Genomic DNA, 57,671 nt, shown 5'->3' with positions numbered 1-57,671 from the left:
CTGTTGCCGCCTAAAAGGCGACCCGGATGCCTGATTATCAGGTGTCCGGGGAGGATTAAGGGGGTATTTGGGTAAAATCAGGAGGTATTGGGGGAGAGAAACAGCCGAAAACCTGTGTTTGGGTTCCGGCTGTCGGGGGAAGGACTTTTTTACAAAGGTCTCACATTGTTTTCCTTGTCTGAAAGCTGCCATTATGAATTTGAAGGAAACTCCACTATAATACGGCATTCAGATTTTCAGACGGCATCCTGTCCGTCAGACCGCACCAAAACAACAAAAGGAAATACATGTTCCGTACCATGCTTGGCGGAAAAATCCACCGCGCCACCGTAACCGAAGCCGATTTGAACTATGTCGGCAGTATTACCGTCGATCAGGATCTGTTAGACGCGGCAGGCATCTGCCCCAACGAAAAAGTCGCCATCGTCAACAACAACAACGGCGAACGTTTTGAAACCTATACCATTGCAGGCAAACGCGGCAGCGGCGTGGTCTGTCTGAACGGTGCTGCGGCCAGGCTGGTACAGAAAGGCGATATCGTCATCATCATGTCTTATATCCAACTTTCCGAACCGGAAATCGCCGCACACGAACCCAAAGTCGTCTTGGTAGACGGAAACAACAAAATCCGCGACATCATCTCCTATGAGCCGCCGCACACCGTGCTGTAACCCTGAAAACGGACATTGATCATGGATATTAAAATCAACGGCATTACCGTCGGTAACGACACTCCTTTCGTACTGTTCGGCGGCATCAACATTTTAGAAGATTTGGACTCCACCCTCCAAACCTGCGCGCATTACGTCGAAGTTACCCGAAAACTCGGTATTCCCTATATCTTTAAAGCATCTTTCGACAAGGCAAACCGTTCCTCCATCCATTCTTATCGCGGCGTAGGCTTGGAAGAAGGCTTAAAGATTTTCGAAAAAGTCAAAGCGGAATTCGGCATCCCCGTCATTACCGACGTACACGAACCCTATCAGTGCCAACCCGTTGCCGAAGTGTGCGATGTCATCCAGCTTCCCGCATTCCTTGCGCGGCAGACCGATTTAGTGGCTGCCATGGCAAAAACCGGCAACGTCGTCAACATCAAAAAACCCCAGTTCCTCAGCCCCTCTCAAATGAAAAACATTGTGGAAAAATTCCGCGAAGCCGGTAACGGGAAACTGATTTTATGCGAACGCGGCAGCAGCTTCGGCTACGACAACCTCATTGTCGATATGCTCGGTTTCGGCGTGATGAAACAAACCTGCGACAATCTGCCGGTCATCTTTGACGTTACCCACTCCCTGCAAACAAGGGAATCGGGCTCTGCAGCTTCCGGAGGAAGACGGTCGCAAGCACTGGATTTGGCACTTTCCGGCATGCCTGTCCGGATTGCAGGCCTGTTTCTTGAATCCCATCCCGATCCGAAACTGGCAAAATGCGACGGCCCCAGCGCACTGCCGCTGCACCTTCTGGAAGACTTTTTAATCCGCGTCAAGGCATTGGACGATTTAATCAAATCGCAGCCGGTTTTAACCATTGAGTAATACGGACAAACTGCATCCATCATGCGAACCTTACGAAAAATCAGCCTTTACGCCGCAACTGTATGGCTTGGCATACAAATTGCCGGCGGCCTCATCATGCAGGCAGGGGAAATTGCAGGCATTTTGTTCCATATCATTTCTTGGTCGGGTCTGATCATTTGGGGAATACTGTTTCTGACCCATACTAAAATCCTGACCCGCCTGCAAACCATTTTATTATGTACTTTGCTGCTTTCTGTCGCCATCAACCAGTTTCTAATTGCCCCTGTCATCGAGGCATTGAAATACGGTTACGAAGATTGGCTGCTGTCTCTGCTTGGCGGATCCTTCGGAATGTGGCACGGCATTTCCAGTATTGTTTTTATGGCTACCACCCTACTTTCGACAGCCTTAAGTTGGCAACTTTCTTCCTGTAAGAATGCCGTCTGAAGCCCTACCGTTTTACCTCCCTTCACCTCACTTGGAGAATATTCATGAGTGCAATTATTGATATTTTTGCCCGAGAAATCCTAGATTCACGCGGCAACCCAACCGTAGAATGCGACGTACTGTTGGAATCCGGCGTCATGGGACGCGCAGCCGTACCAAGCGGCGCATCAACCGGTCAGAAAGAAGCTTTGGAACTGCGTGACGGCGACAAATCCCGTTACTTGGGCAAAGGCGTATTGAAAGCCGTTGACCACGTCAACAACCAAATCGCGCAAGCCCTCATCGGTATCGATGCCAGCGAACAATCTTATATCGACCAAATCATGATCGAATTGGACGGTACTGAAAACAAAGGCAACTTGGGTGCCAACGCGACTTTGGCCGTTTCTATGGCCGTAGCACGCGCAGCCGCTGAAGATGCAGGCCTGCCCCTGTACCGCTACTTGGGCGGCGCAGGCCCAATGGCACTGCCTGTTCCAATGATGAACGTTATCAACGGTGGTGAACATGCCAATAACAGCTTGAACATTCAAGAATTTATGATTATGCCTGTCGGCGCAAAATCCTTCCGTGAAGCCCTGCGTTGCGGCGCTGAAATTTTCCACGCTCTGAAAAAACTATGTGACGGCAAAGGCTTCCCAACTACCGTTGGCGACGAAGGCGGTTTCGCACCTAACCTGAACAGCCACAAAGAAGCCCTGCAACTGATCGTCGAAGCAACTGAAGCCGCAGGCTATAAAGCAGGCGAAGACGTATTGTTCGCCCTGGACTGCGCATCCAGCGAATTCTACAAAGACGGCAAATACCACTTGGAAGCCGAAGGTCGCTCTTACACCAGCGCAGAATTTGCCGAATACTTGGAAGGCCTGGTTAACGAATTCCCAATCATTTCCATCGAAGACGGCATGGACGAAAACGACTGGGAAGGCTGGAAACTGCTGACCGAAAAATTAGGAGGCAGAGTTCAATTGGTCGGCGACGACTTGTTCGTAACCAATCCAAAAATCTTGGCCGAAGGCATCGAAAAAGGCGTAGCAAACGCATTGCTGGTCAAAGTCAACCAAATCGGTACTTTGAGCGAGACCCTGAAAGCCGTCGACTTGGCCAAACGCAACCGCTACGCCAGCGTAATGAGCCACCGCTCCGGCGAAACCGAAGACAGCACCATTGCCGACTTGGCAGTTGCCACCAACTGCATGCAGATCAAAACCGGCTCCCTCTCCCGTTCCGACCGCATGGCAAAATACAACCAACTGCTGCGTATCGAGGAAGAATTGGCGGAAGCCGCCTACTACCCTGGGAAAGCCGCATTCTACCAACTGGGCAAATAAAAAAGGTTAACGTATGAAGTGGGTAACTGTCGTTTTATCCGTATCGCTTGTCTGCTGCCAGTACAGCCTCTGGTTCGGCAAAGGCAGTATCGGACGCAACAACAACCTGAAAGATCAAATTGCCGTTCAGGAAGAAAAAAACCAGACACTCGCTTTACGCAATAATTCTCTGGCCGCCGAAGTCTATGATTTAGAAAACGGCCAAGAAGCCATTTCAGAAATTGCCAGAGTAGAATTAGGTTACATCCAAGACGGTGAAACTTTTTACCGACTCATCAGGCATAACCAGTAATGCTGTACAAAAGCCGTCTGAATCCGTTTCAGACGGCTTTTATTTCAAGAAACCCTCAGGTTTCTGCCCGACCTCTCCCTCCAATCCGCAATCCAAACTGATATTTTCTTCAACGCAACAGCAACAAGGCAGTATTTCATCCCTACCCAAAAAAGCCAACGGCGGCTCCCGATAAGTAACACTCCCCTCCAAAATCTTCAATCGGCAAGATCCACAATATCCGCTACGACACTGATACTCCACCTTATGACCGGTCCGCTCCAGGCCTTCCAACAAAGTTTCTCCCTCCAACAACTCAAAAACCCTATCTCTCGTACTAATGAGTGCCATCTCTAACCAATCATAAAAATACAAAACCGATAACAAGCCTAACCCGCTATTTTTCATTCCTTATTGAAAAAATGCCGTCTGAAAAACAAATTTCAGACGGCATTCCTCCATAAAAAACACATACAGTAAAAAATTTACAGCTCAAAGTCGCCCAAATCGTCCGTACTCACTTCGGAATCAATCTGTCCGATAAGGTAAGAAGAGATTTCCACTTCCTGAGGTGCAACCTGGACGTTATCCGATGAGAGCCATGCATTAATCCAAGGAATCGGATTCTGATTTGCTCCTTCAAATCCGATTGGCAATCCCACCGCCTGCATACGGAGGTTGGTAATATATTCGACGTATTGGGATAAGATTTCTTTGTTTAAGCCGATCATCGAACCGTCTTTAAACAAATATGCCGCCCATTCTTTTTCCTGCTCCGCCGCTTTTTTGAAGAGTTTGAAACACTCTTCCTGCAATTCCTCGGCAATTTCTGCCATTTCCGGATCATCGACACCCGAACGCATCAAATTAAGCATGTGCTGCGTACTGGTCAGATGCAGTGCTTCGTCACGGGCAATCAGTTTGATGATTTTGGCGTTGCCTTCCATCAATTCGCGCTCGGCAAAAGCAAACGAGCAGGCAAATGAAACGTAGAAACGGATGGCTTCCAACACGTTGACGCACATCAGGCAGAGATAGAGCTTTTTCTTCAACTCACGCAAAGACACGTTAACGAGCTTGCCACCGACATTGTGCACCCCTTCGCCCAACAGGTTGTAATACTGGGTGTATTCGATTAAATCATCATAATAGCAGGCAATGTCTTCGGCGCGGGCGATGATGTATTCGTTTTCGACAATATCATCAAACACGACCGACGGATCATTCACGATATTGCGGATGATGTGGGTATAGCTGCGCGAATGGATGGTTTCGCTAAAGCTCCACGTTTCAATCCAAGTTTCCAGCTCGGGAATCGACACCAACGGCAGCAAGGCAACATTCGGACTGCGGCCTTGAATCGAATCGAGCAAGGTTTGGTATTTCAGATTGCTGATGAAAATATGTTTTTCGTGTTCCGGCAGGTTGGCGTAGTCGATACGGTCACGCGAGACATCGATTTCTTCCGGCCGCCAGAAGAAAGACAATTGTTTTTCAATCAGTTTTTCAAATACTTCGTATTTCTGCTGGTCATAACGGGCGACATTCACAGGCTGACCGAAAAACATCGGCTCTTTCAGCGCGTCGTTTTTGGTTTTGGGAAAGGTGCTGTATGACATGACTAGGTGTTCGCAGGACATGGTGTTTCTCTTTTTTAAAAAATAATATTTAGTTTTCAGAGTACCTTTTGATATTCAAAACAAGACCATCTAAAAATTATGCACAAACCTCTATCACAAGCCATTATTTAAATAACTTTCATTTTTTACGTTGCTCTTTTATTTCGGATATACATTTGTGAACGATTTTCTGACAACCTAGTTTCAAAAATATCAATTACACGCACTAAATCTCCCAACTTCGTATAACCATAATTTTTACTATCAAAAGATGATTGGTTATTGATAATCTTCCCAACATTACTTAATAATGCCCAACCGTCTTCATCACAACTATTGGCAATGGCTTCTCTTAATAAATTCATTAATGTGGTATCACATTTAAGTTCATTAGCAGTTCTCTTCCGAATTTCAGCTGGTTGAGCATTTGTCCCACTACTTTTATCAAAACTTGCATCTAAAAATAAAAATTTGCTACATGCAGCAACTAACGACTTAGGTGTTTTATGTTCGCCAAAACCAATGACTTGTTTCCCTTCCATTTTTATTCTCATTGCTAACGGTGTGAAATCACAATCGGAAGAAACAATGCAGAAAACGTCTATTTTATCTTGAAATAATAAATCCATTACATCTATGGTCATCGCCATATCCGTTGCATTCTTACCCTTTGTATAATCAAACTGTTGAACAGGTGCTAGAGCATAATCCAATAAGACAGCTTCCCAACCTTTTAATTGTTCACTTTTCCAATTCCCATAAATTTTTCTTATCATTACTGAACCATAATTTGCAAGCTCATTAAGAATAAAATCAATTTTCCCAAAAGGTGCGTTATCTGCATCTATAAAAAGAGCGACAATAGATTGTTCAGGTATATTCTTCAATTTGTTTTCCCCCTATGTTATTTATTATTTCAGACGACCTCGTGAGGTCGTCTGAAATTCCCCTTATCAAATCTTACAAGCCCCACCAGCGCAGCCGTCATCTTGAATATCGGCTTGCGTATCGTCCGCGCCGTCGCGGGTGTTGTGGTAGTACAGGGTTTTAACGCCGTATTTGTAAGCGGTCAGCAGGTCTTTGAGCATTTGTTTCATAGAAACTTTGTTGCCCTCGAATTTGCCCGGGTCGTAGGCAGTATTGGCGGAAATTGCCTGATCGACGAATTTTTGCATCACGCCGACAAGTTTCAGGTAGCCTTCGTTACCGGGAAGCTGCCACAGGGTTTCGTAGGCATCTTTCAGGGTTTCAAACTCCGGCACGACTTGCTTCAGGATGCCGTCTTTCGACGCTTTGACCGTTACCAAGCCGCGTGGCGGCTCGATACCGTTGGTGGCGTTGGCGATTTGCGAACTGGTTTCAGACGGCATGAGCGCGGTCAGAGTAGAGTTGCGCAGACCATATTTGACGATGTCGGCGCGCAGGCTTTCCCAGTCGTAATGCAAAGACTCGTTACACACGGCATCCAAGTCTTTTTTATAGGTGTCGATGGGCAGTTTGCCTTGAGAATAAACGGTTTGGTTGAAGAGCGGACACGCACCATATTCTTTGGCAAGGTTTACCGATGCTTTGAGCAGGTAATACTGCATGGCTTCAAAGGTACGGTGGGTCAGGCCGAGTGCGGAGTCGTCGCTGTAGCGTACGCCGTTTTTTGCCAGATAGTAGGCGTAGTTGATGACGCCGATGCCGAGCGAACGGCGGCCCATAGTAGAGGTACGCGCGGCTTCTACCGGATATCCCTGATAATCTAAAAGTGCATCGAGTGCGCGAACGGTCAAATCGGCAAGCCCTTCCAACTCGTCCAAGTTGTTCAATGCGCCCAAATTGAAGGCGGACAGTGTACACAGGGCAATTTCGCCGTTCGGGTCGTTGATATTGTCCAGAGGTTTGGTCGGCAGTGCGATTTCCATGCACAAGTTGGACTGGTGCACGGGGGCGACACTCGGATCAAACGGGCTGTGCGTATTGCAATGATCGACGTTTTGAATGTAAATGCGCCCTGTTCCGGCACGCTCCTGCATCAGTGTGGAAAACAGGTCGGCAGCCGGAATAATGCGCTTGCGTATGTTCGGGTCTTGCTCGTATTTCGTATAGAGCCGCTCAAATTCGTCCTGGTCGGCAAAGAACGCTTCGTACAATCCCGGAACCTCATTAGGCGAAAACAGCGTAATGTTGCCGCCCTTAATCAGGCGGGTGTACAGCAGGCGGTTGATTTGTACGCCGTAATCAAGCTGGCGGATACGGTTGTCTTCCACACCGCGGTTGTTTTTCAACACCAGCAGGCTTTCGGCTTCGATATGCCACAAGGGGTAGAACAAGGTTGCCGCGCCGCCGCGTACGCCGCCTTGCGAGCAGGATTTAACGGCCGCTTGAAACATTTTGAAAAACGGGATGCAGCCGGTATGCCGTGCTTCGCCGCCCCGGATTTCGCTGTCCAGCCCGCGGATACGTCCGGCATTGATGCCGATGCCCGCACGCTGGGAAACGTATTTCACAATCGCGCTGGTGGTGGCGTTGATGGAATCCAGGCTGTCGTCGCATTCGATCAATACGCAGCTTGAGAACTGGCGCGTAGGCGTACGCACGCCGCTCATAATCGGCGTGGGCAGCGATACTTTGAATGTGGAAACGGCATCGTAAAACCGTTTGACGTAACCCAAGCGCGTCTCTTTCGGGTATTTGCTGAAAAGGCACATCGCCACCAAAACATATAAAAACTGCGGCGTTTCGTAAATCTGGCGGGTAACGCGGTTCTGTACCAGATATTTGCCTTCGAGCTGTTTGACGGCGGCATAGGAAAAGGACATATCGCGTTCGTGGTCGATATAGGCGTTCAGTTCATCAAACTCTTCGCGGCTGTAATCTTCGATAATATGACGGTCGTATTTGCCCGCATCGGTGAGTTTTTTAACGTGGTCGTAGAGATGGGGCGGTTCAAAATCGCCATAGGCTATTTTACGCAGATGGAAAATGGCCAACCGCGCGGCGAGATATTGATAGTCGGGCGTATCCTGCGAAATCAGGTCGGCAGCCGCCTTGATGATGGTTTCGTGGATGTCGTCGGTGCGGATGCCGTTGTAGAACTGAATATGTGATTTCAACTCGACCTGCGATACGGATACATTTTTCAATCCGTCTGCCGCCCAAGTGACGACACGATGAATCTTATCCAAATAAATGGGTTCCAATCTGCCGTCCCGTTTAGTTACTTTTAAATCAGTCGGTGTATTCATCACTTCCTCTTTAACTCTTGATGCGTAAGACAGGGTCTTATCAAATGAATCAATTTGGACAATATAGTGGATTTTTTATGTTTTCTCCAGTCTTGACAATGCCTGTATTTTTAAATCTCAATAAATGAAAGATAAAACCTGCCTAACGTATTTTTCTATAATATTTGTTTTATCTGATAATTCTTTTTTGACAGAAATCAGGTAAAAAATCCTCCTGAATTCCGACTCCTGCTACATGGCGATGAAATAAGGGTTTTTTAAAGAAAGAGGAAATCCTTCAAAATTTCCGCACTATAAATTGTTAAATTTTGTAAATTACCATTTTTGCCACACTCGACCATGTACAAAATTCTCCTGCCGAGAATATTATGAATTTGAATTTGTACATTCGCTAAAACGTTTAATTAAGTTGAAAGGTTGCCCCACCCGACCGCAACCCTATATCGTAGGAAGTCGTAACAGGAAGGAACCATCATGACTATACAGAAGATAATTACCATACTGTTATCTGCAATATTGGCTGCAGGAACCATGACTGCCGTTGCCGATACTTCCAAACCTTTACACCATCATATAAGACACACCGGCAAACCGGACAAACAGACCTTGCATCCGGAATGTAGAAAATATTTGGAACGTCGTGCCGCATGGTACCGGCTGAAGGGCGACAGGCAAGAATTGCGTGAAAACAGAAAGGCAAGCAAAGCATTTCGCACCCTGCCTTACGCGGAACAAAAAATCCAATGTCAGGCTGCTTATGAGGCTTTCGATGATTTTGACAAAGGCAGATTCAGACGCTGACCTGTATAAAGTATATTCCTTATCATGATTTCAGACGGCATCATCCAAGTCGCTGACAATGATTGTACGAATACTTTCTTCGATTTTATCTTTTAATGCATAACGGTCTTCACTTTCCGCCGCGTCCGATACACAAATAAAATCGACTTTTATCGTCAGTTTTTTCATAGACACAATGCGCCAAAGGCAGGTCAGCAAACCGACATCGGCATATGACGGACGATCCGTCCTTTTTCCTGCTTCGTCATAATAACGCAGTGCGACCGCCAAAACCTTTGCCCCCGCATCAATGGCAGATTGGAACAGTGCGGCCTTAAAAGACAGAAGCTCCAAGCCCGAAGAAGTCCGCGCTTCAGGAAAAAAACTGACGTTTTGACCTCGTTGCAATGTTGCACAGATGGCGCGGTTAATCGGTTCGATGTCGCGTCGCGAATTGCGGTTGATAAACACTGTTCCCGCGTTCTGCCCCATCTTGCCCAACACAGGCCAGCTTTTGATTTCCTGCTTGGCGATAAAGCTGCTCGGATAAACCGCGCTCATGGCAAAAATATCCAGCCAAGATACATGATTGGCGGCCACCAAGACTCCGTCCAAATGTTCGGGGGCAGGCTTACCTACCACCAATCCGATATCCAAAGCCGCCAAAGCACCCTTGCCCAACGCTATAACCGCCCGATTGCGCGACTCCGGATAATCACCGTCGATACTGCGCAGGTTTTTCCCTGTTTTAAACAGCCAAACCGCCAAACGGTACAACCGATACAGACGTGTAAAAATTGAAGCTCTGCTTGCCGACATAATCAATTCTTTTCCAAAAATAAATACTTGATGTTGGAACACCCGGACAGCATGCCGATAAAATTTAAAATGCCGTCTGAAACCGTTCTTCTGTTTTATTTCTGACAGTTCGGACAATAAAACGTTCCGCGCTGCCCCAAAATTTCTTTCGCAATCAAACCGCCGCATCTTACACACTGTAGATTGTGCCGCCCATATACGGTATATTCTTGCTGAAAGTAGCCGCTTTTACCGTTACTGTCCACAAAATCCTTTAATGTGCTGCCGCCCGTTTCAATGGCGCGCCTCAAAACTGCTTTAACCGCATCAACCAAAACCACACACTCTTTCTTTTTTACCCGGCAGGCAGGGCGTTTTGGCGAAACAGCCGCCCTAAACAGACTTTCATTGGCATAAATATTGCCTACGCCGACCACGACGGCATTGTCCATCAGGGCCAGCTTGACTGCCCGTTTCTGGGTTTTCAGCCTTGCATACAGATAATCAGCACAAAATACTTCCGACAGAGGTTCAGGCCCCAGCTTTTCCAGCAGCGGATGATGCTCTTCGATACCTTCATACCAAAGTATTGCGCCGAACCTCCTCGGATCATGGTAACGTAAAACCGTACCGTCCGAAAAGACAAAATCCGTATGGTCATGCTTACCCGGCTTGCCGATACGTTCGTCCGAAGGCGTGAAAATCCGCAAACTTCCCGACATTCCCAAGTGAATCAGTAAAATTCCCATTGGGAAACGAACAATCAGATATTTTGCCCGCCTGCCGCAAGACAAAACCTGCTGACCGGACAAAATATCCCCTAATGCAGGATTAACCTGCCAGCGCAACTTCGGCTGGCGCAATATCACGGTTTCCACCGTTTTACCTTCGATATGGGGCGCGATGCCGCGCAACGTCGTTTCCACTTCCGGTAATTCCGGCATAATTCCTCCCAAAATGCCCTTCAGCCCATGCCGTCTGAAACAAAGCTAACCTAATCCGCAACCCTTGCCGCACCTGCCGCAACAGTTTTGCCGTCCCAAAATCCTTCCTGCGTCCGCAGGGGCGTTACACCCGCCACATTCTTAATCAAAACCAAACCGTATACTGCGGCACACTGCGGCCACCAACGGTCGCCCGCCTTTTCCATAAACTGCCAAAAACGTATTTTTCCGAGCGAAGAAACCGTCGGCAGATACACCATAAATTTTCCATATTCAATGTCGAAACCGGCATCGGCAAGCTGTTTCTTCAACTCATGAAGCGGCAGGCAAAACCGTTTTTCCGGCAGACGGACACCGTCAAACCATGAACCCAGCCCCCAAAGCGAATACGGATTAAAACCCGTCAGCATCAAGCGTCCGGACGGTTTTAATATTCGATGCGCTTCGGACAGGATTTGCGAAGGGATACCACATTCCAGCGTATGCGGCAAAAGCAGCATATCTGCAGAAATATCTGCCAAAGCCATCTCTTCTGCCGACATCAACATATCACGCGGTACGCAGACAATGTCTTCAGACAGGCTCAGCCACTGACCGCCCACCTGAACCGCACACATTCCCCAAAAACGGTATGACGCCACATACCGATTAAAGAAGTCCTGTTCCAATTTTGCAACATACCGCCCCATCGCCTCATGTTCAAACCATGAATCCATATCACATCCGTTTCCGCGACATTTCCCGCCGGTATTCTATTCTAAACACAAACTCTGTCAAAAACACATTTTCCATCCCAAACCACTCCCTACCAATCCGTACAAATGTTTTATAAAACTTGACGCTTTTTCAAGCAAACAGTACCATCGGACGATAAAATATGTTTATCCCCCCGATATAAATCATGTCCAAACTCAAAACCATCGTACTGACCGCTTCGAGTCTGTCCGTTTGTCCGGGTTTCCTATATGCCCAAAACACCTCATCACACCAAGTCGGTTTAGCGATTATGCGGTTAAACTCTTCAATACTTGACCAAGCCCCAAAACAATATTTCCAATCCGGCAGCCTGTGGGCTGCACTGCGCCAAGACTTCCGAATGTCCGAAGTCAATCCTGAACTGGTACGCCGCCCCGAAAGCAAATTCATCGAAAGCCGCGGCTATTTCGACAGAATTATCGCCCGCAGCAAACCCTATATGTACCATATTGCCAATGAAGTCAAAAAGCGCAATATGCCCGCCGAGGCTGCCCTGCTTCCCTTTATCGAAAGTGCGTTTGTTACAAAAGCCAAATCACACGTCGGCGCATCGGGCTTATGGCAGTTCATGCCCGCTACCGGCAGGCATTACGGCTTGGAAAAAACACCGGTTTACGACGGCAGGCACGACGTTTACGCAGCCACCGATGCCGCACTCAACTACCTGCAATACCTATACGGACTGTTCGGCGACTGGCCGCTTGCATTTTCCGCCTACAACTGGGGGGAAGGCAATGTCGGACGCGCCATCAACCGCGCACGGGCGCAAGGTCTCGAACCAACCTACGAAAACCTGCGTATGCCCAATGAAACGCGTAACTACGTCCCCAAACTCCTTGCCGTACGCAACATTATCGCCAACCCCCAATCCTTCGGCATCAGCATCAGCGATATAGACAACAAACCGTATTTTCAGGCAATCGAACTGGACCACCCCATCGATAATGAAGCCATTACCCGGCTTGCCGGCATTACACAAAGCGAGCTGCTCGCCCTAAACCCGGCATTCAACGTCCCTGCGTTCATTCCTAAAAGCAAACGCAAGCTGCTGCTCCCCGTTGGGTCCGTACAAACCTTTCAAAGCAACTATCTGAACTCAAGCCCTGACAGCCTGTTTTCTTGGGAAACCTACACCCCCGCATCGAAAACTGCTCTGTCCGACATTGCTTCTGCAACCGGTATGAGCATTGCCGACATCAAACGCCTCAACAACCTGAACGGCAACCTGGTTAACGCAGGACGCAGCATCCTCATTACCAAAAACAGTCCTGCCCTTCAGACGGCATTTGAATCCATCGCCTCCGTCGACATTGACAATACGCCCGACACCTATCGTTCCAACATGCCGGCGGAACCTGTCAACATTACCCTTTCAGCCGTTCAAGTTCAACCTATACAGGCTGCAAATGTTGCCGTTACACCCATAGAGTCGGTAACTCCCGCTCCGAAAAACGATTCACTCATCGTACAAAATCAAACCGGCATAGAAGACATCGCACAGGTTCTGTCCCAAAAACAAACGCCCATGCCGTCTGAAACACCCATGCCGTCTGAAGTTAAGGTTACCGAACCTGCACAAAACATCACTCAAAACGATGTACAGGCAGAAGACGAACTTATGCAGCTTATCGCACAAAATAATTTGCGCAGGCTGGCAGAAGAAAGTGTTTCCAACGTTATCAACGTACCTGATTCTGTTGCCGAACATAAAATTTCCGCACCCTCCCAGCATATTATTGTTGCCAACAACAAACGGCAAACCCGTTTGGAAACACGTATAGCCAAAGCTGCCGACGGCGAAGCCGAAACCTCCCCACTCCATACCAGCATCCACCGTGTTGTAGAAGGCGACACCCTATTCAACATTGCCAAACGCTACAACGTCAGCGTAGCCGACCTGATTGTCGCCAACAACATCAAAGGCAACACCATCCAAAAAGGGCAAGTACTCCGTCTGGCACAGGCAGCCCCTGCCCAAACCCGTATTGAAAAAGTATCCTACACAGCGCGCAAAGGCGACACCTTCAAAAGTATCGCCGCGCGCTTCAATATCCATATCGACGACATCCGCCGGCTCAATCCCAACCTGGACACCATCAATCCGGGACAGAGGGTCAAACTGATTGGGAGCTGATTCAAGCGAAGTGCATGACAGGGTTTAATAACCCTGTCATCATCTACATTTTCAAATACCGTCATGAAACTTATCAAATACCTTCAATATCAAGGCATAGGGAGCAGAAAACAATGCCAGTGGCTGATTGTCGGCGGTTATGTTTTCATCAACGGCACTTGTATAGATGATGCCGATACGGACATTGATTCCGCATCCGTCCATACCTTAGACGTAGACAGCAAAGCAGTAACCGTTATTCCCGAACCTTATTTCTATATCCTGCTCAACAAACCCGCAGATTACGAAACTTCACACAAACCGAAGCACTACCGCAGCATATTCAGCCTGTTCCCCGACAATATGCGCAATATTGACATGCAGGCAGTCGGCAGGCTAGATGCAGATACGACCGGCGTATTACTGATTACCAACGATGGCAAACTGAATCACAACCTTACCTCTCCGAGCCGTAAGATTCCCAAATTATACGAGGTAACACTCAAGCATCCTGCTGACGGAATGCTCTGTGAAATGCTAAAAAACGGCGTCCTGCTTCATGATGAAAATGAAACCGTTTGCGCCGCTGATGCCGTTTTGGAAAACCCGACCACCCTGCTGCTGACCATTACCGAAGGAAAATACCACCAAGTCAAACGCATGGTCGCCGCCGCCGGCAACCGCGTGCAGCATCTTCACCGCAGACAATTCGCACATCTGGAAACAGAAAACCTCAAATCCGGGGAATGGAAATTTATCGAATACCCCAAATTCTGAAAAAAATCCATTATTTCCTTATATTCAAATACATACATTTAAAATGAATAATTTAACCAAAATTAACTCAAAAACAGCCGGTTTGCGATATAATCCGCTCGTCTGAGTAACGCCTGTTCAAGCAGGCTTATGAGTAAGACGTTTTCCCCGTAATGTGTTTGGCCATCTATACTTTCCCCTTGTATAGATAGTTTTTTTTATCTTCGTTTACTACACATACTACATATGTTACTGACGCAGCATTCCCAATCATATGACATATGAAATTTCATTTCACCGTCCCAGTGTAGAAAAATAAACGATTAATCTATCTATAAAATCTGATTCAATCCTTGTTGATTTATGCAAATTAGCAATATCCCCTATAAAATATAACTCCATCAGTGAAAATAACTATACACTTAAAAAACAATCAGTCAGTTCCTGTTAAAAAACGCGTGTAGAATTTCCATCTCATCTTAATCAAACACTGTTGCAATATGTCTTCCAACACCAATCGTCAAACCTGGTCCAGCCGATTAACCTATATCCTGACTGTTGCCGGAGCAACTGTCGGCTTCGGCGCGACGTGGCGTTTTCCCTACCTTGTCGGCGAAAACGGCGGCGGCGCGTATGTATTTTTATTCTGTATCGCCATGCTCGTTATCGGCATACCGATGATTTTAGTAGAAAACGTCATCGGACGGCGCAAAGGCGTGAACGCGCTGGACGCGTTCGGCGGCTCTATGAACGGCAAACCCGTTGCCAAAATTTGGAAGCTGGTCGGCTGGATGGGCTTGGTCGGTGCGTTCGGCATTATGGCGTATTACATGGTGCTCGGTGGCTGGGTAATCAGCTATATCGTTAATATTATTAGCGGAAACCTGAATATTTCCAGCCCTGTCAACGGCGAACTGACAAAAAGCTTCTTTACCGAACATATCGAAAACAGTCCTTGGGAAATTGCGTTCTACACGTTCTTATTTGTCGTTGTGAACCAATGGATTTTGGTCAAAGGCGTTATCGGCGGTATTGAAAAAGCAGCGAAATACCTGATGCCGCTGCTGTTTTTGTTCCTGATTGCCATGGTCGTGCGCAACGTTACCCTTCCTGGCGCAATGGAAGGGCTTACTTTCTATCTGAAGCCTGATTTCAGCAAGATTACCACTGAGCTTTTCGTCTTCGTTTTGGGACAAGTATTTTTCGCCTTGAGCTTGGGTTTCGGCGTGATGATTACCTTATCCAGCTATCTGGATAAAAACGAAAATCTGGTTCAGACGGCAGTTATCACGGCAATTACCAATACCATCATCGCCGTACTTGCGGGCTTTATGATTTTCCCGTCGCTCTTCAGCTTCGGCGTCGCGCCCAATTCCGGCCCGACTTTGGTATTCCAAAGTTTGCCGATTGTGTTCTCACATATGTGGGCAGGACCCGTGTTCGCCGTCATTTTCTTCTCGCTGCTCCTGATTGCCGCGTTGACAACTTCGCTGACGATTTATGAAGTGTTGATTACGACCATTCAGGAAAAAACCAAAATCCGCCGTACCGCCGCGATTACAATTGTATTGGCCGCCATCTTCGTTTTCGGCAACATCCCGTCTATTTTGAGCTATGGCCCGTGGAAAGACGTTTCCGTGTTCGGCAAAAATATTTTCGATGCCTTCGACTACATCAGCGGCAACATCTTGTTTATGCTGACCGCGCTCGGCTCTGCACTGTTTGTCGGTTTTGTGATGAAGGACGAAGCGAAGGAAGAATTGCTTTATAAAGGCAACCATACGACGGTCAATATTTGGTTCGCCTATGTAAAATACCTCGTGCCCCTCGTAATCCTGCTGATTTTTGTCAGCAACCTTTTCTGATTTACACCAATTAATGCCGTCTGAAAGCCATACTGACTTCAGACGGCATTGCTTTTATTTCCACTCCAATATCCGAAATGCTAAAATCCGAACAAATTTATCAGGTTCTTAAGTTCGATTAAAATTTCCCGAGTAACCGGTAATTCGCTCGCTTAGACAATAATCCTTTGAAACAGGTAGAATCAGCCCTCAATGGGAAACACCCTTAGGGCGGCATGTAAAATTAAAAATCCCGCATGCCGAATTATCAGGAATACCTTTTATGAACAGACAAAAAGTAATCGCTATCGACGGTCCGGGCGCATCAGGCAAGGGAACGGTAGCCTCCCGAGTCGCAGCCGCATTGGGATATGACTATCTCGATTCTGGAGCACTTTACCGTCTGACCGCACTGTATGCACAAAAACAAGGCGTGGAATGGCACGATGAAGAAAATGTTTCCGCACTTGCCGAAAAACTGCCCGCCGTATTTTCAGGCAGCTGCATCCTGCTCGACAGCGAAGATGTTTCAGACGGCATCCGGACAGAAGCCATCGGCATGGGCGCATCCGCCGTTGCACAATTGCCTAAAGTCCGTGCCGCACTGCTGCAACGCCAACGTGATTTTCTGACCGAAAAAGGACTGGTCGCCGACGGACGGGACATCGGATCAGTCATTTTCCCCCAAGCCGAACTCAAAATCTTCCTGACGGCAGAATCCAAAATCAGAGCCGAACGCCGCGCCAAACAAATCGGCATTCCCTGCGAAGGTTTGGCATTCGAGCGCATCCTGTCCGACATCGAAACCAGAGACGAGGCAGACCGAAACCGCACGCTCGCCCCCCTGAAACAACAGCCCGATGCCCTGCTTTTGGATACGAGCCGCCTGACTATAGAAGAAACTGTAAAAAAAGTGCTTGATTGGTATCGTAAAGTTTAAATTTTCAGGTATAATTACCCACATTACGTTTCAGACGGCATAAAAATCCCCCATATGCCGTCTGAAACCTTATTTACCCGTCTGCCCTGCCAAGGACGGCAGACATCCACCAACCCACCCCGCACCCCTTGGCGGTGTACCGAAAAGAGTTATATATGTCTATGGAAAATTTTGCTCAGCTGTTGGAAGAAAGCTTTACCCTGCAAGAAATGAACCCGGGTGAGGTGATTACCGCTGAAGTAGTGGCAATCGACCAAAACTTCGTTACCGTAAACGCAGGTCTGAAATCAGAATCCCTGATCGATGTAGCTGAATTCAAAAACGCTCAAGGCGAAATTGAAGTTAAAGTCGGCGACTTCGTTACCGTTACCATCGAATCCGTCGAAAACGGCTTCGGCGAAACCAAACTGTCCCGCGAAAAAGCCAAACGCGCAGCCGATTGGATTGCCCTGGAAGAAGCGATGGAAAACGGCGACATCCTGTCCGGCGTTATCAATGGCAAAGTCAAAGGCGGCCTGACTGTTATGATCAACAGCATCCGCGCATTCCTGCCGGGTTCTTTGGTTGACGTACGTCCTGTAAAAGACACTTCTCACTTCGAAGGCAAAGAAATCGAATTCAAAGTGATCAAACTGGACAAAAAACGCAACAACGTTGTTGTGTCCCGCCGCGCTGTTCTGGAAGCCACTCTGGGCGAAGAGCGCAAAGCCTTGCTGGAAAACCTGCAAGAAGGCTCTATCATCAAAGGTATCGTTAAAAACATTACCGATTACGGTGCATTCGTTGACTTGGGCGGCATCGACGGTCTGCTGCACATCACCGACTTGGCATGGCGCCGTGTGAAACACCCGAGCGAAGTTCTGGAAGTCGGTCAAGAAGTAGAAGCTAAAGTCCTGAAATTCGACCAAGACAAACAACGCGTTTCTCTGGGTATGAAACAACTGGGCGAAGATCCTTGGAGCGGCCTGACCCGCCGTTACCCGCAAGGCACCCGCCTGTTCGGTAAAGTATCCAACCTGACTGACTACGGTGCATTCGTTGAAATCGAACAAGGCATTGAAGGTTTGGTACACGTTTCCGAAATGGATTGGACCAACAAAAACGTACATCCGAGCAAAGTTGTACAATTGGGCGACGAAGTCGAAGTAATGATCCTCGAAATCGATGAAAGCCGCCGCCGTATCTCTTTGGGTATGAAACAATGCCAAGCGAATCCTTGGGAAGAGTTTGCCGCCAACCACAACAAAGGCGACAAGATTTCCGGTGCCGTTAAATCCATTACCGATTTCGGTATCTTCGTCGGTCTGCCCGGCGGCATCGACGGTCTGGTTCACTTGTCTGACCTCTCTTGGACCGAAGCCGGAGAAGAAGCCGTACGCAAATACAAAAAAGGCGAAGAAGTTGAAGCCGTTGTATTGGCAATCGATGTTGAAAAAGAACGCATTTCCCTGGGTATCAAACAACTGGAAGGCGATCCGTTCGGCAACTTCATCAGCGTAAACGACAAAGGATCTCTGGTTAAAGGTTCTGTAAAATCTGTTGACGCTAAAGGCGCAGTAGTTTCCCTGTCTGAAGAGGTTGAAGGTTACCTGCCTGCTTCTGAATTCGCTGCTGACCGCGTTGAAGACCTGACTACCAAACTGAAAGAAGGCGACGAAGTTGAAGCCGTTATCGTTACCGTTGACCGCAAAAACCGCAGCATCCGTCTGTCTGTAAAAGCGAAAGACGCTAAAGAAAACCGCGAAGCACTGAATTCAGTTAATGCTGCTGCAACTGCCAATGCCGGTACCACCAGCTTAGGCGACCTGTTGAAAGCCAAACTGTCCGGCGAACAAGAATAAGGTTGCAGACATGACAAAGTCTGAGTTAATGATTCGTTTGGCAGAAGTGTTTGCCGCTAAAAACGGTACCCATCTTCTGGCAAAAGACGTAGAGTACAGCGTAAAAGTCTTGGTCGATACCATGACCCGATCGCTTGCCCGAGGTCAACGCATCGAAATTCGAGGTTTCGGCAGCTTCGATTTGAACCATCGTCCTGCCCGTATCGGTCGCAACCCTAAAACCGGGGAACGAGTGGAGGTACCTGAAAAATATGTACCCCATTTCAAACCCGGTAAGGAGTTGCGTGAACGGGTCGACTTGGCTTTAAAAGAAAATGCCAACTGAACTTTAGCATTAAAAACGCCGCGTTACAGCGGCGTTTTTCTTATTCAGCCTGTCTGTGTCCCTTTCCTTTCTATAGAAAGCTCCAAGCCCATGGAAAATCATTTATAATACCAATCCCTGTTAATATATTCCTCACAACTGCTAAAATTATAACAAGGTTAAACATGAGTAATAGAGACCAACTTTTTCAGGCTCCTCCATTTGAAAACCACAGTCCGCTGACCTGGTATCAGGCTGCTTCCCAATCGCCTAATTTTATCCATGATCAGGCACAGGCAAACGCCATTGAATACCTCGACAGACTCTGGACCGAGCTGATGATGTTCAAACGCAAAAGAAACCGTTTTTTAGGTAGGAGTTTGCGTTCTCCGCAAGTCCCCAAAGGGCTTTATTTCTATGGTGGTGTCGGCCGGGGTAAAAGCTTTTTGATGGATGCTTTTTTCGGTTGTCTCCCTTACCGCCGCAAACGCCGCGTTCACTTTCATGCTTTTATGGCGGAAATCCATCAGCGCCTGAAAGTACTAAAGAGCGAAGCCAATCCGTTGAAATCCGTTGCCGCCGAGATTGCCAAAGAAACCCGCGTATTGTGCTTTGACGAATTCCATGTAAGCGATATTGCAGACGCAATGATTTTAGGCCGTCTGCTGGAAAACCTACTAAACGAAGGTGTCGTTTTGGTGGCAACTTCAAACTACGCCCCTTCCGAACTCTACCCACAAGGTCAAAACCGAAGCAGTTTTCTTCCCACAATTGCACTCATCGAATCCAGCCTGACAGTCTTAAATGTTGACGGAGGGGAAGACTACCGACTGCGAACCCTTCGCCCTGCCGAGATTTTCTTTACGCCTGCCGATGAAGAAAATGAGGCGAAACTGGCAAAACTGTTCAAAGAAATGGCAGGTATTACCGATTTAAATCCCGGCATCAGCACTATCCACGGTCGGGAAATTCCTCACAAAGCCGAGTCCGGTCGCGCCATATGGTTTGATTTCCGCGCACTGTGCTTTGGCCCCCGTTCACAGTCCGACTATCTATATTTGGCAGAACATTATGAAATGGTTTTTCTCTCAGGTTTGGAAAAACTCTCTCCCCAAGAAAAGGCAGAAGCACGACGTCTGACTTGGCTGATTGATGTCCTTTATGATTTCCGAGTCAAACTGTGTGCCACCAGCGCGGTAGATGTCAACCATATCTATACAGAAGGTGATTTTGCCGAAGAATTTACCCGTACTGCCAGCCGGATGGTTGAAATGCAGTCCGAAGTTTATTTGGAACAACCTCACTTGACCTTATCCCCGAAGGATTAGGTTAGATAAATTTTTCTCGATAAAATAATACTGTCTCTAACTTTCATAAATAAAAAATAAGGATATAGCATGGCGATTGAACGCACCGTTTCCATTATCAAACCCGATGCCGTCGGCAAAAACGTTATCGGTAAAATATACAGCCGTTTTGAAGAAAACGGTTTGAAAATCGTTGCGGCCAAAATGAAACAGCTTACCCTCAAAGAGGCTCAGGAATTCTATGCGATTCACAAAGAGCGTCCCTTCTATGCCAAATTGGTTGAATTTATGACCAGTGGTCCTGTAATGATTCAGATTTTGGAAGGGGAAAATGCCGTTCTGAAAAACCGGGAGCTGATGGGGGCAACCAATCCTGCCGAAGCAGCCGAAGGTACGATACGGGCAGACTTTGCCACCTCTGTCAGTATTAACGCCGTACACGGTTCTGACAGTACGGAAAACGCCGCCTTGGAAATTGCCTACTTCTTCAGCCAAACCGAAATCTGCCCACGTTAATATAATACACCTACACAGACCCATTATCAGACGGCATGAAACCTGTCCATGCCGTCTGAAAGTTCTGTTGCAAAGGCTTTCAATCAAATTTATCTAACCAACCATTTTGTGAAAAGCCTAATTTAAGAAATATAACCACATGAAAACCAATCTGCTCAACTACGACCTCCAAGGGCTGACCCGGCACTTTGCCGATATGGGCGAAAAACCTTTCCGCGCCAAACAAGTTATGCGTTGGATACACCAATCTGGCGCGCAAAATTTTGATGAAATGACCGACTTGGCAAAATCGTTGCGCTATAAATTAAATGAACAGGCAAGCATCGATATTCCTAAGCTTATGATGTCGCAAGAATCTTCAGACGGCACCCGCAAATGGCTTTTAGATGTCGGAACGGGAAACGGAGTAGAAACCGTCTTTATCCCCGAATCCGAACGCGGCACACTCTGTATTTCCTCTCAGGTCGGCTGCGCGTTGGAATGCACATTTTGTTCGACCGGCAGACAAGGTTTCAACCGCAATCTGAGTGCAGCCGAGATTATCGGCCAATTGTGGTGGGCAAACAAAGCCATGGGGGTTACTCCGAAAAATGAGCGCGTAATTTCCAACGTCGTCATGATGGGTATGGGAGAGCCAATGGCAAATTTTGAAAATGTCGTTACCGCCCTGAGTATTATGTTAGATGATCATGGCTATGGTCTAAGCCGCCGCCGCGTAACGGTTTCCACCTCGGGTATGGTTCCCCAGATGGATAAACTGCGTGATACCATGCCTGTAGCTTTGGCTGTTTCTCTCCATGCTTCCAATGACGAAGTCCGTAATAAAATCGTACCGCTAAATAAAAAATACCCGCTGAAAGAATTAATGGCAGCATGCCAGCGCTATTTAGTCAAAGCACCCAGGGATTTTATTACTTTCGAGTATGTGATGCTGGACGGTGTCAACGATAAGGCACAACATGCATACGAACTTATTGAACTGGTCAAAGATGTTCCCTGCAAATTCAATTTAATCCCGTTTAATCCTTTCCCTAATTCGGGATATGAACGTTCAAGTAACGAAAACATCCGTATTTTTAGAGATATCCTGCAACAAGCCGGATTTGTCGTTACCGTTCGAAAAACTCGTGGCGACGATATCGATGCCGCTTGCGGACAATTAGCAGGCCAGGTTCAGGATAAAACACGCCGTCAGCAAAAATGGCAACAGATTTTAATCGAACAACAGGGGGAATTATGATGCCCTTTCATATATCCAAAAAATTGTTCTTCTTAGCTGTGATTGCTCTAAGCGCATGCAGCACCTCTTATCAACCCTCAAGCGCAGAAAAAGCCAATCAGGTTTCCAACATTAAAACCCAATTGGCCATGGAGTATATGCGCGGGCAAGACTACCGCCAGGCAACGGCAAGTATTGAAGATGCACTGAAAACAGACAGCAAAAACGAACTTGCCTGGCTTGTCCGTGCCGAAATCTATCAATATCTGAAAGTAAATGATAAAGCTCAGGAGAGTTTCCTGCAGGCACTCTCCCTAAAACCCGACAACGCTGAAATCAACAATAACTACGGCTGGTTCTTATGCGGCACGCTCAACCGGCCTGCAGAAGCGATGCCACACTTTGATAAAGCATTGGCAGATCCTACCTACCCGACTCCGTTTGTTGCCAATTTGAATAAAGGCATATGCAGTGCAAAACAAGGGCAGCTTGGATTGGCAGAAGCCTACTTAGAACGTTCACTTGCCGCACAGCCGCAATTTCCTCCTGCATTTAAAGAGCTGGCACGTACTAAAATGCTTGCTGGCCAATTGAATGATGCGGACTATTATTTTAAAAAATACCAAAGTAAGGTTGAAGTCCTACAGGCGGATGATTTGCTGCTTGGTTGGAAAATTGCCAAATCTCTCGGAAACTTACAGGCAGCATACGAATATGAAGCACAGTTGCAGGCAAACTTCCCTTACTCAGAAGAATTACAGACTGTTATCACAGGTCAATAAACAGATTCGAACCTTATGAACACACTCCAACGCCGTAAGACACACCAAGTCCATATCGATCACCTCATTGTCGGTTCAGAAGCACCCGTCATCATCCAATCCATGACCAACACCGACACCGCAGATGCCCAAGCCACTGCATTGCAGGTCAAAGAATTAAGCGATGCAGGATCAGAAATGGTGCGTATTACTGTTAACAGTCCCGAAGCAGCATCTAAAGTTGCAGAAATCCGCCAACGCTTAGACGATATGGGCTATCCCACCCCCCTTATTGGCGATTTCCATTTCAACGGTGAACGCCTTTTGGCCGAATTTCCCGATTGCGGTAAAGCCCTGTCTAAATATCGCATCAATCCCGGCAATGTCGGTAAAGGTGCAAAAGGCGATGAAAAATTTGCCTTTATGATTCGGACGGCTGCAGAAAACAACAAAGCTGTCCGCATCGGCGTAAACTGGGGTTCTTTGGATCAAAGCCTTGCCAAGCGCATGATGGATGCCAATCAGGCATCTGCCTCTCCAAAACCTCCTCAGGAAATTATGAAAGAAGCCCTGATTGTTTCCGCCTTGGAATCTGCCGAAAAAGCCGTTCGGCTAGGATTACCCGAAGACAAAATTATCCTTTCGTGTAAAGTCAGCTCCGTCCAAGACCTGATTCAAGTCTACCGAGAATTGGGTAGGCGCTGCGCCTATCCCCTTCATTTGGGATTAACCGAAGCAGGGATGGGCAGCAAAGGCATTGTCGCATCTACGGCAGCCCTTTCCGTCTTATTGCAGGAAGGAATCGGGGATACAATCCGCATTTCACTAACTCCGGAACCGGGAAGTTCTCGAACACAGGAAGTTATCGTCGGACAAGAAATTTTACAGACCATGGGGCTGCGTTCATTTACACCTATGGTAACTGCCTGTCCGGGCTGCGGGCGTACAACCAGTACCGTATTTCAAGAGCTGGCACAAGATGTTCAAAATTACCTGCGCCAAAAAATGTCTATATGGCGTACCCTTTATCCTGGGGTTGAATCCCTGAACGTTGCCGTAATGGGCTGCGTTGTCAATGGGCCTGGAGAAAGCAAATTGGCCGACATCGGAATCAGCCTTCCCGGTACAGGGGAAACACCCGTCGCACCTGTTTATGTGGATGGGGAGCGCAAAATAACACTGAAAGGTGATAATATTGCAACTGAATTCCTAGCTATTGTAGAGGAATATGTTAAAACCAATTATGGCGAAAACAGTTCTAAACGCGATAAAGGAAAAGTCATCCCGATACAGTCTCTATAAAACAAATGCCGTCTGAACATTTCAGACGGCATTTGTTTTCTCTCCCAATTAATCAAAGCTGTAAAGAAGCACGGTTCTCCAAGATTTGATCAATCAGACCATATTCTTTAGCCTCTTCGGCGGACATGAAGTTGTCGCGGTCAGTGTCGCGTTCCAAATCTGCCAAGTCTCGGCCACAGTGTTTGGCCATCAGGCGATTGAGTTTTTCTTTGATTTTCAACAGTTCGCGTGCGTGAATCTCAATATCAGATGCCTGACCACCCAAACCGCCGCTGATTAAAGGTTGGTGAATCATGATACGGCTGTTGGGCAAGGCGAAACGTTTGCCTTTCTCGCCTGCCGACAGCAGGAATGCACCCATGCTTGCCGCTTGCCCCAAGCACAAAGTAGAGACATTAGGTTTGATGAAATTCATAGTATCGTAAATCGACATACCTGCTGTTACCGAACCGCCGGGCGAATTGATGTAAAAGAAAATATCTTTGTCCGGATTTTCACTTTCCAAAAACAACAGCTGGGCGACCACTAAATTGGCGGACTCATCGGTTACCGGACCGACTAAAAATACGATGCGTTCTTTTAAAAGGCGCGAGTAAATATCAAATGCACGCTCACCACGACCGCTTTGTTCGATAACGGTAGGAACGAGGTAATTATTGAAATCGAAGGACATTCTTGTCTCCTGTCAATGTTACGAAAGCACCAAAGGGACGCTTTGGTGCTTTCAAGTTGCCTGTTTCAGACAAACCTTTGAAGATGATTAGGCTTGTGCACCCATCACTTCGTCAAAAGACAAAGCTTTTTCGCTTACTTTGGCTTTGCCCAAAACGAAATCAACAACGTTGCTTTCTACTGCCAAAGAAGTCGGACCTTGCAAACGGGAAGGCTCTGCGTAGTACCAGTCAATCACTTCTTGAGGATCTTCGTAGCTTTCTGCGAAGTTGGCAACAACGGCTTTGATTTGCTCTTCAGTCGGTTCCAGTTTGTTTTCATCAACCAGTTTGGCCAAAATCAGACCCAAAGATACGCGGCGTTCGGCTTGTTCTTTGAACATATCCAAAGGCAGATCCATCTTGGCAGCATCAGCCATGCCTTGGTTAACAAAATTTTGTTTCATTTCATTTGCCAAGCGTGCGGCTTCTTCATTTACCAAAGCAACAGGTGCTTTCAGCTCTACGGCTTTGAGCAGCGCGTTCATGACAGATTCTTTGGTTTGTTCGTTTACGCGGCGTTCCACTTCGCGACCGACGTTTTTCTTCACTTCTTCGCGCATTTTGGCCACGTCGCCGTCGGCAATACCCAATGCTTTAGCAAAATCGGCATCAACTTCAGGCAAAGTAGCTTCAGATACGTTGTTCAATGTGATGGTGAAGACAGCGGATTTACCGGCAACGTCTTTACCGTGGTAGTCTTCAGGGAAATTGACGGTAACGTCTTTGCTTTCTCCAGCCTTCATACCGACTACGCCAGCTTCAAATTCAGGCAACATTTGACCTGCGCCCAATAAGAAGGCGTAGTTTTTGGATGCGCCGCCGGCAAAAGGTTCGCCGTCGATTTTGCCTTTGAAGTCGATGATGACACGGTCGCCGTTTTGGGCTTCGCGTTCAACATGGTTAAAGCGGGTGCGTTGTTTACGCAGGATTTCTACGGTTTGGTCTACTTCAGCATCACCGACGGAAGCGGTTACTTTTTCAACTTCTTGTGCAGACAAATCGCCAATAACGACTTCAGGGAATACTTCGAAAATCGCAGCAATTTTCAGGGATTCTTTATCATCTTGTTCTTCAACGCCTTCGAAACGCGGATAGCCGGCAACTTTCAATTCTTGGGCAACGGCAACATCGTAGAAGCGGCGTTGAACCATTTCATTGATGACATCATTTTGAGCACTTGCACCGTACATTTGGGCAATCATTTTTAAAGGTGCTTTACCCGGGCGGAAACCGTCGATTTTTGCACGGCGCTGGGTTTGTTTCAGTTTTTTATCGGTTTCTGCGTTAATTTCGGACCAAGGCAGAGACAACACTACTTTGCGTTCCAGATTTTCTAAAGTTTCAACAGTTACGCTCATCATAAGCCCTTAAATTTGTTGTGTTGATAAAATGATAAACCTTCTTCCCTGCATGGGGAAGCAAACAGCGCAACGGTACGGATATTTGAACCGCATTGCCGCAAAGGGGAAATTTTAGCTGGCAAGTATATCACAATGTTCCGCCTGAAACATAATATGCCGTCTGAAACGCCAATTCCGCCGTTCAGACGGCATTTTGCGATATGGGCTATAAATGGTCCTTGTGCGCCAAAATCTTACGGCTGCCATTCATATCGGCAGGGGAAACGACACCTGCATTTTCGAGTGCTTCCATCAGGTTTGCTGCGCGGTTATAGCCGATGCGCAACTGACGTTGCAGGGAAGAGATGGAAGTTTTTTTGCTTTCCAAAATGTAAGCAACGGCTTGGTCAAACAATTCGTCGCTTCCCGCATTCGGATTGACGATATTGGTGGTTTCCAGTGCAGCTTCGCCGCTGAGCAAGCCTTCGATATAGTCGGCGTGGGCTTGCGACTTGACATAGTTGACGACTTGATGAACTTCGTCATCTGAAACAAACGCGCCTTGCAGTCGGGTTGGTTCTGCACTTCCCGGCTGCAGGAATAATGAGTCGCCGTATTTCAACAGCTCGTCCGCACCCATTTGGTCAAGGATGGTACGGCTGTCGATTTTGCTTTGTACGGTAAACGCCATACGCGTCGGGATGTTCGCCTTAATCAAGCCGGTGACGACATCGACGCTCGGACGTTGGGTCGCGACAATCATGTGAATACCTGCCGCACGCGCTTTTTGGGCAAGGCGTGCGATTTGCTGCTCGACGGATTTGCGTTCGGTCATCATCAGGTCTGCCAACTCGTCGATAACGACCACAATCAATGGTAATTTTTCCAAGGGTTCCGGATTATCCAGAGACAGGCTGAAAGGATTCAACAGCGGCTTACCGGCCGCTTTGGCAGCCTCGACTTTTTGATTGAAGCCCTCCAAGTTGCGCACACCTGCATGCGAGAGCAGGCGGTAACGTTTTTCCATTTCGGCGACGCACCAGTTCAACGCCTGCCCCGCTTCACGCATATCGGTAACGACCGGGCAAAGCAGGTGCGGAATACCATCGTAAATGCTCAATTCAAGCATTTTCGGATCAATCATGATGAAGCGGACTTCTTCCGGCGTAGCTTTGAAAAGCATGGACATAATCATGCCGTTCACGCCGACGGATTTGCCCGAACCGGTCATACCGGCGACCAAAAGGTGCGGCATTTTCGCCAAGTCGCCGACAACGGGCGTACCCGCAATGTCTTTACCCAATGCGACGGTCAGCTTGGATTTGGCTTCGGTAAACACGGGCGAAGACAAGATTTCGCTCAACATCACGTCTTGGCGTTTATCGTTGGGCAACTCGATGCCCATCGTGTTTTTGCCTGCGATGGTTTCTACGATACGTACGGATTGCAGCGACATGGAACGCGCCAAATCTTTAGATAAAGCAACAATTTGGCTACCTTTTATGCCTTGCGCGGGTTCAATTTCATAACGCGTAATTACAGGGCCGGAAGTGGCAGAAACGACTTGCACGCCGATGCCGAATTCTGCCAACTTGGATTCAATCAGTTCGGCAGTGCGCTCCAATTCGGCAGGATTGATGCTGACCGGCTCGTTGTCGGGAAGGCGCAACAGATTCAACGCAGGCTTGTGATATTCTCCATTACTCTGGACTTCGTTATCTTCAAACAACGAAGCTTGGATTTTAGGCGGCGGCGCAACAGAGACTGCTACAGATTTGCGGTTGCTGGTACTGCCTTCGAGTGAGATAACGGGCTTGGCGGTAATATTTTTAGCCTCTTTTACCATACGGCGGGTGTTTAGGGTATCGACACTGTCTTTTTTGGTATTAGGACGGCGTTTTCCCAGTGATGATATTTTTCTACCCGATACGGCCAGACAATTTTGAATCGTCCTACTTGTACCGTTCAACACTTCCAGCCATGAAACCTGTACCAGCAAAGACACTGATAACAACAAAACAACCAAAATAATCAAGAGGCTGCCCGATTTTCCCAATAACCATGCAAATATAGCGCCGACACGTATACCTACCATACCGCCCGCACCGACCGGCAAGGATTCACTATATTTTCCGCCCAGCACAAAATATTCCAAAACAGGGCTGAATACTGTCAAGATAAAAAGTGCGGCGACGGCGATTTTGTGGTTGTACGAACTGGGTAGTGCCGGTTTGGCATGTAGACGGAAATTTTTATACAACATCACGCAGGCAGCAACTATCCACCACCAGAACGACCAGCCGAAAAGATAATAACCGACATCAGCAATATATGCTCCGAACAAACCTCCCCAATTGGCGGCATCTTCCACAACCGGCGAACTACGCGACCAAGACGGATCCCCCATATCGAAACTAATCAGGGAAATCGTCAGATACAGGGTTGCCGCCAAGCCCATCAGCCACAATGCGTCGGCGATTAGATTGACGACATGTTCGGGACGTGCCTTCTTTGCTTCGGTTTTTTGCAATTCTTTAGCAGCTTTGAGCTGTTCGGAAACCTTATTGCCCCTTGTCCCATTGTCTTTCTTGCGGGAAGAATTTTGAGACTGGTTTGCCGCCCTGCCTTTTGTGATTTTCTTATTGGATTTTTCTGTCATGCCGTATTACCGGAAAATGCCGTCTGAAAACACCGGACGGCTTGCGGATTAAATATGAAATGTCGGATTATACTCCATTTCGCCCATTTTCATGCCCCTATGGACCGCTGCCGCATACCGAAGCTTATACTTGATGCGCAAAATATGTATTTTTACGCAGGATTACGGCAAACCAGTATAATCCGTGCCGTTTGAACCGACTGAAAGAAGATAGTATGAACCAATTGAAACTTGCCGTTTCCGGTGCTCAGATTTTATTCGTTGCATTCGGCGCAATGGTGCTGGTTCCCCTGCTGACGGGACTGAACCCGGCACTTGCTCTTTTAGGGGCAGGCATAGGAACCTTATTGTTCCAAATTACCACCAAACGCAAAGTGCCTATTTTTCTAGGCTCTTCTTTTGCGTTTATCGCGCCGATTATCTACGCTATCGGCGAATGGGGTCTGCCCTCCACCATGTTCGGATTGTTTGCTGCGGGATTTATGTATTTTGTATTTGCCGCACTAATCCGCTGGCGCGGACTTGCTGCCGTTCATAGGCTGCTGCCGCCAGTCGTCATCGGTCCGGTCATTATGGTTATCGGCTTGTCGGTCGCTGTAGCGGCAAGCAGTATGGCAATGGGACAGGCAAACGGAAAACAGGTCATCGATTATACCGATTCCCTGATTCTTTCCGGCTTTACCTTTGCCATTACCGCCATCGTATCGGTTTTCGGCAGCAGGATGATGAAGCTGATCCCTATTTTAATCGGTGTTGCCTCCGGTTATGCCCTTGCACTGCTGATGGGGCTGGTCGACACGGCCAGCATGACACATGCACCTTGGTTTGCCGTCCCGCATTTTGAAACACCACAAGTCAACTGGCAGGCTGCTCTGTTTATGTTGCCGGTTGCAATTGCTCCGGCCATCGAACACATCGGCGGCATCATGGCAATCGGTAATGTAACGGGAAAAGACTACACAAAAGACCCCGGCTTGGACAAAACCCTTACAGGCGATGGTTTGGGCGTATGCATTGCCGGCTTGATCGGCGGCCCGCCGGTTACAACTTACGGTGAAGTAACGGGTGCTGTGATGATTACTAAAAACAGCAACCCCGTCATTATGACTTGGGCTGCAGTTTTTGCCATCTGTATGGCATTCTTCGGCAAATTCAATGCATTCTTGGCCTCCATCCCGATGCCTGTTATGGGCGGCATCATGCTGCTGCTTTTCGGTACGATTGCCTCTTTGGGCATCAAAACCCTGATTGATGCCAAAGTCGATTTGATGCTGCCGAAAAACCTGGTTATCGTCAGCTCGGTACTGACGACGGGTATCGGTGGTATGACGCTCAAACTGGGCAGCTTCAGCTTTGCCGGGGTCGGTTTGTGCGCCGTACTTGCCATTGTGCTAAACCGCCTGCTCCCCGACTCCAGAGAGAGCTGATTGACGATATAAATGCCGTCTGAACATTCTTCAGATGGCATTCTATTTACTTCAAATGCTGGATTAAAGAACTGACCGTTCCGCCATAATAGGCAGACGATGTGCAATAAACCGTCTCCAAACTGCACTGTCCCTGCGCACCATATTTTTTGATGCACTGGTTGAGGGCAATCTGATGGACACTAGTAAAGCGTGGCGAAGTAATCACAACAGCATTACCGGTACGCACTCCACCCTCTGCTTTCGGATACGCCAATGCAACGCAAGTATTTTTCAACGGCACGACAGAACGGCATCCAGTTGCCTGATCTTCACCTATCCCCGCAAGCGTATCCTGTCCTTTGCAAAAAGCCTCCAACTCGGCAAGCGATTCATTTTGTGTCGAATCCTCTTTAGTGGTTTTAATCTGCAAAACGTCGTTCTCATCCTGCGGATTCTGCCAAACAGCAAGATACCCGTAAGTATCGGCAGCCTGTGCCGGCGCAATAATCAGGCAGAGTGCAAATACTGCCAATATTTTTTTTATCATGATAGATTCCTGACGGTTCGTCCATGTCCTACCGCATTATAAACAAAAAACAGGATAATTCCCGCCTTATCGTTTTATTCCTCTAGAAAAATTACACTGTGAAGCATCGGCAACCCGCTTTGAAAATACAAATTAACGCATCGCCAACCTTTGCCGAATAAACAATCTATTAAGACGACAATTGCGCGCAAACCTTCCAACGCACGAAAAAGCTATATTTTACAATGTACCCTGCGGCATACGTTTGTGAATGGGGAAATTATTTTAATATCATCACTCCTTTCCAATCATCCAATCACCCCTGCCCAGCATCAACAAAATAAATACTTTCCCAACAGCTATATCTTACAGGGCGTATTGTTCGATAACTGTTTGGGTTATAATCTCCCTATCGATTTTCCGTGTCCGAAAGATACTTTATCTATGGAAACCCAGCCAAACACCTCCCAACGTTCCCTGCGTCAAAACAGTATCTACCTCCTGCCCAACTCCTTTACCGTTGCCGCACTATTTTCCGCCTTTTACGCTATTACCCAATCTATGCACGGACATTACGAAACAGCCGCTATTGCTGTTTTTATCTCCATGCTGCTGGACGGCATGGACGGACGTGTGGCACGGCTGACCAACAGCCAGAGCGCATTCGGAGAACAACTTGACAGCCTTGCAGACATGGTCAGCTTTGGTGTCGCCCCGGCCCTGATTGCCTACAAATGGCAACTTTGGCAATTCGGGAAAATCGGTTATTCCGTTGCATTTATCTACTGCGCCTGCGCCGCCTTACGCCTGGCACTTTTCAACACGCTTATCGGAAACGTCGATAAACGCTGGTTTATCGGTGTTCCCAGTCCGACCGCAGCCGCACTGATTGTCGGGCTGATTTGGGTCAACCACAGCGTTGAAAAATTCCCCGCCGTCCACTGGTGGGCATTGGGCATCACACTGTTTGCCGGCCTATCGATGATTGTCCAAATCCCTTTTTGGAGTTTTAAAGAAATCAACATCCGCAGACAAGTCCCCTTTGTCGGCATGCTGCTTGCCATTTTGCTGCTGCTGCTGATTACTTGGGAGCCGTCGCTTGTCCTCTTCCTGTTCTTCTTCGGATACAGCCTCTCCGGCTACATTATGGCGGCACGCCGCTTTTTGAAAAAACGCAGAAAGGCCGATTGAATGTGGCATTGGGAAATTATCCTACTCCTGCTTTCCGTAGGCAGTGCGTCAGGTTTTATTGCCGGTCTGTTCGGCGTCGGGGGCGGCGCACTGATTGTTCCTGTCGTTTTATGGGTACTCGGTTACCAAGGATTGGCTCAGCATCCCTATGCCCAACACCTCGCTGTCGGAACATCCTTTGCCGTTATGGTCTTTACCTCCTTCTCCAGTATGTTGGGACAGCACAAAAAACAGGCGGTTGACTGGAAAACGGTATTCATGATGATGCCGGGCATGATATTCGGCGTATTCTTGGGTTCGCTCTCCGCAAAATATATCCCCACATTCTGGCTTCAAATTTTCTTTATCCTGTTTTTTACAGCCGTCGCATTCAGAACATTGCATACCGGTCATCAGACTGCATCGCATTCGCTGCCAAAACTGCCGGGACTGACTGCTGTTTCCACATTATTCGGCACAATATCAAGCTGGGTCGGCATAGGAGGCGGCTCACTTTCTGTTCCTTTCTTAATCCGCTGCGGATTTCCCACCCACAAAGCCATCGGTACATCATCCGGCCTCGCCTGGCCAATTGCGTTGGCAGGTGCGGTATCTTATCTTTTAAACGGCCTGAAAGTTGGGGGGCTGCCTGAAGGCTCGCTGGGCTTCCTCTATCTGCCCGCTATCGGCGTACTCAGTGTAGCAACCATTACCTTTGCCCCCTTGGGCGTCAAAGCCGCCCACAAACTCTCTTCCACCAAACTAAAAAAATCCTTCGGCATCATGCTGCTTCTGATTGCTGGGAAAATGCTGTACAACCTGTTTTAAGACACAATGCCCCCTCTTATTTCAAGCCCTTCCCTCCTATAATGGAAATGTAAGCATTCAAAATATACCCGACATACAAACAATCAAAACAAATGCCGTCTGAAACATTTTCAGACGGCATTTTTATAAACAGATTGCTTATACTTTTTCTTTTTTACGGTTTTTCTCCGCCATCATTTCATGCAGCGTTTTCTTGGCAGGTTTCATCGGAACGCGGTTGTCCGTCCAGCCCAGTTGCTTGCTCGGCGTCAATGCACGGAATTTGGTGGCTGCCCAACCGAATGCTCGGTAGGTTTTGCTGCCGCTGAAAATACCGTTGAATGTGCGCCATGCTATTTGTTCGCCGAAGGTATGCGATGCGCCTTGTCCGCGGATAGGATGCGGTACGACTTCGGTCGGCGAACGTTGCGCTTCGATACGCAGACGTTGCATTTGTTCGGTAATCGGGATGCGTACCGGACAAACTTCCACACACGCACCACACATGGTACAGGCGGTTGGCAGGTCGCGGGTGGCATCCAGACCCAACAAGTGCGGAGAAATAATTTCGCCAATCGGTCCGGGATAGGTGGTACCGTATGCTGCGCCACCGATACGAGTATAAACCGGGCAGTGGTTCATACACGCGCCACAACGGATACATTGCAAGGTACGACGCATTTGGTCTTCGGCATAGGCTTGGCTGCGGCCGTTGTCGAGCAGGACCAAGTGCATTTCTTGAGGACCGTCCAGCTCTTCGCTNCGGCGCGGACCGGTAATCATCTTGAAATAAGTGGTAATGTTCTGACCGATGGCAGAACGCGGCAGCAGGCTGTACAAGGGTGGAATATCCGACAGCTTGGCAACTACTTTTTCAATGCCGGTAATGGCGATATGCACGGGAGGAACGGTGGTACTCAAGCGACCGTTGCCTTCGTTTTCCACCAGACACAGCGTACCTGTTTCAGCAACAGCGAAGTTCACGCCGCTCAAGCCGACATCGGCAGTGCTGTAAATATCGCGCAGTGCTTTGCGGGCGAAGCCGGTCAGTTGGTCTACGTCGTCCGTTAACGGCGTGCCGAGGTTTTGGTGGAAAAGTTCGCTAACCTGTTCTTTGGTTTTGTGGATAGCAGGCATCACAATATGGGTCGGTTTTTCGCCTGCCATTTGGACGATAAATTCGCCCAAGTCGCTTTCTACCGCTTTAATGCCTTTTGCTTCAAGATAATGGTTCAGCTCGATTTCCTCGCTGACCATCGATTTGCCTTTGACCATCAGCTTGCCGTTTTTGGCAGTAATGATGTCATGGATGATTTCGCAGGCTTCGACCGGTGTTTCCGCCCAGTGTACTTTCACACCCAACTTAGTCAGGTTTTCTTCCAGCTGCTCCAGCAGGGCAGGTAATTTAGACAATGAACGCTGACGGACGTGTTCGCACAAATCGCGCAGGCTTTGCAACTCTTCTTCGTCGGTCAAAACGGCTTTGCGCTTGGTCATCAGCATATCCATCGCGGTACGCAGGCTTTTACGCAAAGGCTTATCTTGAAGGGAAATTGCGGCGTTTTGCTTGAAAGTTTCCGGCTTCATATGAAATTTGATGGTTTGCGTAGTCATGCGTTTTCCTCCAAATCGGCAGGGGAAATGTGGTCAGGCAGGATGGCGAGGATAACCAAATCACGCGGACCGTGTGCACCGTAAGCAAGCGTCAGTTGGATATCTGCGGTTTTGGACGGGCCGGAAATCAGGAAAACATTGGTCGGCATACCGTTTTCCACCAGTTTTTCACCTTCAACGGCGTTGTGAAATTCGTTATACATTTTTGCCGTATCAAACAGGCAGAAATGCACGGGAGGAACGAGGCTTAAAGTACGCGGCTCTTCGGGGCTGGAAAACAGCATCAGCGTACCGGTACGGGCGATGCCGCATTGCGAGCTGCTAAAGCCTGCATCGATGTTCGCGAAGAACTCGGTTTTCCAAGTATCGATTTCGCGCTCGAAAGCAATCGGTTCGATATTGCTGCCCGCCAATGCGGCACGGGCGATTTGTCCGTGTTCGGTCGCCAACGGCAGCAGGATGTTTTCCAAACCTTTGCCTTCAGCTGCTTGACGGAATACTTGCGGCCAGCCGGTTTTGGTCACCCAATAAATTTCGGTTTTGACCGCACGCATAGCGGCAGCCCAATGTTTCAGACGCTCAACTTCGCTGCTCCAAGAAACACCCATTTCACGGTAATAATCAAAAACCGCAGGCTCTTCCATCGGCAATGCGTCGGCTTTTTTCAGTTTTGCTAAAATATTTTCGCGCGCGCTCATGCTTTGCCTCCGGTACGTTCCAACAAGAAGGATGCGATGTGTTTCGGACGCGGCATATTCGGTTCGTCCTTAGCGATTTTGCCGCCGATATTCATCATGCAGCCACAGTCCGCACTGATGATTTCGGTCGCACCGGTTTCTTTCAAGGCAGCAACTTTATCGGTTACCATCGCACCGGAAATATCGCTTTGCTTGACAGAGAACGTCCCACCGAAGCCGCAACACTCGCTTTCGTGGTCGTGAACGACGCGCTCGACATTTTCCATGCCGTCAATCAACTGCCAGCCCGAAATATGGACATTCATCTCACGGCGGGCGGCGCAGGAAGTGTGAACGGCGACTTTGACCGGTTCGCCCTTGTCTTCGGGTTTGAAACCGATGGCAAGCAGAAAATGGGTAAACTCGATAATGCGACCGGCGCAATCAATGGCTTTTTGCTCGTACTCGGAGCCTTTAAACAAAGTCGGCCAGTGGTGTTTCATCATGCCGCCGCACGAGCCGGACGGTACGACAATCGGCCAGTTTTCGGGGAAAATGTCGAGTTGCGCCTTGGCGACATCAAACGCCTCGGTCGGATGACCGGAAGAGTAGGCAGGTTGGCCGCAGCAGCTTTGCGCCATCGGGTAATGAACCCGTATGCCTTGCTGCTCGATTAAAGTAATGGCATCCATACCGGCTTCCGGCATGAAAATATCGAGGACGCAGGTACCGAAGAAATAAATATCCGTCGGCTTGCTGTCGAATGTGGTAATTTTTGGAGGAGTGATTGCGCTCATTTTTTTGTTAACGGGGATACCCGTTTTCTCTGTCGAAAATTAAGCGTTTACTTTAAGTAATTGACTGTTGTGGGTCAAGTATAATTTTAAAAAATAATCTGATTTTTCTTACAAACTGCTATCTATTGCTTGCTGCATCTTACATTATTAATTAAGATAATCGTTATCATTACAAAAAGACGATGCCTTTATTCATTTATGAATGTAATCGCGTCTGAACCAATACCGTCCAGGTCGTATTTGAGAACGACAACAAACCGGTATGGAGTACAATCGCTTTATGGAAAAAAGCACCCTCCCCTCCCATACGATCTCCGCCTGGTTACCATTTCTGCTTGCAATTGCCATTTTCATGCAGATGTTGGATGCCACTATTTTAAATACCGCCCTGCCTGAAATTGCCGCCGACCTGAATGAGTCGCCATTGAACATGCAGCTGGCGGTTATTTCCTACACGCTGACCGTTGCCTTGCTGATTCCCTTAAGCGGTTATCTGGCAGACAAATTCGGAACCAAGAAGGTTTTTTTCGGCTCAATTGCCCTCTTCATGCTAGGGTCGGCATTGTGTGCCGCATCCGACTCGCTGCTCGAGTTGACATTCTCACGCATCATTCAGGGCATAGGCGGTTCGATGCTGGTTCCGATACCGCGCCTGACTATCCTGCGCGTGTATGAAAAATCAAAACTTCTCAATGCCATTAATTATGCGGTCATGCCTGCATTAATCGGGCCTATTCTGGGACCTTTGGCGGGAGGTTATCTGGTTGAATATGCTTCATGGCACTGGATTTTCCTGCTCAATCTGCCTATCGGCCTGCTGGGCTTTATATTAGGAAGAAACATTATGCCCGATATTAAAGGCAGCAATACCTCTTTAGACTTCAAAGGTTATCTGATTTTTTCTGCCGCCGCGTGCCTCTTGTTACTTTCGGCAGAAAGCCTGTCTCACGCACTGCCTACGTATATTTTCCTATGCCTGCTGGGTATGGGTCTGTTGTTTGCACACCGTTATTTCAGACACATGAAAACAGCACCCCATCCGATTTATTCTGCTGATTTATTCCTGATACGCACTTTCCGTCTGGGATTGGCAGGCAACCTGTTCAGCCGTATCGGCATCAGCTCAATTCCCTTCCTGATGCCGTTGATGTTTCAAATCGCTTTCGGTTTCAGCGCAAGCCTGTCAGGCTGGCTGGTTGCACCCGTCGCCCTGTCTTCGCTATTGGTCAAGCCGTTAATCTCCACCTTGATGAAGCGTTTCGGATACCGCAAGGTGCTGCTTTGGAATACCAAACTGCTTGCCGCCTTCATCATGCTGCTGGCACTGCCTGACGGACACTCTCCGTTATGGATATGGGTCTTGCTCTCGCTGGCAATCGGCACATGCAATTCTTTACAGTTTTCGGCCATGAATACACTGACACTTGCAGATTTACGTCCGCAACAAACAGGCAGCGGCAACAGCCTAATGGCGGTTAACCAGCAACTTGCCATCAGTATGGGGGTTGTTTCCGGTGCGCTGATACTTAAAAACTGGACATTCCTGATGCCTGCCGCCGCCAACCTGTATCCGGCCTTCCGCATGACGCTGCTCAGCATCGGCGGCATTACCCTTGCATCATCGCTGGTTTTCAAACGGCTGCATATATCAGACGGTGCCAACCTGACAAGAGGCACGCGGCCTTAATCCTGCATCCCGACAAAACTTTTACCCGTTCCGGCCTTTAGATTATGATGCTTCATTTCAATGCGTACAGACCCCAAAATACAGGCAATGCCGTCTGAAACCCTATCCCCGATGAAAACACACAGCCTCATTTCCCTTTTATGCCTCCTTCTCTGTTCATGTTCTTCATGGCTGCCCCCCTTGGAAGAACGGACGGAAAGCCGTCATTTCAACACTTCCAAACCTGTCCGCCTGGACAACATCCTGCAAATCCGGCACACCCCTCGCAACAACGGGCTATCCGATATCTATTTGCTGAACGATCCACACGAAGCCTTTGCCGCGCGCGCAGCCCTCATCGAATCCGCCGAACACAGCCTCGATTTGCAATACTATATCTGGCGCAACGACATTTCCGGCAGACTTCTATTCAACCTCATATACCTTGCCGCAGAACGCGGCGTACGCGTACGGCTGCTGCTGGACGACAACAACACGCGCGGATTGGACGATCTCTTGCTTGCCCTCGACAGCCATCCCAATATCGAAGTACGCCTGTTCAACCCCTTCGTCTTACGAAAATGGCGCGCACTCGGCTACCTGACCGACTTTGCCCGCCTCAACCGACGTATGCACAACAAATCCTTTACCGCCGACAACCGTGCGACCATCCTCGGCGGACGCAATATCGGCGACGAATATTTCAAAGTCAGGAACGATACCGTTTTTGCCGACTTGGACATCCTCGCTACCGGCAGCGTCGTTAGCGAAGTTTCATACGATTTTGACCGCTACTGGGCAAGCCATTCCGCCTACAATGCCACGCATATCATCCGTCGCGGAGACATTCCGCATGGACTTCAAGAACTCGGCTACGACGACGAAACCGCCAGACAAGCACTCCTCCGTTACCGTGAAACCATCGAACAATCCCCACTCTACAAAAAAATACAAAACCGGCAGATTGACTGGCAAAGCGTCCAAACCCGCCTAATCAGCGACGATCCCAACAAAGGGCTGGACCGGGACAGCCGCAAACCGCCGATTGCCGGGNGGCTGCAAGACGCGCTCAAACAGCCCGAAAAAAGTGTCTATCTGGTTTCACCCTATTTCGTCCCTACAAAATCCGGCACAGACGCACTGGCAAAACTGGTGCAGGACGGCATAGACGTTACCATCCTGACCAACTCGCTACAGGCGACCGATGTTGCCGCCGTCCATTCCGGCTACGTCAAATACCGAAAACCGCTGCTCAAAGCCGGCATCAAACTCTACGAGCTGCAACCCAACCATGCCGTCCCCGCCACAAAAGACAAAGGCCTGACCGGCAGCTCCGTAACCAGCCTGCACGCCAAAACCTTCATTGTGGACGGCAAACGTATCTTCATCGGCTCATTCAACCTCGACCCCCGTTCCGCACGGCTCAATACCGAAATGGGTGTCGTCATCGAAAGCCCCAAAATCGCAGAACAGATGGAGCGCACCCTCGCCAATACCACGCCCGCCTACGCCTACCGCGTTACCCTCGACAAACACAACCGCCTGCAATGGCACGATCCCGCCACCCGAAAAACCTACCCGAACGAACCCGAAGCCAAACTTTGGAAACGCATCGCCGCAAAAATCCTATCCCTGCTGCCCATCGAAGGTTTATTATAGAAATATAGTGGATTAAATTTAAACCAGTACGACGTTGCCTCGCCTTGCCGTACTATTTGTACTGTCTGCGGCTTCGTCGCCTTGTCCTGATTTAAATTTAATCCACTATACCGTCTGAAACACCTTCAGACGGCATATCCGAACCCGCAAAGGAAAAACCATGTTTCCCCTCAACAAAACCCTTTTCCTCTGTCTCAGCGCACTGCTCCTCGCCTCATGTGGCACGACCTCCGGCAAACACCGCCAACCGAAACCCAAACAGACAGTCCGGCAAATCCAAGCCGTCCGTATCAGCCACATCGACCGCACACAAGGCTCTCAAGAACTCATGCTCCACAGCCTCGGACTCATCGGCACGCCCTACAAATGGGGCGGCAGCAGTACCGCAACCGGCTTCGACTGCAGCGGCATGATTCAATTCGTTTACAAAAACGCCCTTAACGTCAACCTTCCCCGCACCGCCCGCGACATGGCGGCAGCCAGCCGCAAAATCCCCGACAGCCGCCTCAAAGCGGGCGACCTCGTATTCTTCAACACCGGCGGCGCACACCGCTACTCACACGTCGGACTCTACATCGGCAACGGCGAATTCATCCATGCCCCCAGCAGCGGCAAAACCATCAAAACCGAAAAACTCTCCACACCGTTTTACGCCAAAAACTACCTTGGAGCGCATACGTTTTTTACAGAATAAACAAAGCCGTCATCCAAAAGGCCAGCAGCAAAAATGCCGTCTGAAACGCAACAGCATTTCAGACGGCATCTTCAAATCGAAGGTCAGTTAATCAGATACCCTTGGATTTCCTTGGTTTTTGCATTGATTTCTTTAGTACGGCAGTCAGATTGCGCCAAACCGTATTCGTCGCCGTCGGCGCATTTGGCATTCAAACCATTCTGCCAGTTTCGGTATTCGGGCATAACAGTTTCGGCAATATCGGCGGGCAATGCCTGAACCGCACCATCCAATGCCGCCTTGGCAGTCCTTTCTTTTTTATCTGCTTCCCTGATAATTTCGTCAATCACTGCTTTCTTGCGGTTGTGCAGCTCTTCCAAGCGTGCTTCGGTTTCCGCCGTTTTGCATGCCAGTTCGCTGATTTTTATGCCGTTTGGCGTTTCACTTTCGGCTTTTGCCTTGCTGGCACAGATTTTATCCATCCCGCTTTTCCATGTTTTCTGTGAGGCTTGCAGCTTGTTTTGGACGGTTTGCGGCAGACCTTTCCAAAACTGTTCGAACTCGCTGCGCGACAATTTGTAGCGTTCCTCCCATTCTGATACGCGGGCTGCCTCCTGTTCTTGGCTCAATGCCTCCTGCGCCGCTGCTTCTTCTACCTCGCGTGCTTCCTGTGCCGCCGCTTCCGCCGCTTCAAGTTCTTCGTTCCTTTGTTTCGCTTTGTCCAGCGGCTCTTTAATCAGTGCCATAGACACCAGCTCGCTGAGCGGATGGATGATATCGTGTGCCTGATTCAGTTCGGCAAAGATTTTGCTTTTGTCGTCTGTCGGCTGGACGCTGTAAGAAATAGTTTTGATGTAATACGCGCCTTCTTTGCGGTAGTAGCGTTCAAAAAAGTCGGGCGTTTTCTTATAGCTGTTGCCTATGGATTGGTTGGCGGCGACGGCATAATCGACAACATCGTCGGGCACGTCCAGTTTCAACGTGGCTTCACATTTGAGTTTGCTGGACGTGTCGGTTTTTTCGGTGGTTCGGACTTCATCGACGGTTATGCCCAAACGTTCGACCATGCTGCGGATATGCGATATGCCGATATCGGCAAATGCCTGGTCTTTGAATGCGTCATCGTCAAAGGTTTTGACGGTTTCACCCTCGACATTTTCGCGGACAAGTTTGACCAAAATCTCTTTAGACTCTTCGCTTCCGCAGGAAACCTCCTTCTCGAAAAACGGATTGCTTATACCCAAACGGTCGCAGCCCGACAAAATCAGCATACTTGCCAATGCCAGTGCGGATAAATTTTTTCCCATCAGTTTTCCTTTTCATTTAGACAGGCCGTACGTTTATCTGTGTATTCCGGTACACATACAATACTGTAAAGTACAAGTCTTTAAATTCATGCGAATTATCATATCGGGATTACAGGATACCGACAAGCCTTTATTTAGCTTGATATTTCCTTGCGGCTTGGCGCATTTCCCGCCAAAGCAACATAGGCGGTTGCGGTATTGATAACTTACCCGCCTGATGAGCATCTTCTTCCAAAGCCCGTACCAAACCGCCCGACGTTTTTTAGCCGGCGTTTCAGACGGCATTTGCGGAATGCTGTCTTGATATCAATCCTTGTCGTAAACGATATGCTTGTTATGTATGCTTTTTTTACTTTTTTGCAGTTGCAGGCTGGCAGCATCACCCAAACGCAGGGCTAGCCCGATGGCGAGGATGTCGATAACGGCAAGTTGAAGCAGGCGTGAAACCATGGGCGTGTAAAGTTCCGCATTTTCCTGAGTGGCTATGCTCAATACGCAATCGGCCATTTGTGCCAAAGGAGATTCGTTGCGCGTCAACGCAATAATGGACGCACCGTTTTCTTTGGCGATACTGACTGCATCCAGAAGCTCGATTGACGAACCGGTATTGGAAATGGCGATAAGGACGTCTTCACTGGAAAGGACGGAAGCCGCCATCAATTGCGTATGGGTATCGACATAGGCAACGGTCGACATACCGAAACGGAAGAATTTATGCTGCGCGTCTTGGGCGACAATACCTGAATTGCCGACTCCGTAAAACTCGACACGGCGGGCATGCATCAATGTGGCAATGGCATTTTCAAGTTCGGATTCTTTTAGAAAGCGACGCTCGCCCAAGAGGGAGGCTGCGGCATTACCCAATACTTTTTCGACCACGCTTGACATGTCGTCATCCGCATTGAGTTCTTCATGAACATAGGGCATACCTTCATGACCGATACTGGCGGATAATGCAAGTTTGAACTCGGGCAGCCCTTTGTAGCCCAGGCTGCGGCAGAACCGGATGACAGTCGGTTGGCTGACGGAGGAGTGTTCGGCAATCTCGGCAACAGCCGCATGAACAAACCATTTGGGTTTTGCCAATGCACATTCGGCTACTTTACGTTCCGCGCCGGAAAGGTCTGCCAGTGATTCGCTGATTTTGCTTAACATAATGATATACCCTTCGATAATCCAGCCCGCCGTAAAAGGCGATATGGTTAAACGTTTCTCAAATGGTTGTCGAGAGCCACAGCCGCACCGGAAATTCCGGGAAACTCGCTCAATACGACATAGACGGGAATCGCGGCAAGATATGCTTCAAACCTGCCCTTGTTCTCAAAACGGCTGCGGAACGGGGAGGTTTTAAAGTATTCCAGCACGCGGGGAATAATGCCGCCGCACAAGTATACACCGCCGCGTGCACCCAGCATCAATGCATGGTTGGAGGCGACGGTACCGAGCATGGCACAAAAGATGTCTAAAGTCTGACGGCACAAAGGGGACGAACCGCCCAATGCTTTTTCCGTAATTTCAGAAGGCGGCAATTTTACCGATTTGACTTTCTGCTTCACCGCCAACGCTTCATAAATCAGGCTTAAGCCTGCACCGCTGAGGAAGCGTTCTGCAGAAACATGACCGTATTTGTTTTTGGCATATTGCCAAATCAAAACCTCCATATCGTCAAACGGAGGAAAAGTCCCATGTCCGCCCTCGCCTGCCAAAGCCACCCAGCCTGCCGCACTGTGTACCAGTCCACTTACGCCCAAGCCTGTTCCCGGACCGATAACTGCTTTCGGTGCAAACTCGACCGGTTTTTGTCCGCCGATTTGCAAGAGATCGCAATCGTCCGTCAAGGTAACCGCCAAAGCCTGCGCAGTAAAATCATTCAGTAGAATCAAGGTTTCCAGACCCAAAGCCTGACGGGTCGTTTCGATGGAGAAGGCCCAATGATGGTTGGTCATCTGCACCCAATCACCCAATATCGGGTTGGCAATGGCAAAAGCCGCATGTTTCACATTTTCCGCACTGCTTTGATTCAAATAGGCGCGTGCGGCATCTGTAAGCGTATCATAATCACTACATGGAAAAACAGCTGCTTTTTCAATCACACGCGGAGCGGTTTCCAATGCGAAGCGTGCATTCGTACCGCCGATATCAGCAACCAAACGAGGATAAGCTTCAGTGTGCATAGTAGACATGGCAGTGAATTCCTTGGTGATTGAGAATCAGACTGGTCGGATATTCGGTATCGGCCCTTGCGGCAGCTTTATCAAATACCGTTTTTTTCTCTGCGCCTTGAATGGCCAAAAATACATTCGGCGTTTTGGCAATCGCACCCAAAGTCATGCTCACACGCTCATGCGGCGCGGTAACCGGCGTAGTATGAATCAATGTCGGGTCATTGGCTTCATTGATTGCTGCCTGTAATTGAGGAGCTTGAGGGAACAACGACGCCGTATGCCCGTCTCCACCCATGCCCAACACCAGTACGTCAGGTTGCTTGTAATGCTTCAATGCGTAAGTAACGACAACTTCAGGTTGTAATTCAGTTTCAGACTTTCCGTCTTCAACAACCGGAATCCATGTGGCAACGGCCGCATTATTTTTGAGCAGATATTCGCGTACCAAGCCTGTATTGCTGTCGGCATGCGTGGTCGGAACGATACGCTCGTCCACCAAAGTAATGCCGACATTTTGCCAATTTAAATCTTTTTGCGACAAAGCCTCGAAAAACGCAATCGGCGAACGACCGCCGGAAACAGCCAAAACCGCATGGCCTTTCTCATTCAACGCGGCTTGCAATGCGGCGGCAACGGCATCGGCGAGAGCTTGCACGGCAGTTGCAACGTTTTCTTGTTCGTGCCAAACAAACATGTTTCGTCCTTTCATGGTTTCAGACGGCCTTTTGTTGGGAAACAAGGCCGTCTGAAAGAAATATCATTGCTCTTCGTGCCACTTGTTGCCGTCGCGCGCCAACAGCGCGCGCGCAGCTTCAGGACCCCAAGAATGGGCTTCGTAAGCATGTGGAGGCGTTGTATTGTTCGCCCAGTTTTCCAAAATCGGCATCACATATTCCCAAGCTGCTTCGAGTTCGTCACGACGGTTGAACAAAGCGAGTTTGCCGTTAATTACATCTAGCAGCAGACGCTCATAAGCCTCAGCGCGGCGACCCTCGACGGCTGTGCCCAAGTCCACGCCAATCGGTGTCACTTCGACTTTGTTGCCTGCACCCGGGGTTTTCACTTGCGTGTAAAGACGGACGGATTCGGTCGGTTGTAGTTCAATAACCAAACGATTCGGCGCAGGTTGGCTGTTGTCAAAAATATGGTTTTGCAGCGGACGGAAGTTCAACACGATTTCCGCCACTTTGCCTGCCATGCGTTTGCCGGTACGCAGGTAGAAAGGTACGCCTTTCCAACGCTCGTTTTCGATTTCGGCTTTGATGGCGACATAGGTTTCAGTGAAACTGTCTTTCGGTATATCGACTTCTTCCAGATAGCCGTTCATGCCGTTTGCTGCAACATATTGGCCACGAATAACATTTTCGTTGACGGATTCGATGGTCAGCGGTTTCAGCGATTTGATGACTTTCACTTTCTCGTCGCGTACGGCATCGGCATCCAAACTCGCCGGTGCTTCCATCGCAGTCATACAAAGCATTTGCATCAAGTGGTTTTGCACCATATCGCGCAATGCGCCGGTAATGTCGTAAAACTCGCCGCGTTCTTCCACGCCCAACTGCTCGGCGATGGTCAGCTGTACGCTTTCAATGTATTTGTTGTTCCATAAAGGCTCGAACATCACATTGGCAAAACGTAGAGCCAACAGGTTTTGCAGGCTTTCTTTGCCCAAATAATGGTCGATACGGTAGATTTGTTCTTCTTTGAAATAACGGGCTACATCTGTATTGATTTGTTGGGAAGAAACCAAGTCCGTACCCAACGGTTTTTCCAAAACCACGCGCACGTTGTCGGCATTCAAACCGATTTCGGCAAGGTTTTCACAGGCTTGCGCAAAGAATTTCGGCGCAGTTGAGAGGTAGATCACGACATTTTCAGTATTCTTGCGTGCTTTCACCAAGTCGCCCAAGGCAATGAAATCGCCTTTCTCTGTAACATCGACTTTTAAATACTCGAGACGTTGGATAAACGATGCCCACGCTTCATCTGAGAAGTTTTGTTTGACATGGATTTTAGAATTCGTTTCCACTTTGGCCAAAAAGCCGGCGGTATCCAATTCGCTGCGGCTTACGCCCAAAATACGACCTTCGGGATGAAGCAAACCGGCTACATGCGCCTGATACAGGCAAGGCAAAAGTTTACGCATTGCCAAATCGCCGGTCGCGCCGAACAACACCAAATCAAAATTTGTCTGCATATTCATCGTATTATCTCATTAGGAATTTTTAATTCCGTCTTACCCCTGTCGTTCACCGAAACACTGGATAGTTCAAGGACAAAGCAGGAACATAATGAGTAGTAATACTACACATCACTACACTTTTTGTCCATGCCCATTTTTTCAATTTCTTTGACCTAATCCAAAACGAGACAAATCCTCTTCGGTATTAGTGGCGTAATTTGAAATACGCCCGAAATTTAAATCAAGCTTCATTTTGACTATTAAATTTTGTAATAAAATTACAAATTTGTATTATAATAAATATTGCTTTTTCTATTTTCAGACGGCACATTAATTTAATATCCGCTCCGAATACAAAATCAAAACGCACGATACCGAGCCATCGCATTCAAACAATAGGTCGAACATGAACCCCACTCCTATCCACCCCAAGCTTGCCGAGATTACCGAGCGCATCATTGAGCGCAGCCGCCCGACGCGTGAAAAATATCTGGCGAAAATCCGTAGTGCCAAACAAATGGGACGGCTGGGGCGCAACCAGCTCGGTTGCAGCAACTTAGCGCACGGTTACGCTGCCATGCCCAAAAGCATCAAAATCAAAATGCTTCAGGAAACCGTCCCCAACTTAGGCATCATCACTGCCTACAACGACATGGTTTCCGCACACCAACCGTTTAAAGACTTCCCCGACCAAATCAAAGACGAAGCACAAAAAAACGGTGTGACCGCCCAAATCGCCGGCGGCACGCCCGCCATGTGCGACGGCATCACGCAAGGCTATGCCGGTATGGAATTGTCGCTGTTTTCCCGCGACGTGATTGCCATGAGTACCGCTGTCGGCCTGTCTCATCAAATGTTTGACGGCGGACTGTTTATGGGCGTGTGCGACAAAATCGTTCCGGGTTTAATGATAGGTGCGCTTTCGTTCGGTCATATTCCTGGCATCTTCGTTCCGGCAGGCCCGATGTCCAGCGGTATCGGCAATAAAGAAAAAGCCCGCACCCGCCAGCTTTTCGCCGAAGGCAAGGTCGGACGCAACGAACTTTTGAAAAGCGAAATGGGCTCTTACCACAGCCCGGGTACTTGTACCTTCTACGGCACGGCAAACTCCAACCAAATGATGATGGAAATGATGGGCGTGCACCTCCCTGCCGCCGCTTTCGTCCACCCTTACACCGACCTGCGCGAGGCCCTGACCCGCTACGCAGCCGGACACCTCGCACACGGCATCAAAAACGGCACCATCAAACCCTTGGGTGAAATGTTGACCGAAAAATCCTTTATCAATGCCCTGATTGGTCTGATGGCGACAGGCGGTTCGACCAACCACACCATGCACCTCGTTGCGATGGCGCGTGCCGCAGGCGTGATTTTGAACTGGGACGACTTTGACGAAATTTCTTCCATCATCCCATTGCTGATCCGTGTGTATCCAAACGGCAAAGCCGACGTGAACCACTTTACCGCGGCAGGCGGCCTACCTTTCGTTATCCGCGAATTGCTGGACGCAGGTCTGTTGCACGACGATGTCGATACCGTCGTCGGACACGGTATGCGCCACTACACCAAAGAGCCTTTCCTCATCGACGGCAAACTCGAATGGCGCGAAGCCCCTGAAACCAGCGGTAATGAAGACATCCTGCGCAAAGCCGACAACCCGTTCTCCCCAGACGGCGGTTTGCGCCTGATGAAAGGCAACATCGGACGCGGCGTGATTAAAGTGTCCGCCGTGCGCGAAGGCTGCCGCATCATCAAAGCACCCGCCATCGTGTTCAACGACCAACGCGAAGTATTGGCTGCGTTTGAACGCGGCGAGTTGGAACGCGATTTCGTCTGCGTCGTCCGCTACCAAGGCCCGCGTGCCAACGGTATGCCCGAATTGCACAAACTGACTCCGCCTTTGGGCATCCTGCAAGACCGCGGCTTCAAAGTAGCACTGCTGACCGACGGCCGTATGTCCGGCGCGTCCGGTAAAGTTCCGGCCTCTATCCACATGACGCCTGAAGCCCTGATGGGCGGCAATATCACCAAAATCCGTACCGGCGACCTGATCCGCTTCGACTCCGTTACCGGCGAACTCAACGTCCTGATTAACGAAGCCGAATGGAACGCCCGTGAAGTCGAGCACATCGACTTGAGTGCGAACCAACAAGGCTGCGGCCGCGAACTCTTCGCCAACTTCCGCAGCATGACCAGCAGCGCAGAAACCGGTGCCATGAGCTTCGGCGGCGAATTTGCCTGATGTAGCATTTCAGACGACCTTTTCAAACGTAATAAGGTCGTCTGAAAAATTATTAAAGCCGTTTAAACGGGTATAGTAATGGTTGGTAGACGTAGCGTGGGCTTCGCCCACGAGTAAAACCAAGGCAAAATCAGAATGTTTTACTTAAAGGTCGTCTGAAAACTTAAACCCCTATCCCGTTTGACCGCAGCAAAAAACAACACCCCATTCCACTTGGAGAACCGAAATGTCCAAACTGACCCCCCGCGAAATCCTGAGTGCAGGCGCAGTTGTGCCTGTGATGGCGATTGACGACTTAAGCACCGCCGTCGATTTGTCCCACGCCCTTGTCGAAGGCGGCATCCCCACCCTCGAAATCACCCTGCGCACCCCCGTCGGCCTCGACGCCATCCGCCTGATTGCCAAAGAAGTGCCCAACGCCATCGTCGGCGCAGGTACGGTAACCAATCCCGAGCAGCTCAAAGCCGTCGAAGACGCAGGTGCGGTTTTCGCCATCAGCCCTGGCCTGCACGAATCCCTTGCCAAAGCCAGCCACAACAGCGGCATCCCTCTGATTCCCGGCGTTGCCACTCCTGGCGAAGTCCAACTGGCTTTGGAACACGGCATCGACACACTCAAACTCTTCCCTGCCGAAGTCGTTGGCGGCAAAGCCATGCTCAAGGCACTCTACGGCCCTTACGCCGACGTGCGCTTCTGCCCGACCGGTGGTATCAGCCTCGCCACCGCGCCCGATTACTTGGCATTGCCCAACGTCTTGTGCGTCGGCGGCTCATGGCTGACTCCGAAAGAAACCATTAAAAACAAAGACTGGGACACCATTACCCGCCTCGCCAAAGAAGCGGCGGCGTTGAAACCCAAATCCTGATTCGCATCATAAAAATGCCGTCTGAAGCCCTTATATATTGCATCCCATCAGAGGGGCGCATTACATTTCTTTCCTGTTTCAGACGGCATTTTGCCGATTGAGGGCACAGTCGGCATACGCGGAAGCACCGCTCCGACATACCGCCCCTAAAATGCCCATCCATCTTCCGCATAATAAAAATAACGGTCAATCTATTCGACAAATACAGCGGCCGGACAGCCCATACTACATGGCTGAAAAAATGCCGTCTGAAACACGTTCAGACGGCATCCGCTTAAAAAACAACTGATTCAACGCCGATTAATCCGCTTCCAAAACCACTTTCATCGCTTGGTTTTCGGCGGCGTGTTTGAACACGTCGTAGGCTTTTTCCAATTCGCTGAATTTGAAATGGTGGGTCAACATTTTGGTGTAATCCACTGAGCTGCTGGAAATTGCCTTCATCAGCATTTCGGTGGTGTTGGCATTGACCAGACCGGTTGTGATGGCAAGGTTTTTAATCCAGAGTTTTTCCAGTTTGAAATCAACGGATTGGCCGTGTACGCCGACAACGGCGATATGACCGCCCGGTTTCACGATGTCTTGGCACATATTCCATGTAGCCGGGATACCGACGGCTTCGATGGCACAATCTACGCCGTCTTCGCCGACAATGGCAAAAACTTGTTTGGAGACATCGCCTGAGGCGGGGCTGATAGTATGGGTCGCGCCCAACTCTTTCGCCAGTTTCAAACGGTTTTCGTCCATATCGCAAACGATGATGGCGGCAGGGCTATACAGTTGGGCGGTCAGCAAGGCGGACATACCGACAGGGCCGGCACCGGCGATGAATACGGTGTCGCCGGGTTTCACATCGCCGTATTGCACGCCGATTTCGTGGGCGGTCGGCAAGGCGTCGCTCAACAGCAGGGCGACTTCTTCATTGACGTTGTCTGGCAACGGAACCAAGCTGTTGTCGGCATAAGGCGTACGGACGTATTCGGCCTGCGTACCGTCAATCATATAGCCCAAAATCCAGCCGCCGTTACGGCAGTGTGAATAGAGTTGGATTTTGCAGTTGTCGCAAGTGCAGCATTTGCTGACGCATGAAATAATGACTTTATCCCCGACTTTAATGTTTTTTACAGCATCGCCGACTTCTTCTACAATACCGATGCCTTCATGGCCGAGAATACGGCCGTCGGCGACTTCGGGGTTTTTGCCTTTCCAAATACCCAAATCGGTACCGCAAATCGTGGTTTTGACGATTTTCACCACCGCATCGGTCGGATCGATAATCTGCGGACGAGGTTTTTCTTCAAAACGGATGTCGTTTGCGCCGTGATAAACCATTGCTTTCATGCTGATACTCCTTGCTTGTTGATAAATAATTTCAATACCGCAATAAAGTCTCTTTGTATGAGTTATATACCCCTATAATCTGTATGTCAATAAGAATTACTTTCACAATGTTATACCATAACATGCTGTTTTAAATATAAATAAAACCACAGATTGATATTAATGAACACACCCATCCCCTTCTCCGAACGGCTCATCCGCTGGCAAAAACAACACGGTCGCCACCATCTCCCTTGGCAGGTCAAAAACCCTTATTGCGTCTGGCTTTCCGAAATCATGCTCCAGCAAACGCAGGTCGCCACCGTGTTGGACTACTATCCGCGTTTCTTAGAAAAATTCCCGACCATTCAGACGCTTGCGGCCGCGCCGCAAGACGAAGTGTTGTCGTTGTGGGCGGGCTTGGGTTATTACAGCCGCGCGCGCAATCTGCACAAAGCCGCTCAACAAGTCGTCGGGCAATTCGGCGGCACGTTTCCATCCGAACGCAAAGACTTGGAAACCCTCTGCGGCGTAGGCAGAAGCACCGCCGCCGCCATTTGCGCCTTTGCCTTCAACCGCCGCGAAACCATTTTGGACGGCAACGTCAAACGCGTACTCTGCCGCGTGTTCGCCCGCGACGGCAATCCGCAGGACAAAAAATTTGAAAACTCGCTCTGGACACTTGCCGAAAGTCTGATGCCGTCTGAAAACACCGATATGCCCACCTACACGCAGGGCTTGATGGATTTGGGCGCAACCGTGTGCAAAGGGACGAAACCCTTGTGCCACCAATGCCCGATGGCAGACATCTGCGAAGCAAAAAAGCAAAACCGCATTGCCGAGCTGCCGCGTAAAAAAACAGCCCCCGAAGTGCAAACCCTGCCGCTTTACTGGCTGATTGTCCGCAACCGAAACGGCGCAATCTTATTGGAGAAACGCCCCGCCAAAGGCATTTGGGGCGGTCTGTATTGCGTACCGTGTTTTGAAAGTTTGAACGGGCTTTCCGACTTTGCCGCCAAACTCTCCCTGACGATGGCAGATATGGACGAACAAACCGCCCTGACCCACCGCCTGACGCACCGGCTACTGATGATTACGCCGTTTGAAGGGCAAATGCCGTCTGAAAGCCCTTCAGACGGCATTTGGATAAAGCCGGCGCATTTGAAAGATTACGGCCTGCCCAAGCCTTTGGAAATTTATTTAAACAGTAAAAAGTTTGGGGCTGTATTAGATAGAGAAAGTTAAGCCTGATGGCATTGTGTACACAGATACCTTTCATAGTTATGATGCGCTTGATGTCAGTGAATTTAGATATTTTCGCATCAATCACACCACGCATTTTGCTGAAACTCATCACCACATAAACAAAAGCTACTGGCAGAAAACCAGTAGCTTTTGTTTATCTTGTCATACATTATTCGCTTCAATTACATCAAAACGAATAACTTACCTGAAATCCCGTTACCCATTTCTTCGTCTGAAAATATTCAGGCTTTTTCAATGCATGGCTCGCAAATATATCGTAATGCAGTTGTCCGCCTGCTTTCATTTGCCCACATACACCAATGGCCGCACCAGCCAAAGTTTGTCCTAATAACCATTGTGCCGATTGTCCTGAAACGTATCCCACATCTGCACCCAATGCTCCTATAGGGCATTGTTGTCTCCTGCTACTACAACCGCTGCTTCTAAATACCGCGTAGGCAAAGATATACGCGTTTTTTTGTCCTGTGCTTAATTCTTCTTGCTTGGTTTTTCCGATGCGTTAATTTTCTTTTTTTACACAGGCAACACATAAGTCGGCATCAGGCAATAGGCACTTGGTGATGCTTAGGCGACTGATACCACAACCAAGTGATGGCACCTGGTGCTTCGCTAGAGTGGTGGGCTGGAGGGTTAAAACAAAAAAGGTAGGTAAGTGGTTTTAATGCTACGCTAATTGCATGATGAATCCGGATATTTCCACTCGATAGCCAAAGAATTTATTTTAACTGTCTTATCAAATTCAGGTATTAATTTATATTCATATATTAAAGACTCTCCATTCCTACAAGCATTAACAAATTCGAAAAGGCTCTGTCTTCGATCGATTAATAGAGTTAATTTTTTTAGTTCGGAGTCCGAACCTTTAACATAAAAAGTCACAAAAGTTGTAGGGCCTCTTGTAAATGAATTACTATCAGATACTTGATATGGTTCAACCATGGTCGGTATTTCAGAGAATATCCTTTGCACCCTTTCACTATTATCTGTTTTATAACCTAATTTACCTTCCTGTTGAGCTTCTGTTATCAATAATGCAAAACAAATTCCAAATATAATTACTATACAACCACCTATAGTATTCAGATTTTTATTGATAAAATGGGATAGCATTAAATTTATCTCCAATACTAGGTAAGTTTGCAGGAATAGATGCTTGAATATGACTAGGTTGTCCCGTTTTTTAATTTGCGTCACTAAAAGTTATTCGCCCTACTCGCACCATATGCGTTCTGCCAAAAGAAATAGTAGGCTGTTTGGGTGTTCCTAGTCCTGCTTCAAAAGCAACTTTTTTCTTATCAATTGTCTGACTGACTCCTAAACAACCAAAATAAGCGCAACCTGAAACAGTCGTTGATTGCCCAGAAATTGTTTGAGTAATGGTTTTCCATAATCGAGCTTTTTCAACAGATGTCATATTATTAATATGTCCCATTACAATATTAGCGCTTGGGATATCAACTGGGGTTTTATGATTTCCATCTTTTATATGTGGTGAGGCATTCACACCCAGAAAAATCTCACCAGTAACACGATTAACAGCTATACTTAATCCATAATCCATTTTATTAAACAACGGAAAACTAATATTAGCTGCCCAATAATGAATAGTAGGGTTATTAGCCCATGGTATATCATGGTAATCTATAAAACTTGGATTGGGTATTCTAAAACCTTGTTTAACTTCTTCAATAGTAGTGGGAATAGTGGGTGTTTTTCCATGAATATACCCTAATGATTTAAGTTCCTTCCGGGTTAAGTTCCTACTTTCATCAGCTTCAGCAACTAACCTTTTACATAATTCTAAATCGCCTTCTGGAGAACATGCTCCTCTTAGTTTTGCATTTCTGTTTACACTTATCGTATATAAATCTTTTTGAGCAGAAATATAGCAGGCTGAATATTTTCTACCTTGTTTTTCGCATTCATTGATTTTTCTCTTATATACATTCCAATCTTCTTTTATTAAATAATTATTCCCCACCGCACTCTTCGCATTCAAGCTGCCTTGCACCCCATCTGTTGCGCTGTTGCCGACTGCCGCACCCGTAGCCGTACCCAATACATTTGTAATCGCTGTTACAGTCTCTTTCTCTTCCGCCGTTAAGTCGCTTCCTTTTTCTTTGCCGTATAACCATTTGCTGATGTAAGGCGCAGCCGCTTCCGACCCGCCCGCACTCAATGCTCCTGCTAGAGCATTGTTGTCTCCTGCTGCGGCAACCGCTGCTCCTAATACCGCGTGGGCAAGAACGTGTGCGGTTTCTTGACTGGCGGTTAGTTTGCCATTCGCGTTTTGACCGGCTAAATCTTTAAAGTGCTGTCCAATCGCATACGATACGGCTGGCGATGCGGTAGCCACAGCGATGCCCGCTCCGCTTTGGGTCGGCGCAGCTAAACCTGAGGCTAACATGTTGAGAATGACTTTGCCTTGTTGCCAATTATCTGCTTTTGCTGCCGCATCTTGAGCTTCATGGGCTTTGCGTTTGGCAGTTTCCATATCGCCATTGGCTAATGCCTCGGCTGCTGCTGTTTCGGCTGCTTCTTTGTCTGCTTTGAGTTTGTCTAAATGTTGGTTAATCTCGGTATTGGCTTGTTGAACATTTTTACTAAAATCTTGGCTGACGGTTCTTTGTAAATCCAGTTCACTTTGCACTCTATCTTTGTCAAATACGTTTTTCATGCTGCCCGAATGTCGTTCGGCGGTGTCTGTGGTTACGTTTGTATCAATATCGGCTTTGGTTTGTGCCGCTGTTTTGCCTGTCAGCCTGATTTGTGCGGCTTCGTCGGTGATTTGAATGTTGCGGGTGTTGATGCCGCTTTTCGTGATGCTGCTTTGACTGTCGCTGTCGCTGCCGTACCCTACTGATGAACTTGCGCCGTTTTTATCGGCTACGCTTGTCAGGTGTTTGTTTTGAGGTTTATTTTGTGCGCCCTGTCCCAGTGTTTTGCCGCTTATGGACGCACTTGCGCCCAATCCAAAACTTTTGCCTTCGTAGCGGCTGTGGTTTTGAATGTCGCTATGGGTAAGGGTGGCCGTCTGAAAGCGGTTTTTACCCTTGTCTTCTGCGCTTTGGCTGCTGGTGATGATGCCGCCTTTGAGGTCTGTATGGTTTCCGACCTTGATTTGATAGCCGTCTTCTCCGGCATAAATACCGCTTTGCTCGGTTACTGAAGCATGGTCGGCTCGGATTTTGCTTTGACTGTAATCGCCACTGGCACTGAAGCCATAACCTACGGTCACTTGTGCACTGGCGTTTTGTTGTTTGCTTTGATAAGTTTCTCTATCTTGTACGCTTTGAATACTTAGGTTTTTGGCATTGACTTGTACGCCTTTGCCGCGTACTTGCGCGCCTTTGATGGTAGTGTCGCCACCGCTTTGGATAAGGGTTTGGCTGCCTTTGTCGCCGATATGGCTATGGCGGTGGGTGATGCTGTCGCCATTGCCGTGGCCTTTGCCGACATTGCCGCCCGCGGTAACGCCTAATGACCAGCCTCCTTGTCCGAATGATACGGCAGCACCTGCGTTCCAACCTGCCGATTTGTTTTGGCTGCGTTCGGTATTGCTTTGCTCGGCTGATTGGAGTGTGATGTCGTTATCGGCAATCAGGATTGTGCCTGCTTTGCCGGCAACATCTGAGCCTGCGATGTTGATATTGGATTGTTCTGCTGCGCCTGTGGCGATTAATGTGGTTTTACCACCTGCTTGAATTTGACTCGCTTGGGCTTGGCTTGCTTGAACTTGGGTGGTTTGTCGGTTTTGCTGTTCGCCGTAGGTTGGAGATGTTGCCTCCTGCTGCAACCGCTGCTCCTAATACCGCGTGGGCAAGGATATATTTTGACGTGTTTTGTTGATGATGAATTAAGCAATAGGTAGTGCTTCAAAAAGTATGATACTTAAAATTTAATCATGCTTACTCTATTGGATTTTATGAAAAAATTAGGCTTGACCATTTTTATCATCATACTTTTTCAAATACTACTAAAAATGCATTACCGACTAGGCGGTAATGAGTATGGACAGTTTTACAAAAGTTTCGGCCTACAGTTTATAGGTTTATAATAATAAAAATATCTATCAAAAGAATGTAATTTTTCTTTTTTTAAAAGTTGCATCTTGCCATTCTTGTAATCACATTCGTAATATTCAACATTTTTCAAATCCGAATCAAATAGATATTGAGGTAAAACATCCCCTTCTCTGTCTAGTTCTATTAATTCCTCAAAAACTATCTTACCTTTATAATAAAAAACAATTTTTTGGAAATCTGAATTGATTATATACAGTTTTACATAATCCCAGTTAAAGTTCGTTATATCACTAATTAAGAATTCTTTTTTATTATAATCAAAACTTATTTTTCTTATTACATTCTTTTCAAATATAAAAAAATAACAATAGTGATTAATAAAGAAAATATATAAAGTATATTTTTATTCATCTTTTATCTTCTCCATTGTCTGGCTGAAATTTGTGCTCTGATTTGTTTTCTCCTCTGCTGAATTTTAAATCCGGCACCAGTATTATCTAAGTGAATCAATATATTGCTTGTATTTTGGTAATCTTTTTCAGATAATCTTTTTCTTACAACATCATAATTTCCATTACTGTTTCTTTCTGCTTGATAAAAACCATTATTTTTATAAGTTTCCAAAATTAACCCAACCAACTCTTTTGTATTTAACCTATTGTTATTTAGTACTATTTCTCTTCCTATTTCGTTATTCAGTTGATCAATCATTTCATCTGCTTTATCTAATGAAAGATTACGCCTTATAGAATAATTAATTTTTTCCCCACTTTCATGACTATTTCCTACTTTAACAGCAATATCTTTGCCAAATTCTCGTGTGATGATTGCTTGCCATAAAACGTGCCTGAATGCATTGCCAACTCCACCTTTACCACCAAATTCACTATTAGGAAATAAATTTAATTGAAAAGTTGAAGTAATTGTTGAAATATTAGGCTCTAATATTGTGGGGGGCAATAAGCAACGACCCTACCATTCAACAATTCTCGTTAATTGCACAGGTTACGCTGGTTATTGCACAAACAAATGACCATACTGCTTATCTTTGCGAATGTCATATTTACCAGCATTTCTAGTGCATTGACCATAAATATTTCGTCCAATTTCGCTGCGCTGTACTTCTTCTAAATTTTCGTAACCCAATTTTTGCTTGGCAATTTCAAAGTTTAAGTCATAACAAGCATGAACTGCTTGTGTCCAACGTGGGTTATGTTTTGAACAATTCCAGTCTGCACAACTGCCCCAAAAAGGGCAAGCTGTTAGCATTGTTGAGCAGAATGATATTAGCATTAAATTAGAAAGGGTTTTCTTCATATTTTTCTCCATTTGGTTTGTTGGGGACTACTAACTTGGGAACTGCATGATTGATATATTTACCATCTGCCCCTTCTTTTGGTGTATCCCATTTTTCAACATAATCGTCCCATTCTTCTGTACCTCTTTCAGGTACTTCCGCAAAATAACTGCTATGCGGATAGCACAATCCCTTACATGCACCTTGTATGGTGTCATTGGTTCCTAGCAAGAAAGGTATCCATTTGTTCCCCACAAAATCTTTATCATGCACGATTGAGTAGGCTCCGCTGTTATAAGTTTTACCGTCCGCACCCGTATAGGTATAGCCGTTTTTCTGTAAAACATCGGCGTAATCATTTTGCAAACAAATGACCATACTGCTTATCTTTATGAATATCATATTTACCGCTATAGTAAATACATTGAGAAGAAATATGTTGCCCAATTTCACTAAATGAGACTTCGGTAATAGATTTATATCCTAATTGGTTGCCTAATTCATGCAAAACAAAGGTACGATTTTCAGTTGTGCATGTATCAACTGCTTTCTCCCAGCGTGGATCGAGTCTCGTGCAATTAAAATCCGCACAATGACCAAAACATCCTGTTAGCATCATGGTGGAAACAAAAAGTAATGCTATATTAAAATGGTTTTTCTTCATATTTTTCTCCATTTGGTTTGTTTGGGTTG

The 57,671-nt window shown here is 47.9% G+C and carries 50 protein-coding genes and 6 pseudogenes (1 of these 56 running past the window's edge); 29 read left to right on the top strand and 27 right to left on the bottom strand.

Annotated features, from left to right (window positions below):
- The 6 genes and pseudogenes from ACRPFF_RS04305 to ftsB all read left to right on the top strand — a co-directional run.
- Window positions 1-14: pseudogene (locus ACRPFF_RS04305) on the top strand (IS5 family transposase) (it extends 992 nt beyond the left edge of the window).
- 273 nt (window positions 15-287) lie between these two features.
- Entirely contained in the window at window positions 288-671 is a 384-nt protein-coding gene (gene panD, locus ACRPFF_RS04300; RefSeq protein ID WP_411712113.1) for an aspartate 1-decarboxylase, read from the top strand.
- Window positions 672-692: 21 nt separating this feature from the next.
- Window positions 693-1,535, top strand: coding sequence for a 3-deoxy-8-phosphooctulonate synthase (gene kdsA, locus ACRPFF_RS04295; protein ID WP_432673871.1), 843 nt, complete (start codon window positions 693-695; stop codon window positions 1,533-1,535).
- Between the two features lie 18 nt (window positions 1,536-1,553).
- On the top strand, window positions 1,554-1,964 hold the full coding sequence (locus ACRPFF_RS04290; RefSeq protein WP_411712182.1) for a DUF4149 domain-containing protein: 411 nt from the start codon (window positions 1,554-1,556) through the stop codon (window positions 1,962-1,964).
- Between the two features lie 44 nt (window positions 1,965-2,008).
- Window positions 2,009-3,295 carry a phosphopyruvate hydratase gene (gene eno, locus ACRPFF_RS04285; RefSeq protein WP_432673870.1) on the top strand — a complete coding sequence of 429 codons (1,287 nt, stop codon included), beginning with the start codon at window positions 2,009-2,011 and terminating at the stop codon, window positions 3,293-3,295.
- 13 nt (window positions 3,296-3,308) lie between these two features.
- Window positions 3,309-3,587 (top strand): cell division protein FtsB, encoded by a 279-nt coding sequence (gene ftsB, locus ACRPFF_RS04280; protein ID WP_003675233.1) that lies wholly within the window; start codon window positions 3,309-3,311, stop codon window positions 3,585-3,587.
- Between the two features lie 39 nt (window positions 3,588-3,626).
- On the opposite strand, the gene yfaE is transcribed toward ftsB, so the two are convergent.
- From yfaE to nrdA, 4 genes are all read right to left on the bottom strand, one after another.
- The gene (yfaE, locus tag ACRPFF_RS04275) at window positions 3,627-3,917 is read right to left on the bottom strand and encodes a class I ribonucleotide reductase maintenance protein YfaE (protein WP_250314902.1); all 291 of its coding nucleotides are present in this window, start codon (window positions 3,915-3,917) and stop codon (window positions 3,627-3,629) included.
- 134 nt (window positions 3,918-4,051) lie between these two features.
- On the bottom strand, window positions 4,052-5,185 hold the full coding sequence (nrdB, locus tag ACRPFF_RS04270; RefSeq protein WP_111727025.1) for a class Ia ribonucleoside-diphosphate reductase subunit beta: 1,134 nt from the start codon (window positions 5,183-5,185) through the stop codon (window positions 4,052-4,054).
- A gap of 146 nt (window positions 5,186-5,331) precedes the next feature.
- On the bottom strand, window positions 5,332-6,072 hold the full coding sequence (locus ACRPFF_RS04265) for an NYN domain-containing protein (RefSeq protein WP_250313994.1): 741 nt from the start codon (window positions 6,070-6,072) through the stop codon (window positions 5,332-5,334).
- Between the two features lie 66 nt (window positions 6,073-6,138).
- A complete protein-coding gene (nrdA, locus tag ACRPFF_RS04260) occupies window positions 6,139-8,418 on the bottom strand; it encodes a class 1a ribonucleoside-diphosphate reductase subunit alpha (RefSeq protein WP_432673869.1) in 2,280 nt (759 codons plus the stop codon).
- Window positions 8,419-8,892: 474 nt separating this feature from the next.
- Between nrdA and ACRPFF_RS04255 the strand changes: the two genes are divergently transcribed.
- The gene (locus ACRPFF_RS04255; RefSeq protein ID WP_250313996.1) at window positions 8,893-9,219 is read left to right on the top strand and encodes a stress response protein; all 327 of its coding nucleotides are present in this window, start codon (window positions 8,893-8,895) and stop codon (window positions 9,217-9,219) included.
- A 30-nt stretch (window positions 9,220-9,249) separates the two neighbouring features.
- Here the strand turns inward: ACRPFF_RS04255 and ACRPFF_RS04250 are convergent, their stop codons facing one another.
- From ACRPFF_RS04250 to ACRPFF_RS04240, 3 genes are all read right to left on the bottom strand, one after another.
- Window positions 9,250-10,017 carry a 1-acylglycerol-3-phosphate O-acyltransferase gene (locus ACRPFF_RS04250; RefSeq protein ID WP_411712117.1) on the bottom strand — a complete coding sequence of 256 codons (768 nt, stop codon included), beginning with the start codon at window positions 10,015-10,017 and terminating at the stop codon, window positions 9,250-9,252.
- Between the two features lie 95 nt (window positions 10,018-10,112).
- Entirely contained in the window at window positions 10,113-10,940 is an 828-nt protein-coding gene (gene mutM, locus ACRPFF_RS04245) for a bifunctional DNA-formamidopyrimidine glycosylase/DNA-(apurinic or apyrimidinic site) lyase (protein WP_411712118.1), read from the bottom strand.
- Window positions 10,941-10,990: 50 nt separating this feature from the next.
- Window positions 10,991-11,656, bottom strand: a complete 666-nt coding sequence (locus ACRPFF_RS04240) for a class I SAM-dependent methyltransferase (RefSeq protein ID WP_432673868.1) — start codon at window positions 11,654-11,656, stop codon at window positions 10,991-10,993.
- Window positions 11,657-11,841: 185 nt separating this feature from the next.
- Here ACRPFF_RS04240 and ACRPFF_RS04235 point away from each other — a divergent pair.
- The 12 genes and pseudogenes from ACRPFF_RS04235 to ispG all read left to right on the top strand — a co-directional run.
- A pseudogene (locus tag ACRPFF_RS04235) lies at window positions 11,842-13,060 on the top strand (transglycosylase SLT domain-containing protein); the annotation flags it as partial.
- A 173-nt stretch (window positions 13,061-13,233) separates the two neighbouring features.
- Window positions 13,234-13,830: pseudogene (locus ACRPFF_RS04230) on the top strand (LysM peptidoglycan-binding domain-containing protein); the annotation flags it as partial.
- A 63-nt stretch (window positions 13,831-13,893) separates the two neighbouring features.
- The gene (locus ACRPFF_RS04225; RefSeq protein ID WP_432673867.1) at window positions 13,894-14,586 is read left to right on the top strand and encodes a 16S rRNA pseudouridine(516) synthase; all 693 of its coding nucleotides are present in this window, start codon (window positions 13,894-13,896) and stop codon (window positions 14,584-14,586) included.
- Window positions 14,587-15,065: 479 nt separating this feature from the next.
- Window positions 15,066-16,430: a sodium-dependent transporter gene (locus tag ACRPFF_RS04220; RefSeq protein WP_432673866.1), complete on the top strand. Its 1,365-nt coding sequence runs from the start codon at window positions 15,066-15,068 to the stop codon at window positions 16,428-16,430.
- Between the two features lie 262 nt (window positions 16,431-16,692).
- The gene (gene cmk / locus ACRPFF_RS04215; protein ID WP_432673865.1) at window positions 16,693-17,349 is read left to right on the top strand and encodes a (d)CMP kinase; all 657 of its coding nucleotides are present in this window, start codon (window positions 16,693-16,695) and stop codon (window positions 17,347-17,349) included.
- A 155-nt stretch (window positions 17,350-17,504) separates the two neighbouring features.
- A complete protein-coding gene (rpsA, locus tag ACRPFF_RS04210; RefSeq protein ID WP_250314003.1) occupies window positions 17,505-19,190 on the top strand; it encodes a 30S ribosomal protein S1 in 1,686 nt (561 codons plus the stop codon).
- A 10-nt stretch (window positions 19,191-19,200) separates the two neighbouring features.
- On the top strand, window positions 19,201-19,515 hold the full coding sequence (locus tag ACRPFF_RS04205; protein ID WP_250314004.1) for an integration host factor subunit beta: 315 nt from the start codon (window positions 19,201-19,203) through the stop codon (window positions 19,513-19,515).
- Window positions 19,516-19,679: 164 nt separating this feature from the next.
- Window positions 19,680-20,822 carry a cell division protein ZapE gene (gene zapE, locus ACRPFF_RS04200; protein WP_411712124.1) on the top strand — a complete coding sequence of 381 codons (1,143 nt, stop codon included), beginning with the start codon at window positions 19,680-19,682 and terminating at the stop codon, window positions 20,820-20,822.
- 69 nt (window positions 20,823-20,891) lie between these two features.
- Window positions 20,892-21,317 (top strand): nucleoside-diphosphate kinase, encoded by a 426-nt coding sequence (ndk, locus tag ACRPFF_RS04195; RefSeq protein ID WP_107859949.1) that lies wholly within the window; start codon window positions 20,892-20,894, stop codon window positions 21,315-21,317.
- Between the two features lie 139 nt (window positions 21,318-21,456).
- Window positions 21,457-22,557: a 23S rRNA (adenine(2503)-C(2))-methyltransferase RlmN gene (rlmN, locus tag ACRPFF_RS04190; protein ID WP_250314006.1), complete on the top strand. Its 1,101-nt coding sequence runs from the start codon at window positions 21,457-21,459 to the stop codon at window positions 22,555-22,557.
- Window positions 22,557-23,318 carry a type IV pilus biogenesis/stability protein PilW gene (pilW, locus tag ACRPFF_RS04185; RefSeq protein ID WP_250314903.1) on the top strand — a complete coding sequence of 254 codons (762 nt, stop codon included), beginning with the start codon at window positions 22,557-22,559 and terminating at the stop codon, window positions 23,316-23,318. The genes rlmN and pilW overlap by 1 nt, the downstream gene beginning before the upstream one ends.
- Before the next feature lie 15 nt (window positions 23,319-23,333).
- Complete coding sequence (ispG, locus tag ACRPFF_RS04180) at window positions 23,334-24,599, top strand: flavodoxin-dependent (E)-4-hydroxy-3-methylbut-2-enyl-diphosphate synthase (RefSeq protein ID WP_314168930.1); 1,266 nt, start codon at window positions 23,334-23,336, stop codon at window positions 24,597-24,599.
- A 52-nt stretch (window positions 24,600-24,651) separates the two neighbouring features.
- Here the strand turns inward: ispG and clpP are convergent, their stop codons facing one another.
- From clpP to ACRPFF_RS04165, 3 genes are all read right to left on the bottom strand, one after another.
- On the bottom strand, window positions 24,652-25,272 hold the full coding sequence (gene clpP / locus ACRPFF_RS04175) for an ATP-dependent Clp endopeptidase proteolytic subunit ClpP (protein WP_107859946.1): 621 nt from the start codon (window positions 25,270-25,272) through the stop codon (window positions 24,652-24,654).
- 87 nt (window positions 25,273-25,359) lie between these two features.
- Window positions 25,360-26,670, bottom strand: a complete 1,311-nt coding sequence (gene tig, locus ACRPFF_RS04170) for a trigger factor (protein ID WP_432673864.1) — start codon at window positions 26,668-26,670, stop codon at window positions 25,360-25,362.
- Window positions 26,671-26,878: 208 nt separating this feature from the next.
- Window positions 26,879-29,311: a DNA translocase FtsK gene (locus ACRPFF_RS04165; RefSeq protein ID WP_432673863.1), complete on the bottom strand. Its 2,433-nt coding sequence runs from the start codon at window positions 29,309-29,311 to the stop codon at window positions 26,879-26,881.
- A 215-nt stretch (window positions 29,312-29,526) separates the two neighbouring features.
- Between ACRPFF_RS04165 and ACRPFF_RS04160 the strand changes: the two genes are divergently transcribed.
- Window positions 29,527-30,738, top strand: a complete 1,212-nt coding sequence (locus ACRPFF_RS04160) for a uracil-xanthine permease family protein (RefSeq protein ID WP_432673862.1) — start codon at window positions 29,527-29,529, stop codon at window positions 30,736-30,738.
- A gap of 46 nt (window positions 30,739-30,784) precedes the next feature.
- Here ACRPFF_RS04160 and ACRPFF_RS04155 read toward each other — a convergent pair whose 3' ends face one another.
- Window positions 30,785-31,267 (bottom strand): DUF4189 domain-containing protein, encoded by a 483-nt coding sequence (locus tag ACRPFF_RS04155; RefSeq protein WP_003675172.1) that lies wholly within the window; start codon window positions 31,265-31,267, stop codon window positions 30,785-30,787.
- Window positions 31,268-31,690: 423 nt separating this feature from the next.
- On the opposite strand from ACRPFF_RS04155, the gene pssA reads away from it, so the two are divergent.
- Together pssA and ACRPFF_RS04145 are read left to right on the top strand one after the other, a co-directional pair.
- On the top strand, window positions 31,691-32,437 hold the full coding sequence (gene pssA, locus ACRPFF_RS04150) for a CDP-diacylglycerol--serine O-phosphatidyltransferase (protein ID WP_432673861.1): 747 nt from the start codon (window positions 31,691-31,693) through the stop codon (window positions 32,435-32,437).
- Window positions 32,438-33,244, top strand: a complete 807-nt coding sequence (locus tag ACRPFF_RS04145) for a sulfite exporter TauE/SafE family protein (RefSeq protein WP_432673860.1) — start codon at window positions 32,438-32,440, stop codon at window positions 33,242-33,244.
- Window positions 33,245-33,382: 138 nt separating this feature from the next.
- On the opposite strand, the gene ACRPFF_RS04140 is transcribed toward ACRPFF_RS04145, so the two are convergent.
- From ACRPFF_RS04140 to ACRPFF_RS04130, 3 genes are read right to left on the bottom strand one after another with little or no spacing between them, the layout of a single operon-like run.
- Entirely contained in the window at window positions 33,383-34,837 is a 1,455-nt protein-coding gene (locus ACRPFF_RS04140; protein WP_432673859.1) for a LutB/LldF family L-lactate oxidation iron-sulfur protein, read from the bottom strand.
- Entirely contained in the window at window positions 34,834-35,535 is a 702-nt protein-coding gene (locus ACRPFF_RS04135) for a LutC/YkgG family protein (RefSeq protein ID WP_432673858.1), read from the bottom strand. The genes ACRPFF_RS04140 and ACRPFF_RS04135 overlap by 4 nt, the downstream gene beginning before the upstream one ends.
- The gene (locus tag ACRPFF_RS04130; protein ID WP_432673857.1) at window positions 35,532-36,311 is read right to left on the bottom strand and encodes a (Fe-S)-binding protein; all 780 of its coding nucleotides are present in this window, start codon (window positions 36,309-36,311) and stop codon (window positions 35,532-35,534) included. The genes ACRPFF_RS04135 and ACRPFF_RS04130 overlap by 4 nt, the downstream gene beginning before the upstream one ends.
- 280 nt (window positions 36,312-36,591) lie before the next feature.
- Between ACRPFF_RS04130 and ACRPFF_RS04125 the strand changes: the two genes are divergently transcribed.
- Together ACRPFF_RS04125 and ACRPFF_RS04120 are read left to right on the top strand one after the other, a co-directional pair.
- Window positions 36,592-37,998, top strand: coding sequence for an MFS transporter (locus tag ACRPFF_RS04125; RefSeq protein WP_432673856.1), 1,407 nt, complete (start codon window positions 36,592-36,594; stop codon window positions 37,996-37,998).
- Between the two features lie 111 nt (window positions 37,999-38,109).
- Window positions 38,110-39,636 (top strand): phospholipase D family protein, encoded by a 1,527-nt coding sequence (locus tag ACRPFF_RS04120; RefSeq protein ID WP_432673874.1) that lies wholly within the window; start codon window positions 38,110-38,112, stop codon window positions 39,634-39,636.
- Here the strand turns inward: ACRPFF_RS04120 and ACRPFF_RS04115 are convergent.
- A pseudogene (locus ACRPFF_RS04115) lies at window positions 39,585-39,749 on the bottom strand (IS5/IS1182 family transposase); the annotation flags it as partial. The gene ACRPFF_RS04120 and the pseudogene ACRPFF_RS04115 overlap by 52 nt on opposite strands.
- Before the next feature lie 47 nt (window positions 39,750-39,796).
- Between ACRPFF_RS04115 and ACRPFF_RS04110 the strand changes: the two are divergent.
- Window positions 39,797-40,330, top strand: coding sequence for a C40 family peptidase (locus tag ACRPFF_RS04110; RefSeq protein WP_250314018.1), 534 nt, complete (start codon window positions 39,797-39,799; stop codon window positions 40,328-40,330).
- An 83-nt stretch (window positions 40,331-40,413) separates the two neighbouring features.
- On the opposite strand, the gene ACRPFF_RS04105 is transcribed toward ACRPFF_RS04110, so the two are convergent.
- The 5 genes from ACRPFF_RS04105 to zwf form a co-directional block, all read right to left on the bottom strand.
- A complete protein-coding gene (locus tag ACRPFF_RS04105) occupies window positions 40,414-41,616 on the bottom strand; it encodes a lysozyme inhibitor LprI family protein (protein WP_432673855.1) in 1,203 nt (400 codons plus the stop codon).
- A 306-nt stretch (window positions 41,617-41,922) separates the two neighbouring features.
- A complete protein-coding gene (hexR, locus tag ACRPFF_RS04100) occupies window positions 41,923-42,771 on the bottom strand; it encodes a DNA-binding transcriptional regulator HexR (RefSeq protein WP_107859933.1) in 849 nt (282 codons plus the stop codon).
- A 47-nt stretch (window positions 42,772-42,818) separates the two neighbouring features.
- Entirely contained in the window at window positions 42,819-43,799 is a 981-nt protein-coding gene (locus ACRPFF_RS04095; protein WP_107960380.1) for a glucokinase, read from the bottom strand.
- A complete protein-coding gene (pgl, locus tag ACRPFF_RS04090; RefSeq protein WP_432673854.1) occupies window positions 43,780-44,475 on the bottom strand; it encodes a 6-phosphogluconolactonase in 696 nt (231 codons plus the stop codon). The genes ACRPFF_RS04095 and pgl overlap by 20 nt, the downstream gene beginning before the upstream one ends.
- A 63-nt stretch (window positions 44,476-44,538) precedes the next feature.
- Window positions 44,539-45,984 carry a glucose-6-phosphate dehydrogenase gene (zwf, locus tag ACRPFF_RS04085; protein WP_432673853.1) on the bottom strand — a complete coding sequence of 482 codons (1,446 nt, stop codon included), beginning with the start codon at window positions 45,982-45,984 and terminating at the stop codon, window positions 44,539-44,541.
- 385 nt (window positions 45,985-46,369) lie between these two features.
- Here zwf and edd point away from each other — a divergent pair, with 385 nt between their 5' ends.
- Together edd and ACRPFF_RS04075 are read left to right on the top strand one after the other, a co-directional pair.
- Window positions 46,370-48,205, top strand: a complete 1,836-nt coding sequence (gene edd, locus ACRPFF_RS04080; RefSeq protein WP_411712134.1) for a phosphogluconate dehydratase — start codon at window positions 46,370-46,372, stop codon at window positions 48,203-48,205.
- Window positions 48,206-48,431: 226 nt separating this feature from the next.
- Window positions 48,432-49,070, top strand: coding sequence for a bifunctional 4-hydroxy-2-oxoglutarate aldolase/2-dehydro-3-deoxy-phosphogluconate aldolase (locus tag ACRPFF_RS04075; protein ID WP_411712135.1), 639 nt, complete (start codon window positions 48,432-48,434; stop codon window positions 49,068-49,070).
- Window positions 49,071-49,370: 300 nt separating this feature from the next.
- Here ACRPFF_RS04075 and ACRPFF_RS04070 read toward each other — a convergent pair whose 3' ends face one another.
- On the bottom strand, window positions 49,371-50,411 hold the full coding sequence (locus tag ACRPFF_RS04070) for a zinc-dependent alcohol dehydrogenase family protein (RefSeq protein ID WP_411712136.1): 1,041 nt from the start codon (window positions 50,409-50,411) through the stop codon (window positions 49,371-49,373).
- A 162-nt stretch (window positions 50,412-50,573) separates the two neighbouring features.
- On the opposite strand from ACRPFF_RS04070, the gene mutY reads away from it, so the two are divergent.
- Together mutY and ACRPFF_RS04060 are read left to right on the top strand one after the other, a co-directional pair.
- A complete protein-coding gene (gene mutY / locus ACRPFF_RS04065) occupies window positions 50,574-51,635 on the top strand; it encodes an A/G-specific adenine glycosylase (protein WP_411712137.1) in 1,062 nt (353 codons plus the stop codon).
- Window positions 51,625-51,774, top strand: a pseudogene (locus ACRPFF_RS04060) (IS1595 family transposase); the annotation flags it as partial. The gene mutY and the pseudogene ACRPFF_RS04060, both read left to right, overlap by 11 nt.
- A 48-nt stretch (window positions 51,775-51,822) precedes the next feature.
- On the opposite strand, the gene ACRPFF_RS04055 reads toward ACRPFF_RS04060, so the two are convergent.
- The 6 genes and pseudogenes from ACRPFF_RS04055 to ACRPFF_RS04030 form a co-directional block, all read right to left on the bottom strand.
- A complete protein-coding gene (locus tag ACRPFF_RS04055; RefSeq protein WP_411712138.1) occupies window positions 51,823-52,032 on the bottom strand; it encodes a hypothetical protein in 210 nt (69 codons plus the stop codon).
- Between the two features lie 1,593 nt (window positions 52,033-53,625).
- A pseudogene (locus ACRPFF_RS04050) lies at window positions 53,626-55,437 on the bottom strand (hemagglutinin repeat-containing protein); the annotation flags it as partial.
- Between the two features lie 658 nt (window positions 55,438-56,095).
- Complete coding sequence (locus tag ACRPFF_RS04045; protein WP_432673852.1) at window positions 56,096-56,641, bottom strand: DUF6973 domain-containing protein; 546 nt, start codon at window positions 56,639-56,641, stop codon at window positions 56,096-56,098.
- A 54-nt stretch (window positions 56,642-56,695) separates the two neighbouring features.
- On the bottom strand, window positions 56,696-56,998 hold the full coding sequence (locus tag ACRPFF_RS04040) for a hypothetical protein (RefSeq protein WP_432673851.1): 303 nt from the start codon (window positions 56,996-56,998) through the stop codon (window positions 56,696-56,698).
- Window positions 56,979-57,356, bottom strand: coding sequence for a filamentous hemagglutinin (locus tag ACRPFF_RS04035; RefSeq protein ID WP_411712142.1), 378 nt, complete (start codon window positions 57,354-57,356; stop codon window positions 56,979-56,981). The genes ACRPFF_RS04040 and ACRPFF_RS04035 overlap by 20 nt, the downstream gene beginning before the upstream one ends.
- Entirely contained in the window at window positions 57,334-57,642 is a 309-nt protein-coding gene (locus tag ACRPFF_RS04030) for a hypothetical protein (RefSeq protein ID WP_432673873.1), read from the bottom strand. Before ACRPFF_RS04030 ends, ACRPFF_RS04035 begins: the two co-directional genes overlap by 23 nt.
- Between the last annotated feature and the right edge of the window lie 29 nt (window positions 57,643-57,671).

The sequence above is a fragment of the Neisseria sp. SLRRB23 genome, assembly GCF_050896295.1.
GTDB lineage: Bacteria > Pseudomonadota > Gammaproteobacteria > Burkholderiales > Neisseriaceae > Neisseria.
This window is presented reverse-complemented; position numbering and strand designations above follow the sequence as displayed.

Bases quoted from the DNA above. Each gene is read 5' to 3' on its own strand.
- ACRPFF_RS04110 (WP_250314018.1), top strand. From the start codon at position 39,797: ATGTTTCCCCTCAACAAAACCCTTTTCCTCTGTCTCAGCGCACTGCTC.
- rpsA (WP_250314003.1), top strand. From the start codon at position 17,505: ATGTCTATGGAAAATTTTGCTCAGCTGTTGGAAGAAAGCTTTACCCTG.
- pilW (WP_250314903.1), top strand. From the start codon at position 22,557: ATGCCCTTTCATATATCCAAAAAATTGTTCTTCTTAGCTGTGATTGCT.
- zapE (WP_411712124.1), top strand. From the start codon at position 19,680: ATGAGTAATAGAGACCAACTTTTTCAGGCTCCTCCATTTGAAAACCAC.
- ispG (WP_314168930.1), top strand. From the start codon at position 23,334: ATGAACACACTCCAACGCCGTAAGACACACCAAGTCCATATCGATCAC.
- ACRPFF_RS04240 (WP_432673868.1), bottom strand. From the start codon at position 11,656: ATGGATTCATGGTTTGAACATGAGGCGATGGGGCGGTATGTTGCAAAA.
- ACRPFF_RS04135 (WP_432673858.1), bottom strand. From the start codon at position 35,535: ATGAGCGCGCGCGAAAATATTTTAGCAAAACTGAAAAAAGCCGACGCA.
- yfaE (WP_250314902.1), bottom strand. From the start codon at position 3,917: ATGGCACTCATTAGTACGAGAGATAGGGTTTTTGAGTTGTTGGAGGGA.
- ACRPFF_RS04155 (WP_003675172.1), bottom strand. From the start codon at position 31,267: ATGATAAAAAAAATATTGGCAGTATTTGCACTCTGCCTGATTATTGCG.
- panD (WP_411712113.1), top strand. From the start codon at position 288: ATGTTCCGTACCATGCTTGGCGGAAAAATCCACCGCGCCACCGTAACC.
- mutY (WP_411712137.1), top strand. From the start codon at position 50,574: ATGAACACACCCATCCCCTTCTCCGAACGGCTCATCCGCTGGCAAAAA.
- rlmN (WP_250314006.1), top strand. From the start codon at position 21,457: ATGAAAACCAATCTGCTCAACTACGACCTCCAAGGGCTGACCCGGCAC.
- ACRPFF_RS04250 (WP_411712117.1), bottom strand. From the start codon at position 10,017: ATGTCGGCAAGCAGAGCTTCAATTTTTACACGTCTGTATCGGTTGTAC.
- nrdA (WP_432673869.1), bottom strand. From the start codon at position 8,418: ATGAATACACCGACTGATTTAAAAGTAACTAAACGGGACGGCAGATTG.
- ACRPFF_RS04105 (WP_432673855.1), bottom strand. From the start codon at position 41,616: ATGGGAAAAAATTTATCCGCACTGGCATTGGCAAGTATGCTGATTTTG.
- kdsA (WP_432673871.1), top strand. From the start codon at position 693: ATGGATATTAAAATCAACGGCATTACCGTCGGTAACGACACTCCTTTC.
- ftsB (WP_003675233.1), top strand. From the start codon at position 3,309: ATGAAGTGGGTAACTGTCGTTTTATCCGTATCGCTTGTCTGCTGCCAG.
- ACRPFF_RS04220 (WP_432673866.1), top strand. From the start codon at position 15,066: ATGTCTTCCAACACCAATCGTCAAACCTGGTCCAGCCGATTAACCTAT.
- eno (WP_432673870.1), top strand. From the start codon at position 2,009: ATGAGTGCAATTATTGATATTTTTGCCCGAGAAATCCTAGATTCACGC.
- edd (WP_411712134.1), top strand. From the start codon at position 46,370: ATGAACCCCACTCCTATCCACCCCAAGCTTGCCGAGATTACCGAGCGC.
- cmk (WP_432673865.1), top strand. From the start codon at position 16,693: ATGAACAGACAAAAAGTAATCGCTATCGACGGTCCGGGCGCATCAGGC.
- ACRPFF_RS04145 (WP_432673860.1), top strand. From the start codon at position 32,438: ATGTGGCATTGGGAAATTATCCTACTCCTGCTTTCCGTAGGCAGTGCG.
- ACRPFF_RS04040 (WP_432673851.1), bottom strand. From the start codon at position 56,998: ATGAAGAAAACCCTTTCTAATTTAATGCTAATATCATTCTGCTCAACA.
- ndk (WP_107859949.1), top strand. From the start codon at position 20,892: ATGGCGATTGAACGCACCGTTTCCATTATCAAACCCGATGCCGTCGGC.
- zwf (WP_432673853.1), bottom strand. From the start codon at position 45,984: ATGAATATGCAGACAAATTTTGATTTGGTGTTGTTCGGCGCGACCGGC.
- ACRPFF_RS04095 (WP_107960380.1), bottom strand. From the start codon at position 43,799: ATGTCTACTATGCACACTGAAGCTTATCCTCGTTTGGTTGCTGATATC.
- ACRPFF_RS04130 (WP_432673857.1), bottom strand. From the start codon at position 36,311: ATGAGCGCAATCACTCCTCCAAAAATTACCACATTCGACAGCAAGCCG.
- ACRPFF_RS04030 (WP_432673873.1), bottom strand. From the start codon at position 57,642: ATGAAGAAAAACCATTTTAATATAGCATTACTTTTTGTTTCCACCATG.
- ACRPFF_RS04205 (WP_250314004.1), top strand. From the start codon at position 19,201: ATGACAAAGTCTGAGTTAATGATTCGTTTGGCAGAAGTGTTTGCCGCT.
- nrdB (WP_111727025.1), bottom strand. From the start codon at position 5,185: ATGTCATACAGCACCTTTCCCAAAACCAAAAACGACGCGCTGAAAGAG.
- clpP (WP_107859946.1), bottom strand. From the start codon at position 25,272: ATGTCCTTCGATTTCAATAATTACCTCGTTCCTACCGTTATCGAACAA.
- pssA (WP_432673861.1), top strand. From the start codon at position 31,691: ATGGAAACCCAGCCAAACACCTCCCAACGTTCCCTGCGTCAAAACAGT.
- pgl (WP_432673854.1), bottom strand. From the start codon at position 44,475: ATGTTTGTTTGGCACGAACAAGAAAACGTTGCAACTGCCGTGCAAGCT.
- mutM (WP_411712118.1), bottom strand. From the start codon at position 10,940: ATGCCGGAATTACCGGAAGTGGAAACGACGTTGCGCGGCATCGCGCCC.
- ACRPFF_RS04165 (WP_432673863.1), bottom strand. From the start codon at position 29,311: ATGACAGAAAAATCCAATAAGAAAATCACAAAAGGCAGGGCGGCAAAC.
- ACRPFF_RS04125 (WP_432673856.1), top strand. From the start codon at position 36,592: ATGGAAAAAAGCACCCTCCCCTCCCATACGATCTCCGCCTGGTTACCA.
- ACRPFF_RS04075 (WP_411712135.1), top strand. From the start codon at position 48,432: ATGTCCAAACTGACCCCCCGCGAAATCCTGAGTGCAGGCGCAGTTGTG.
- ACRPFF_RS04160 (WP_432673862.1), top strand. From the start codon at position 29,527: ATGAACCAATTGAAACTTGCCGTTTCCGGTGCTCAGATTTTATTCGTT.
- ACRPFF_RS04035 (WP_411712142.1), bottom strand. From the start codon at position 57,356: ATGGTCATTTGTTTGCAAAATGATTACGCCGATGTTTTACAGAAAAAC.
- hexR (WP_107859933.1), bottom strand. From the start codon at position 42,771: ATGTTAAGCAAAATCAGCGAATCACTGGCAGACCTTTCCGGCGCGGAA.
- ACRPFF_RS04070 (WP_411712136.1), bottom strand. From the start codon at position 50,411: ATGAAAGCAATGGTTTATCACGGCGCAAACGACATCCGTTTTGAAGAA.
- tig (WP_432673864.1), bottom strand. From the start codon at position 26,670: ATGAGCGTAACTGTTGAAACTTTAGAAAATCTGGAACGCAAAGTAGTG.
- ACRPFF_RS04255 (WP_250313996.1), top strand. From the start codon at position 8,893: ATGACTATACAGAAGATAATTACCATACTGTTATCTGCAATATTGGCT.
- ACRPFF_RS04225 (WP_432673867.1), top strand. From the start codon at position 13,894: ATGAAACTTATCAAATACCTTCAATATCAAGGCATAGGGAGCAGAAAA.